We start from the raw sequence: 54,514 nt of genomic DNA, 5'->3' as shown, positions 1-54,514 counted from the left end.
ACAGCCGCGACAGCCGCGACCGGCTGGTGTTCATGGTCGAGGCCCGGCCGGCGACGCCCCGCGCGCTGGCGCCGGGCCAGCCGGTCGACGTCGCTCCGCTGGACGCCGCGCCGTGACCCTGGCGGTCGACGTCCAGGGGCTGAACAGGTCCTTCGGCGACAAGCATGTCGTCCAGGACCTCGCCATCCAGGTCGAGACCGGCAAGATCACCGGGTTTCTCGGCCCCAACGGCTCAGGCAAGACCACCACTCTGCGGATGCTTTGCGGCCTGCTGACGCCCGACAGCGGCGAGGGCGAGGTGCTGGGCCTGGACTTCCGCAAGGAGGCCGATCGGATCAAGCGCCAGACCGGCTACATGACCCAGAAGTTCTCCCTCTACGAGGACCTGTCGATCGAGGAGAACCTGACCTTCGTCGCCCGGGTATACGGGCTCGATGACCGCAAGGGCCGCGTCGACCGGGCGCTTGAACGGCTGGGCCTGGAGAACCGTCGCCGGCAACTGGCCGGGAGCCTGTCGGGAGGCTGGAAGCAGCGGCTCGCGCTGGCGGCCAGCGTCCTGCACGAGCCGCGGCTGCTGCTGCTCGACGAGCCGACGGCCGGGGTCGACCCCAAGGCCCGCCGCGAGTTCTGGGACGAGATCCACGGCCTGTCCGCCGAAGGGCTGACTGTGATGGTCTCCACCCACTACATGGACGAGGCCGAGCGCTGTCACGACATCGCCTACATCGCCTACGGGCGGCTGATGGCGCGGGGGACGGGGGCGCAGGTCATTCGCCGGTCCGGGCTGGTCACCTTTCGCGGTGAGGGGCCGGGCGCCGACCGGCTGGCGCGGGCCCTGGCCGCTCATCCCGGCGTGGCCATGGCCGCCCCGTTCGGCGCGGCGATCCACGTCAGCGGAACCGACCGCGCGGCGCTCGAAGCGGCCATCGCGCCCTGGCGCAAGCCGCCGTTCGTCTGGACCGAAGTCGAGCCGACGCTGGAGGACGTCTTCATCCACCTGATGGGTCAGGCGAAGGACAACTTCGAATGAACGCGACCCGCATCCTCGCCGTGCTGGTCAAGGAGTTCATCCAGCTGACCCGCGACCGGCTGACCTACGCCCTGATTCTGGCGATGCCGGTCGTCCAGCTCCTGCTGTTCGGCTATGCCATCAACAACGACCCTCACCACCTGCCGACGGCCGTGCTGGTGCAGGACCACGGGGTGTTCGCGCGCTCGACGCTCGGCGCGATCGAACGCAGCGGCTATTTCGACATCACCGAGACCGCCCGCACGCCCGCCGAGCTCGACCGCGCCATGGCGCTGGGCAGGGTGCAGTTCGCGATCACCATTCCGGCCGACTTCTCGCGGCGGGTGGTGCGGGGCGACCGGGCGCAGATCCTGGTCGAGGCGGACGCCGCCGACCCTTCCGCCACCGGTTCAGCCATCGCGGCCCTGTCCGCCCTGCCGCAGGAAGCGCTGAAGCACGAGCTCACCGGCGCCCTGGCCACCGGTCCGGCCGCAGCACCGCCGTTCGAGGTGGTCGTTCACCGCCGGTACAATCCCGAGGCCATCAGCGCCTACAACATCGTGCCGGGTCTGCTGGGCGTGATCCTGTCGATGACCCTGGTGATGATGACGGCGCTCGGCGTCACGCGGGAGTACGAGCGCGGCACGATGGAAAGCCTGCTGGCGACGCCGGTGAAGCCGCTTGAGGTGATGATCGGCAAGCTGGCCCCCTACGTCCTTGTCGGCCTGACCCAGACCGTCGTGATCCTGGTCCTGGCGCGCGTGCTGTTCGATGTGCCGTTTTCCGGCGGCTGGGGCGCGCTGCTGAGCGGCATCCTGCTGTTCATCGTCGGCAGCCTGGCGCTGGGCTTCCTGATCTCGACGGTCGCGCGCAACCAGCTGCAGGCGATGCAGATGTCGGTGTTCTACATTTTCCCGTCGCTGCTGCTGTCGGGATTCATGTTTCCGTTCCGCGGAATGCCCCTGTGGGCCCAGATAATCGGCGACGTGATCCCGGTGACGCATTTTCTTCGGATCGTCCGGGGCGCGTTGCTCAAGGGCCTTGGATTCGCCGACCTCTGGCAGAGTCTCGGGGCCCTGATGCTGTTTGTGGTCATCGTCGTGTCACTGGCGATGGCGCGCTACCGCACAACCCTCGACTGAGAAACTCGCCGTTCACGATCCTTGTCTAGAAAATAGACGGTGGTGTGGCTTCGCTGACACTTGGCGATGGCTTCATGGTTGATATAACGAATGTTCGAGCGGCCTTTGGTCGCATCGCGGGCAGGAGAGGGCTCTCATTATGAAATTCAAGCTTCTGGCGGGTGCGGCGCTCGCCGTTACGACGCTCGCAGCGTCGGGTGCGGCCGCTCAGGACAGCGGCTTCTACGGCGCGCTGGACGTGGGCTACCACTGGTCCGACAACACCAACTTCGACACGGGCCTCGGCCCGGTCAGCCTCGACGGCGACGACGACTGGATCGGTCTCGCCCGTCTCGGCTACCGTCTGTCGCCGCACTGGCGCGTGGAACTCGAAGGCGGCTGGCGTCCCGGTGAACTGCCGACCCCGATGGTTGACGCCTCGGGCGACTGGGAAGTTCTCTCGGTCATGGGCAACGTCATCGTCGACTTCATGCCCGACGGCGACCTGCATCCGTTCCTCGGCGTCGGCGCCGGTATGGCCCGCGGCCAACTGGGCGCGGTCATCGCGCCGTTCCTGGTCGTCGACGATCAGGACTCGGTCTGGGCCTGGCAGGGCATCGCCGGTCTGACGGCGAAGGCCAGCGACCGGATGAATGTCGACCTGACCTATCGCTACTTCCAGACGGGTGACTTCGACTTCAACAACATCGGCACCGCCGGCCCGCTGACCGGCAGCTACAACGACCAGTCGGTGACGATCGGCGTGCGCTACAGCTTCCAGGAAGAAGCTGCTCCGCCGCCGCCGCCGCCGCCGCCTCCGCCGCCGCCGCCGCCTCCCCCGCCGCCTCCGCCGCCGCCGCCTCCGCCGCCGCAGTACGAAGCCCGGGAATTCATCGTCTACTTCCCGTTCGATCAGTACGTGCTGACGCCGGAAGCCCAGACGGTGGTGTCTGAAGCGGCCCAGTACGCTCAAGCCGGTGGCGCGACCCGCGTCGTCGTCGTGGGTCACACCGACTCCTCGGGTTCGCCCGCCTACAACGTCCGCCTGTCGGAACGCCGCGCCAAGGCCGTCGCCGATGCGCTGGTGGGCCTGGGTGTCTCGGCCGGTACGCTGGCCGTGGACTGGAAGGGTGAAGCCGAACTCGCCGTCGCCACGGGCGATGGTGTGAAGGAACCGCTGAACCGCCGTTCGACGATCTCGATCAACTTCTGATCGGCATCTTCGGCGTAAAGCTGAACCAAAGCGGGGCCCCGGTGGAAACACCGGGGCCTTTGCCTATGAGAAATCCCTTTGAATCAAGGGTTTGGGCGTATTCCACCCAACCTTGACGCACCGCAGCGAGGCCTATAGGTTCCGCCGCGATCAAGCCGGGCCCCGGGGATTTCCCCGGAGCTGTTTTCGGACCTGACCGACCCCATGCCCAAGGCCGTCGACCCGCGCGAAGAGGCGCTCCGCAGCCTCGACGAACGGGCAAAAGCGCTGCAGGCCAGTACGGCTCGCCCCGACTCGCCTATGGGTGAGGCGTCGGCCACGAGCCAGGCCTACCGCATTCTTGCGGAGCTGCTGGGGGGCGTGCTGGTCGGAATCGCGGCGGGCGCAATCCTCGACCGGTTGGTCGGGACGGCGCCCTGGGGGTTGATCGGCGGGGTCCTCGCGGGCTTCGCCCTGTCGTTGTTCATGGCGCGTCGCACAGCCAACCGGCTGATGGCGCAGGCGAAGGCGGAAGAGGCGGCGCGCAGCGCGGCCTCCAAGGCCAGGGAAGACTAGGGAGCGATAGGCCCGATGGCCGATCCGATTCATCAGTTCCAGATCGTGAAAGTCGTCGACTTTCCCGATGTCACGCTCCCGGGTGTTGGCCTCGTCGATCTTGCGATCACCAACTCGCATATCGCGATGACGATCGCGTTCGGCCTCGTCGTGCTCTTCCTGACCCTGGTCACCTCGAACGCCAAGGTCGTTCCGGGTCGTCTCCAGACCGTCGGCGAGACGCTGTTCGGCATGATCGACAACCTCACCGACTCGATCATCGGCCACGACGGTCGCAAGTATTTCCCGTTCGTCTTTACGATCTTCCTGCTGATCCTGGGCATGAACCTGCTGGGCATGGCCCTGTCGTTCACCGCGACCTCGCAGCTGGCGGTCACCGCGACCCTGGCGATCGTGACGTTCGGCCTGGTGCTGGTCATCGGCTTCGCCAAGAACGGCCTGAAGTTCTTCCTGCTGTTCTGGCCGACCGGCGCGCCGCTGGTGATGCGGCCGGTTGTCGGTCTGATCGAGCTGTTCTCCTTCATGCTGCGCCCGATCACCCTGGCCCTTCGTCTGTTCGGCAACATGCTGGGCGGCCACGTGGCCCTGAAGGTGTTCGCCGGGTTTGTCGTGACCCTGGGCGCCATGGCCGCCGGGGGCGGGCTGGGCCTGCTGGGCATTCCGGGCGCCGCGCTCTCGATGAGCATGGTGGTCGGTCTGACCGCCCTCGAATTCCTCGTGGCCTTCCTTCAGGCCTTCGTCTTCGCAGTTCTGACCTGCATCTATCTGAATGATGTGGTCAATCTGGGTGAAGGCCACTAAGGCCTAGCTCCAGAAACCTCCTCCAACCTTTACCAAACAGGACTTGAGAACCATGGAAGTTGAAGCGGCTAAGGCCATCGGCGCGGGCCTCGCGACCCTCGGCATGATCGGCGCCGGCATCGGCGTGGGCACCATTTTCGGCAGCTTCCTGTCGGGCGCCCTGCGCAACCCGTCCGCCGCCGCCAGCCAGATCGGCAACCTGTTCGTGGGCGCCGCCCTCGCCGAAGCCCTGGGCATTCTCGCCTTCGTGCTCGGCGTGCTGATCTACTTCGGCTGATCCGGCAACCTGCTGCGACGGCGTCCCTGCGGGCGTCGTCGCGCGACCTAACTCGACGGACACGTGATGGCTGCTGAATCCACGCAAAGCCACGGCGCCGACACGGCCCATACAACGACGACCGAAGCCGAGCACGGTTCGGGCGGCCTGCCGCAGTTCCAGTTTCAACACTGGGGCGGCCAGATCGCCTACCTGCTGGTGCTGTTCGTCATTCTGTATGTGCTGATCTCGCGCGTGTTCACGCCGCGCATGCGGCGTGTGCTCGACGAGCGCGCCAGCACGATCGCCACGGCCCTGGAGACTGCGCGTCAGGTCCAGGCCGAGGCGCTCGATCAGGCCCGCACCGGCGAAGCCGAAGTGGCCGAGGCTCGCGCCCGGTCGCAACGCGTCGCCGCAGAGGCTCGCGCCCGGGCCGCGGCCGACTCCGCTGCTGTTGCGGCCGTCGAAGACGCCAAGGTGGCCGAAAAGGTCGCTGCGGCCGAAGCGCAGATCCAGAAGGCGCGCGACGCGGCCATGGCCAACGTCGCCGGTATCGCCGAGGACATCGCGTCGGCCATCGTCGCCAAACTGACCGGCAAGGCCCCCGCGGCCGCCGACGTCAAGGCGGCCCTCGCCGGCCGTCCGGGAGCTCGCTGATGCCCGCCTTTTTCTCCGCCGAGTTCTGGAACTTCGCCAACGCCGAGTTCTGGGTGGGCGTCGGCCTGGTGCTGTTCTTCGTCGTCGTCGTCATGGCCAAGGTCCCGGCCCTGGTCGCCGGCGTGCTGGACGGCAAGGCCGCCAAGATCCAGGGCGACCTGGACGAGGCCGCCCGCATCCGGGCCGAGGCCGAAGCCCTGCTGGCCTCGCTGAAGGCCCAGCGCGCCGACGCCGAACGTCAGGCTACCGAAATGCTCAAGGCCGCCGAGGCCGACGCCGCCCGTCTGGCGGTCGACGCCAAGGCCAAGCTGGAAGACCAGATCGCGCGCCGCGCGGCTCTGGCCGAACGCAAGATCGCCTCGGCCGAGGCCCAGGCCGCCGCCGACGTGAAGGCCGTGGCCGCCGACCTCGCCGCCCAGGCCGCCGAGCAGATCCTCGCCGCCCGTCTGGCTTCGGCCAAGACCGACCCGTCGGTCGACGCCGCGATCAGCACCCTGGCCGCCCGCCTGCAGTAGTGCCCAGGGGACATGTACCAAAGGTACGTGTCCCCCAATCAGGTCACCAAGAATCCGGTTCAGGGGACACGTACCTGCGGTACATGTCCCCGACGCCTAGCGTCGGCGGAAGTGCTTGCGCACCTTCTTCGCGAAACGACGCTCCTTGCGCAGGACGATGCGCTCCATCCGAAGGACGCCCTGCCAGAACACCGGCATGACTTCCGGCTCCCGCCGCAGCAGGCGGCGGATCGGGAAGATCATCTTCGGGTGAGCCCGCTGGAAGCGGATGAACTGCCGCTTGGCCCAGAAGCTGTTGCGCAGGGTGATCATCAGACCGACGACGATCACCGGCAGCCCGCCCGGTCCCGGCAGTGGCGCGATCAGCACGCCCGCCGCGATGATCACCAGGCCCAGTGCGAGCAGCAGCCAGCGCGCCACACGCGACAACAGCTCGCGGGCGGCGTCATCGGCAGGCGTGAAGGCGCGGGGCATGGTGAGGACGAGGGACATGAATCACTGAACGGCGGGCTGGGCGCGCCGCTTTCCCGTGAGTCTGCGTCGCTGCAACATTCGATATGTGCAGCCGACAACGGCCCGTAAAGGACCGCGTTCCTGTTATGACGAAGTCTTCACACGCCCTGCACGGCTATTCAGCCGCCAGTGGCGGAATTGTCTCAGGTCGCCACCTCAGGCGTGGCTTTCTGGCCGCAAGGGTCTCGTCCAGGCGCCGCATCGGAGCGTGGAACGGAGCGCCCTTGAACCGGTCGACCTCGCCCGCTTTCGCCGCGCCGGCGAGGGCGCGCAGCGCGGCGATGAACCGGTCCAGCTCCTGCCGGCTCTCGGTCTCGGTCGGCTCGATCAGCATCGCCCCGTGCACCACCAGCGGAAAGTACATGGTCATCGGGTGGAAGCCCTCGTCGATCATCGCCTTGGCGAAGTCGAGGGTGGTGATCCCGGTGCCCTCGAGCCAGCTGTCATCGAACAGCGCCTCATGCATGCAGGGGCCGTCCGGGAAGGCCGGGCTCATCACGTCCGACAGGCAGGCCTTGATGTAGTTGGCGTTGAGCACCGCATCCTCGGCGACCTGGCGCAGGCCGTCGGCGCCGTGGCTGCGCATGTAGGCGTAGGCGCGGACAAACATGCCCATCTGACCGTGGAAGGCGCTCATGCGGCCGAAGGCCTGGGCGGTCGCGCCGGCCTGGTCCTCGACGAGGCGATAGTGGGTCCCGTCGTGCACGACCCAGGGGGCCGGGGCGAACGGCGCCAGCGCCGCGCTCAGCACCACCGGACCCGCGCCCGGACCGCCGCCGCCGTGGGGCGTGGAGAAGGTCTTGTGCAGGTTGATGTGCATGGCGTCGACGCCGAGGTCGCCCGGGCGCACCCGGCCGACGATGGCGTTGAAGTTGGCCCCGTCGCAGTAGAAGTAGGCGCCGACCGCATGGGTCAGGCGGGCGATCTCGATCACGTCCCGCTCGAACAGGCCGCAGGTGTTGGGGTTGGTGACCATGATGGCCGCCACCTGGTCGTTCAGCTTGGCTTCCAGATCCGCCAGGTCCACCCGGCCGTCGGCCGTCTGGGCGATCTCGACCACGCTGTAGCCGACGAAGGCGGCCGTGGCGGGGTTGGTGCCGTGGGCGCTGGTCGGGCAGAGGACCGTCTTGCGGTGGCCCTGGCCGTTCGCTTCATGCGCCGCCTTGATCGCCAGCAGGCCGCACAGCTCGCCGTGCGCGCCGGCCTTGGGCGTCATGGCCACAGCGGGCATGCCGGTCAGCGTCTTCAGCCAGTGGGCCAGCCGGTCGATCAGCTCCAGCGCGCCCTGCACCGTCGACTGCGGCTGCAGCGGGTGAAGGTCCGCGAAGCCGGCCATCCGCGCGGCCTTCTCGTTGAGGCGCGGGTTGTGCTTCATCGTGCAGCTGCCCAGCGGATAGAGGGCCAGGTCGATGGCGTGGTTTTTCTGGCTGAGGCGCACGTAGTGGCGCATGGCCTCTGGCTCGGAGAGACCGGGCAGACCGATCGGCGCGGTCCGCAGCAGCCCGTCCAGGTCGCCCGCCGGCCGCGTGGCCTGCGGCAGGTCGACGCCGGTCTTGTCCCAGCCGTCCCGTTCGAAAATCAGCGCCTCGTCCTGCAGCAGGCCGCGGGCGCCGGTCAGGGTGGGGTGGACGTAGTCGTTGGTCTGGACCGGCGCGGTGGGGCGGCCCACGGAGTTCATCGAGCTCATGCCATCACCTCGGTCAGGGCAGCTTTGAAGGCGGCGATGTCGCCTTCGGTCACGGTTTCGGTCGCGGCGACGAGCAGGACGTCGTCCAGGTCGGCGTCCGGGTCGAGCCGGCTGTAGGGCACGCCGCCGAGCACGCCCTTCGCCGCGAGCGCCTCGACGACCTCGGCGGCGGGTTTGCCCAGCTTCACGGCGAACTCGTTGAAGAACCGCGGGGTGAGGATCTCGACCCCCTTCACGCCTTCCAGCGCCGTCTTCAGCGCGCGGGCGGTCTGGTGGTTCAGGGACGCCAGCCGACGCAGGCCGACCTCGCCCAGAAGGCTCATGTGGATCGAGAAGGCCAGGGCGCAGAGGCCGCTGTTGGTGCAGATGTTGCTCGTCGCCTTGTCGCGGCGGATATGCTGCTCGCGGGTCGACAGCGTCAGGACGAAGCCGCGGCGGCCGTCAGCGTCGACAGTCTCGCCGCACAGCCGGCCCGGCGCCTGGCGGACCAGCTTTTCCTTGCAGGCGAACAGCCCGACGTACGGTCCACCGAAGTTCAGGGCGTTGCCGATCGACTGGCCCTCGGCGACCACGATGTCGGCGCCCATTTCGCCGGGCGACTTGAGCAGGCCGAAGGACACCGCCTCGGTCGTCACCACGATCAGCAGGGCGCCGGCGGCCTGGGCCGCGGCGGCGATCTTCGTCACGTCGGTGGCGGTGCCGAACACGTTGGGGGTCTGGACCACGACGCAGGCCGTGCCGGCGTCGATAGCCGCGATCACCGCGTCCTCGGCGTCGACGGCGGCGGTCAGGGCGTCCACCTCCATGCCCTCGGCATGGGCCAGGGTCTGGGTGGTGCGGACGTAGTGGGGATGCACCCCGCCCGACAGCACCGCCCGGTTCCGCTTCGTGACTCGCTTGGCCATCATCACCGCCTCAGCGCAGGCCGTGGAGCCGTCGTAGAGCGAGGCGTTGGCCACCTCCATGCCGGTCAGGGCCGCGACCTGGGTCTGGAATTCGAACAGCACCTGCAGCGTGCCCTGGGCGATCTCGGGCTGGTAGGGCGTGTAGCTGGTCAGGAACTCCGACCGCTGGATCAGGTGATCGACACTGGCCGGCACATGGTGGCGATAGGCGCCCGCGCCGCAGAAGAAGGGGACCGATCCGGCGGCGACGTTGCGTCCGGCCAGGGCGGCCAGTTCCCGCTCGACCTCCAGCTCGCCGGCGACATGCGGCAGGTCGACGAAGGCCTCGCGTCGGGCGGCGGCGGGCACGTCGACGAACAGGGCGTCGATGGAGTCGACGCCGATCTCGCCCAGCATCTGGACGCGGTCATCGGGGGTCAGGGGGAGGTAGCGCATGATCTGTTTTTCCTGTCATCCCGGCCGAAGCGTAGCGGAGAGCCGGGACCCAGATTCGGCCTGGACTTGACCTGGGTCCCGGATCGCCTTCGGCGTCCGGGATGACAATTGAGGGTTAGAGGGTCGACAGGAACGCTTCGTAGGCCGCGCGATCCATCAGGGCCTCGACCTGCGAGGGATCGCTGACCTTGATCTTCGCGAACCAGCCGCCGGCCTCCGGGACGGCGTTGACCGTCTCCGGCGCATCGCCGAGGGCGGCGTTGGCCTCGACAACTTCACCCGACACCGGGGCGTAGACGTCGGAGGCGGCCTTGACGCTCTCGACCACGGCCATGCCGTCGCCCTGGCTCAGGGTCTTGCCGATGTCAGGCACCTCGACGAACACCACGTCGCCCAGCTGTTCGGCGGCGTAGGCGGTGATGCCGACGGTGGCGATGTCGCCCGCCAGCTCGACCCATTCATGATCCTTGGTGAAACGCATGGCTGGACCCTCTTCAGACTTTGCGGACGTAGCGGTTGGGGACGAAGGGCATGGCGACGACCTCCGCGGCCCCCGCGCGACCCCGGACGATGACGTTCAGCTTGGTGCCGACGGCCGACAGGGCCGGCGGGACGAAGCCCATGGCGATGGGGCACCCGAGCGAGGGGGCGAAGCCGCCGCTGGTGACCACGCCCACGACCTTGCCGGCGGTGTCGGCGATCTCGGCGCCCTCGCGGGCCGGCGGACCGCCCAGCACCTTCAGACCGACCCGCACGCGGGCGGGGCCCTCGGCCAGTTCCTTGACGATGCGCGCCGCGCCGGGGAAGTCCTGGGCGTCACGGCGCTTCTTCGACACCGCGAAGGTCAGGCCGGCTTCGACCGGGCTGACCGTCTCGTCGACGTCATGGCCGTAGAGCGGCAGGCCGGCCTCAAGCCGCAGGGAGTCGCGGGCGCCCAGACCGATGGGCCTGACCCGCTCGTCCTCCAGCAGGGTGTTCCAGATGCGCTCAGCCGCATGGCCGGGGACGGAGATCTCGTAGCCGTCCTCGCCCGTGTAGCCCGAGCGGGAGATCAGCACGTCGACGCCGAAGCCGGTGGTCGCCCAGCTGTCCATGAACACCTTGTCGGCGCACTCGGGGATGTGGGCCTTGAGCACCGCGACGGCCTTGGGGCCCTGCAACGCCAGCAGCGCGCGGTCTTCGAGGCGGTCGATGGTGACCTGCGGCGCCAGCTCGTCGTTCATGAAGGCGAAGTCGCCGTCCTTGCAGGCGCCGTTGACGATGACGAACAGGCCGTCGTCGTCGGGCCGCGAGGCCATCAGGTCGTCGATGATCCCGCCCTTGCGGTTCAGCAGCACGGAATACTTCTGCCGCCCGGCGGCCAGGCCGATGAAGTCGCCCGGGACGATGTCCTCGAAGGCTGACAGGGGCGAGACGCCGCGCAGCCGGGCCTGGCCCATGTGCGAGACGTCGAACAGGCCGGCGCTCTCGCGCGTCCAGAGGTGCTCCTTGAGCACGCCGTCCTTGTATTGAACGGGCATTTCGTAGCCCGCGAACGGAACCATGCGCGCGCCGGCGGCGACGTGCGCGTCATAGAGCGGGGTCTTCTTGAGGGTCTCGTCAGACACGCTGAGCTCCGGCGGGGTCGATGCGGCTCGCCGGGTCGGATGACCAGGCGATTCGCCCCCGCTGTCTTGGAGCCTGAGAGATTTCAGACGGTGTGGACCGTCCTTGCTCCTTCGGCGCACCGCAGATGCGGCGCTTTCCAGCGTTTCGATGTCGCGCGGTCCGTTTGCCTGAGCGTTTCCGGGGCGGTTGCGCCTTCGGCCTCGGGGGCAAGCCCCGACGTCTCCCGCGAGACAGGGGTTTAAGTGCGGGACCGGGCGCGGGGAGTCAACCGTGGCCGGATGGGCGGCTTCAACTTGTGCGGTTTGGCGGCATGAGGCCTAGTGCATCCGGATCGACGAAGGGTGGCGTGAGCATGAGACCGGTTTTCAGCATGGCCGTGGCGGCGGCGCTTCTCGGCGGATCGCCAGTGCTCGCGCAAGACTCCAGCGCCAGCCCTGCGCCCCCGCCGGCGGCTTCGATCAGTCCTGGCCCGCCGACGACCGCTCCCCGCGTGACGCCCCCGAAGGTCCTCACCTCGCCCCAGCCGGTCTATCCCGAAGCGCTGAAGGCCATCGGCGCCCAGGGCGAAGTGGCTCTCAAGGGCCTTGTCCGCGCCGATGGGACCCTCGTAGACGCCACAGTGACGACGGGATCCCGCGTTCCGGAGCTCGACCAGCTGGCGCTTGAGGCATTCCGGACCTGGACGTTCAAGCCTGGCCTGGATGCGGACGGCAAGCCGATGGATGCGCCGGCCGTGACCAAGATCGCGTTCCGCAAGGACTCCGTCAGCAGCATGGCCGAGAAGACCTGCGCTGAATTCGTCATCGACCAGGACTGGTACAAGGCGACCTGGCCCGAGCCGGAGGCGAAGTCCCCGCTCTACTATTCGACGCTGGGCCTGTTCACTCTGATGATGATCAACAAGGGCGGGTCGACCGGCCTCCTGACCATGGTCCGCGACTTTGGCCCGGCGTGGCAGAAGACCTACGACACCTGCCGCAAAAAGCCCGACGCGCTCTACATCAAGATCCTCGCCAAAGCGCTTTAGGGCGTCAGAGCCGCAGGTCGCCGAACCAGTCGTCCTCGCCGATCGGCGGACCGGGCGGGGTGCGGGGGGCGGACTTCAGGCTCTCGCCGAGCGCCGCCAGCCGGGCGGGATCCGGATCCAGCAGGATGGCCGACAGGTCGCGCGCCTGCGCCAGGTCGGCGGCGTCGCCCTTCGTCTTGCGCAGCGTGCGGCCATACTCGATCATGCCGGCGCGGATCAGGGCGGCGGCCGTCGGGGACAGGGTCCTGTCCCGCTGAACTGACGCCAGTGTCGCCACCAGACGGAAACGGACCCGGCGAGCGATCTCGGCCTGACGACCCGTTGCAGTCGGCGAGACGGCCGCGAAGGCCTTGGACAGCAGTTCCTCGACGCCGGGCTGGTTCGGGTCCCGACGACGGGCCTCGACGAGGCGGTTGAGACGCGCCGGGGCGAACAGATCGGCGAACACCTGGCCGGCGACGACATCGGCGGCGCTGGTCAGGTCGAACACCGGTCCCTCCTGGAACACCTCGATGCTGGTCTGTTTGGCTATGGTGGTCGCCTGGCTGACCGTCAGCAGGTCGAGCAGGCCGTCGCCCAGATCGAGCTCGGAAGGGCTGACCACGGCCAGCAGGGCGTCCATCGCCTGGCGCTGGCGATCGGCGGCGACCGGGGTCGAGGCCTCCCGCCCGTCGCCCCGCGCGCCGTAGGTGAAGTCGACGCCGCCGACCAGCTTGGCCGTGGCGTCGATCTGGTAGCGGTGGAACAGGTAGATCGGCACGATCCGCCGGCGCAGGTCAGCCATCGGCGCCCCGACAGGCAGGCTGGCGAGGCCGAAGCGTGACAGGGCCAGGCGCCGAACGGCCATCAGGTGGGTCAATTCGGCGACCGGGTCCGCGCCGTTGTCCCAGACCGCGCCGAGCGGGTGGGCGGAATCGATCGGTCGGGCGTCGTCGTCCGAGACGAACCGCAGACCGCCGGCGAGGGCGGCGTCGACCATGGAGGACAGCTGCGCCCGGCCCGCCGCACCCGGCGCGACGTCGGCGTAGAGCCAGGTGATGGCGAACTTGTCCCAGGCGCCCATCCCCACGGCGTAGGCCTCAGACAGGTCGACCTCCCCGTCGCGGATCGCGACCAGCGGCGCGGGATAGTCCATCACCGAGGCGCGGCCATAGGTGCTGGCGCCGAAGTTGTGCTGCAGGCCGATGGCGTGGCCGACCTCGTGGGCCGAGAGCTGGCGCAGCCGGGCGAGCGCCACCTGAAGCGGATCGCTCGGGCCGCCGCCGCCGGTCCTGTCGGCGCCGACCAGGCCCTCGAAGATGATCCGGTCCTGACGCACGCGCTGCGAGCCCAGCAGGACGTCGCCCTTGACGATCTCGCCCGTGCGCGGGTCGACGACCGAGTGTCCGTAGGACCAGCCGCGCGTCTCGCGGTGGACCCAGTTGATCACGCTGTAGCGGGCGTCCAGCGGGCTGACGCCCTCGGGCAGGATTTCCACGCGGTAGGCGTCGATATAGCCCGCGGCCTCGAACGCCTGGGCCCACCACTGTGCGCCTTCGCGCAGGGCGGAGCGGACGGGTTCGGGCGCGCTGCGGTCGACGTAGAAGACGATCGGCGTCTTGACCCGCGAGCGGGCGGCCGTCGGGTCGGTCTTCTCGAGCCGGAAGCGGTGCGCCAGTTCCAGCACCATCGGCTGGCTGAGCGGGGTGGTGAAATCACTGACCGGATGGTCGATGGCGCCGACGCGCGGATCGCTGAAGCGGGGCTCGAAGCCCGGCTCGGGCAGGGCGACCAGCGAATGGTGCAGGGTGAGGGTCACGTTGCGCGGATCGGGCAGGATGCCGCGCACTTCGGGACCGGGCGCATCGCTGGTGAAGGTCTGGGTCGCCTCCAGCTCGATGTTCTTCGGGAAGGCCGCCACGGCGCCGGCGTCCGGGAAACTCAGGTCGGTGGCGAGTTTGAAGTCGCCTTGCTCGGTCACCTTCAGGCGGCGGGCGACCCCCTGGGCGTCGCGGGTGAGGAAGCCGGAGATGTCGATCAGCACCGCGCCGTCGGCGTCCTGCGCCGCGACCTCGGTCGACCAGACGGTCGAGATGGCGAACGATTCGCGGACCGCCTTGCGCTCGTCGGCCGTGCCGCCTTCGCCGATGAAGCTGTAGTTTTCGAACTGGACGACGATCCGGCCGCCCGCGCGGCGGAACACCAGCACCTGGGTGTCGCCCGGCGCGGAGCGGTCGAGGCCGACGGGGTTGGAGCCGAGGCCCGCCCGCAGATAGGTCTGGTAGAGGTAGCGGCCCTGCACGCCGTCAGCGTCCGGCGCGGGCAGCCGCAGCAGGATCTTGCCGTCCTTGCGGTTGACGAAGACCGGCAGCAGGCCGTCGTGGCGGACAAGGCCCTCGACCGCCTTGGCGATGACCACATCCGGCCCCCGCGCCGCGGCCATCGGCCCGACCATGACGCCGCAAAGGATCGCGACGATCCCGAAAATCCGCAGTCCGGACACGTGAAGCCCCCCAGGAGAAGGGGAGACTATGGCGCGGGAATCCTCAGTGACAAAGTCGCGGAGGACAGGAGACGTTACATCCGCTCCGGCGTCTCGATGCCGAGCAGGTCCAGCGCCAGTTCGAGCTGCTTCAGGGTGGTCACCGCCAGCGCCAGACGCGAGCCGGCCTTGGCGTCGTCGCCGGCCTGCAGGATCGGGCAGGCGGCGTAGAAGCGCGAGAAGCTCTGGGCCAGCTTGAAGGCGTGCTCGGCGATGAAGTTCGGGGCCTTCTTGTCGTAGGCCTCGATCAGGGCCGCGTCGAAGGCGTCCAGCAGCATGGCCAGTTCGCGCTCGGCGGGCTCGACGATGGCGATGCGACCGGGCTGGAGGCGTTCGTTTTCCGCCCGCCGCAGCAGCGATTTGATCCGCACCGCCTGGTACAGCAGGTAGGGGCCGGTCTTGCCCTCGAAGCTGGAGAAGCGGTCGAGGTCGAAGATGTAGCTGGTGCCGCGATAGTTGGAGAGGTCGGCGAACTTCAGGGCGGCCACGGCTACCTTGTGCGCGGTCTCCTCGAACTCGGCAGGCTCGAGCTCGCCGCCGAGACCGGCCTCGTGCAGCCGCTCGCGGGCCTTGGCGCGGGTCATCTCGATGAGATCATGCAGTTTCAGGACGCCGCCTTCGCGGGTCTTGAACGGCTTGCCGTCCGGACCGTTCATGGTGCCGAAGCCGATGTGCTCCAGCGAGCCGGGCTCGGCGTAGCCGGCCAGATAGCTGGCGCGGAACACCTGCTCGAAGTGGTCCGCCTGGCGCTGGTCCACGCAGTAAAGGATCAGGTGCGGGTCGAAGGTCCGGCGTCGGTCCAGCACGGTGGCCAGATCGGTCGTGCCGTACATGGCGGAGCCCTCGGAGGAGACAACCAGCAGGGGGTCAGGGCTCGGCGCCTCGTAGACGGTCCCGTCGGGCGCCTTCTTCTTCTTGGTCTCGCCGGGACGCGCCAGATGGATCACCCGCGCGCCCTGGTCGTCCGCGAGCAGGCCCTTGGCGTCCAGCTCCCGGACCATCGGATCGATCAGCGCGTCGACGTCGCTTTCGCCCTTCCAGAGGTCAAAATCGATGCCCAGGGCGTGGAACTCGCGCTCCAGCGCCACGCGGCTGACCTTGACGAAATGCTTCCACAGCAGGCGATAGCCGAGGCGGCCGCCCTGCAGTTCGGCGGTCGCGCGGCGCGCGCGATCGCGGTACTCGACGTCGGTCTTGGCCTTGCCCGCGGCTTCCGGATACAGCCGGTCGAGCAGGGGCAGGTCGATGTGGTCGGCGAGGGCGCCCATCACCTGGGCTTCGTCCGCCGGGCTCAGCGGCGCCGACCCCGTCAGGCGCTCCATGAGCGTGCCGACGAATGGGTCTTCATCGCAGCTGGCGACGATGAGCAGGCCCATCTGGAAGCCCCAGTCGCCGAAATGCGCGTCGCCCAGAACCTCGTCGCCGCGGAAACGGTACAGGCGCTTGACGGACTCGCCGATGATCGAGGCGCGCAGGTGGCCCACATGCATGGGCTTGGCGACGTTGGGGCCGCCGTAGTCGACGATGATGCGGCGGGCTTCGGCGACTTCGCCGGCGCCGGTGCGTTCGTCGCCGGCGATCTCGCGGGCGCGATCGGACAGGGCGCGGGGGCTGACCCGCAGGTTGATGAAGCCGAGGCCGGCGATCTCTACCGACTGCAGCAGGGGATGACCCGACAGGGCCTCGACCACCGCGGCGGCGATCTCACGCGGCGGCTTGCCGGCGACCTTCGCGGCCGGCAGGGCGCCGTTGCACTGGAAGTCCGCAAGGTCGGGGCGATCGGACGCCGTCACCCGGCCGAGTTCAACAGGAAGTCCCTGGGCGGCGAAGGCGGCCGCGACCGCTTCACCGAGGGACCGCTTCAGGTCGCTCATGGGGTCGTGGTGGCTCCGGCGGTGGCTGCCGGGGCGGCGCCGGCGTTCACGCGGAAGCGCTTTCCGTCGCGATTGAACGCGGCCATCTGCGGGGTCACGTCGAAGCCGATCAGAACCTCGAAGTTGGCGCCGCTGGTGTCGGCGTCGGCGCGCGGGATGGTGATGTTGGCCACGGTGTCGCGGACGAACACGCGATCCTCACCTGCCCCGAAGGTCACCGGCAGATCGAAGTATTCCTTGGCGATGACCGCCTGGTTGCGCTGTGTGACGGCGACCCAGTAGCGATAATCCTTCGACTGGCCGACCGCGGCCGGGCCACGGCCCATCGAGAACAGCAGCTCGACGCGCACCTTGATCGGGTCGGCGTCCTTGTACTCGCACCCGGCGGACACGCCCTGGATCTCGCCGGTCCAGCCGACGGTCGTGGCGCTTTCCTTGCCGTCCTTGAACTCGATGAAGCGGCCGGCGTCGTAGAGCACCTTCACATAGGGGCAGGGGCCGGCGTTGCGCAGTTGCGGCAGCGGAGCGGCCGGCTGATTCCATTCCTGGTCGCGCTTCTTCTTGCGCGCCGAGTCTTCCTCCTGGCGCCGGTCGGCGTCAGGACCCGTGGGCCGCTGCTGCGCGAAGGCGGGGGCGGCGACGCTCAGCGAACCGGCGGCGAACAGGGCAAGAAGTCCGATATTCAGGGAGCGGCGCATGTCTCGTCCGGAAAACAACAAGGAACCGGCGCGGGCGGGCCGGCCGAAAGGCAGATGCAGTCTGATAAAGGCATATGCGTGACCTCGCAACGCGGGTTCACTTGCAACGCGACCAGTCTGGCGAGCGAAGCCCGCTCTGGCGGGAGTGTCGTCGAAAGCCTACCTTGTCGCCATGGATGACGCCGCCCCGATCAAGCCGCCCCTTAAGGTCCTGCTGGCCAGCCCGCGCGGCTTCTGCGCCGGGGTGGATCGCGCGATTCAGATCGTCGAACGGGCGATCGAGAAATACGGTGCGCCGGTCTACGTCCGGCACGAGATCGTCCACAACAGGCACGTCGTCGAGCGGCTCAGGGCGCTGGGCGCGGTGTTCGTCGAGGAGCTGGACCAGGCGCCGGATGACCGGCCCGTGGTGTTCTCCGCTCATGGCGTGCCCAAGACCGTGCCGGCCGAGGCGAAGGCGCGGCAGATGCTGTTCCTCGATGCGACCTGCCCGCTGGTGTCCAAGGTGCATGTGGAGGCGCAGCGCCACTACGACGCCGGACGGGAGATCGTGCTGATCGGCCATGCGGGACACCCGGAGGTGGTCGGCACCATGGGGCAACTGCCGGACGGGGTCGTACAGCTGATCGAGCACGCCGCCGATGCGGAAGTGTTCGAGCCGCTCGATCCCCTGAATGTCGCCTTCGTCACGCAGACCACCCTGTCGGTCGATGACACCGCCGAGATCGTCGGCATCCTGCAGCGCCGCTTCCCCGGGATCTCCGCGCCGCACAAGGACGACATCTGCTACGCCACGACCAACCGCCAGGAAGCCGTGAAGCAACTGGCGGCGAGCAGCGACCTGCTGCTGGTGGTCGGCTCGCGCAATTCATCCAATTCGGTCCGGCTGGTCGAGGTCGGGCTGCGCGGCGGGGCGGACAACGCCCGGCTGCTGGAAGACGCGTCAGGGCTGGACTGGGCCTGGCTGGAGGGTGTCGGCACGGTCGGCGTCACGGCCGGCGCTTCCGCGCCCGAGGTGCTGGTTCAGGGTCTGATCGACACGCTGGCCAGCCGGTACGACCTGACCGTCGAGCACGTTGCGCCGATGCAGGAGACCGTGACGTTCAAACTGCCGCGCGTGCTGACGAGTTAGCGCCCGGGGGTCGCCTCCCGGCTTGACGGCGCTTCCGCCGTCGCCCATCCCCACGGCATGGCCGTCTACACCGACATCTCCGACGAAGAGCTCGCCGCGCTGCTGGCGGATTTCGATATCGGTCAGGCCATCGCCTTCAAGGGCATCGCCGAGGGGGTGGAGAACTCCAACTTCCTGCTCGAGACCGACAAGGGCCGCTATATCCTGACGCTCTATGAGCGGCGGGTGCGGGCGGAGGATCTGCCCTACTTCCTGAACCTGCTGACCTGGCTGGCCGACCACGGCTTCCCCAGCGCCCGGCCGGTGGCGGATCGCAACGGCCAGACCCTCAAGACCGTACGCGGCCGGCCGGCGGCGATCGTCGACTTCCTGATCGGCATCTCGGCCCGCAGGCCGACCGCGGCTCACTGCCGTGAGGCCGGCGCCGGGCTGGCGCGGCTGCATCTGGCCGGACAGGGCTATCCCGGCCGGCGGGAGAACGACCTGGGCCAGGCCGCCTGGGGGCCGCTGTTCGCCGGCCTGTGGGACGCGGCCGAGCAGCTCAAGCCTGGCCTGGCGGAGACGATCCGCGCCGACCTCGACTACCTGGGTCGCGACTGGCCCCGTGACCTGCCGACGGGCGTGATCCACGCCGACTTCTTTCCCGACAACGTCTTCTTCCGCGATGGCCAGTTCGCCGCGGCGTTCGACTTCTACTTCGCCTGCGACGACGCCTATGCCTACGACCTGGCGGTGGCGCTGAACGCCTGGTGCTTCGAGGCTGACGGCTCGTTCAACCTGACCGCGGGACGCTCGATGCTGGCCGGCTACCAGGCCCACCGGCCGTTGACGGTGGAAGAGCGGGCGGCGCTGCCGATCCTCGCCCACGGCGCGGCCATGCGGTTCTTCCTCACCCGGCTGAACGACTGGGGCTCGACCCCGGCCGGCGCGCTGGTCCGGCCGAAGGATCCGATGGAATACGAGCGCAAGCTGGCGGTGCATCGCGCGGGACTGGCCCTGCTCGGCGACCACGCATGACGCCCAGCGTGCTGATCTACACCGACGGCGCCTGTCGCGGGAATCCGGGGCCGGGCGGCTGGGGCGCGATCCTGATCTCGAACGGACGCGAGAAGGAACTGTGCGGCGGCGAGCGCGCCACGACCAACAACCGCATGGAGCTGATGGCGGCCATCCAGGCGCTGGAGGCGCTGAACAAGCCCTGCAAGGTCGAACTGCACACCGACAGCCAGTACATGCGCAACGGCATCATGACCTGGATCCATGGCTGGAAGGCGCGGGGCTGGAAGACCGCCGACAAGAGCCCGGTCAAGAACGAGGATCTGTGGAAGCGCCTGGATGCGGCACGCGCCCGGCACGAGGTCGACTGGCGCTGGGTCAAGGGTCATGCCGGTCATGAACTGAACGAGCGGGCCGACGCTCTGGCCAACAAGGGCATGAAGGAAACGCTCGGCGAGCTTTGACGCTTGACTCGTTTATGATTGAACTATTCTATCTGGTTCAATCTTGAACAAAAGGCGCTCGCCATGCATCGTCGTGACTTCATCCGGGTCCTCGGGGGCGGAGCGATCTTCGCCGCCACGGGCTGCGCGCCGGCCGGCGCCGATCCACGCGCCGCCTGGGTCAATCCCGGCGCGGGTGAGACCGATCCGCGTCGGAAGGCGCTGTCCTGGGCGATCCTGGCGCCCAATCCACACAACATGCAGCCGTGGATCGTCGACCTGTCGGTTCCCGACACGATCACCCTCTTCATCGACAAGACCCGCCTGCTGCCGGTCACCGACCCGTTCAACCGCCAGATCACCCTCGGCTGCGGCGCGATGCTGGAACTGCTGACCATGGCGCTGACCGCTGCCGGCCAGGCGGCCGAAGTGGTCCTGTTCCCCGATGGCGAGCCCGGGCCGCGACTGGACGACCGTCCGGTGTTCCGGGTGCGGATCAGCCGGGCGTCGACGACCCCGGACCCGCTGTTCGCCCAGGTGCTGAAGCGCCGTACCGACCGCAGCGCCTATACGGACCGTGATGTCGATCCGTCGGCAGCCTCCAACCTGCTCGGCGGGATCCGGCCCGTGCCCGGGGCGGTCTGCAACGTCACGGTCACGGCCGACCGCATCGCGCGCCTCAAGGCGCTGGTCTATCAGGGCGCCGAGGTGGAGGCCCATACGCCGGCCGCGCACCACGAAAGCGTCGAGCGCACCTTCATCGGGACTCGCGACGTCGCCGAGCATCCCTGGGGCATTTCCCTCGACGCGCCCGTCATGACGGCGATGAACGCCGTCGGCCTGCTGACCAAGGCGAAGATGGTTCAGCCTGGAACGACTGCGTTCAAGGAGTCGCTGAAGTTCCTCAAGGACGGGGCCGACACCAGCCGGGCCTTCTTCTGGATCACCACCCAGACCAACACCCGCGCCGACCAGATCGCAGCGGGGCGCACCTACGTGCTGGCCAACCTCTCCGCCGCCAAGTTCGGCCTGGCCATGCATCCCTGGAGTCAGGGCCTGCAGGAGTACGCGACCCAGAAGCCCGTCTATGACGCCCTGCACAAGGAACTGGCCCCGACCGGCGGCCGCATCCAGATGCTCGCGCGGATCGGTTATCCGAAAGCGGCGATCCCGCCGGCCCCGCGCCGCGGCCTGGCCGCCCAGCTGAAGGGGGTCTGATGGCGACCGAACCCAAGGACCGGCCGGACGTGCGGGTGATGACCGAGATCGGCATCATCGCCCAGCTCTCGACCGCCCAGTTGGAGCGCAATCTGCCCGAGGGCATGAGCGCGGCGCAGTTCGGCGTCCTGACCCACTTCATGCGCCGCGGCGGGACCGAAAGCCCGGCCCAGTTGGCGAAGGCCTTTCAGGTCACGAAGGGGGCGATGACCAACACCCTGCAACGGCTGGAGGCCCAGGGGTTCGTGACGATCGTAGGGGATGAAACCGATGGTCGCCGCAAGCTGGTCACCCTGACGCAGGCCGGCGCCGAGGCCTTCAATACAGGCCTCGGCCTGATGCGGCCTCACCTGGAAGCGATGCGCGGCGCGTTCACCGAGGCCGAGTTCAAGGCGGCCCTGCCGTTCCTGCAGGCGCTGCGGATGTGGCTGGACGAGAACAGGTGATGCTCCCCATCGGGGGAGCTGTCGGCGAAGCCGACTGAGGGGGTCACCCCAAATCTGAGCGGACCCCCTCCGTCTCGCCTGACGGCGAGCCACCTCCCCCGATGGGGAGGATTCAGACCGCCTTCACCTTCAGGATCCCGCCGGCCGCCGAGATGACCTCGACCTTCTGCTCAAGCGTCGGGGCGGAGCCGTCCTCGGTGACGGCCGCCCATTCCTTGCCGTCGATGAACACCCGGCCCTGACCGTTCTCGAACGCCGCCACCACCATGCCGAGGTGGCCGACCAGCCGGGCGATGTTGTCGTTGATGTCGGGACCGTCGCCGGACAGGTTCTTGGGCAGATAGCGCCTCGCCAGCAGGGTCGAGACGATCGTCAGCACCGCGAACACCGCCAGCTCGACGGCGAAATTGCCGCCGAGCAGGAAGGTCAGCGCCGCGACCACCACGGCGCAGGCGGCCGGCCAGAGCAGCCAGCCCGTCGTCGTCGCCACTTCCGCCGCCAGCAGCACGGCGGCCAGCGCCATCCAGATCCAGAACGGATGGGCGAGATACAGCTCAGCCAACCAGGTCATGGCGGTAGGTCTCCTAGGCCTTGGTGCGCGGCGTCGCGGTCGCGCCGCCGCCGCCGGAGGGGCGGCCGCTGCCGTCGGCCAGGGATTTCACCAGCTCGCCGATGCCCGCGACCGTGCCGGTGATGCCGGAGAAGTCGGCCGGGACGATGATCATCTTCGAGTTGGGGCTGGTCGCCAGGCCGGCGAAGGCCTCGACGTACTTCTGCGCCACGAAGTAGTTGATCGCGTTGATGTCGCCGCGCGCGATGGCTTCCGACACGAAGGCGGTGGCCTTGGCTTCGGCCTCGGCTTCACGCTCGCGCGCCTCGGCGTCGCGGAAGGCGGCTTCGCGGCGGCCCTCGGCCTGCAGGATGGCGGACTGCTTGGCGCCCTCGGCGCGTGCGATCGCGGCCTGCTTCTCGCCGTCGGCCTCGGTGATGACCGCGCGGCGTTCTCGCTCGGCCTTCATCTGTCGGGCCATGGCGTTGGTGATGTCGGGCGGAGGGGTCAGGTCCTTGATCTCGATCCGCGTCGCCTTCACGCCCCAGGGGCTGGTCGCCTGGTCGATGGTGTGGAGCAGGCGGGTGTTGATCTGGTCGCGCTGGCTGAGCACCTCGTCCAGCTCCATCGAGCCGACCACGGTCCGCAGGTTGGTCATGCAGAGCTGGCTGATGGCGTAGGTCAGGTTGTCGACGCGATAGGCCGCGGCGGCGGCGTCCATCACCTGGATGAACACGATGCCGTCGACCTTCACCGAGACGTTGTCCTTGGTGATGACCTCCTGGGTGGGCACGTCCAGGACCTGCTCCATCATGTTCACCCGGCGGCCGATGGCCTCGAAGAAGGGCGTCAGGAAGTGCATCCCGGGGCTGAGCGTGCGGGTGTAGCGGCCGAACCGCTCCACCGTGAACTCACGGCCCTGCGGCACGATCTTGATCACGCTGACCGCCAGGATGACGGCCAGGACGATCAGGACGACGACGAAGATTCCGAAGGACATCTGTCCCCTCCAAAACTACCTGGAGGCGAATCTAGCGCGGCGCGGGGGTTCCCGCCACGGAATCCGGACCGGCGCTATCCGATTCTCCGGCGGCGGCGTCCGAGCCCATGTCGCGCACCACGCGGGTCACGGTGCTCAGCCGCGTCGCCAGAGCCTGTCCCTTGCGGGCCACGGCCTGCTCCGCCCGTTTGCTGGCCGGGCTGCAGGTGGGGAATTCAGTCTGGCGGGTGGCGAAGCCGGCGTTGAACTGCTGCTTCAGACGGCCGTCGAACGCCTCGTCCGAGGCCTCCGTGTCGGTCATCCGCACCATGCGGTCACGCCAGTACTGATCGTCGTCGCCCGAACAGACCTGGCGCAGGGCGTGGCTCTCGCCGATCGCATAGGCGAGGTCGAGCAGCGTCTGGCGCTCGGGCGGGGGCCGTTCCTGGGCTCCGGCCGGAAGCGCGAACGCGCTGAAGATGGCGATGGCGAAGACGCGCCTTTGCATGGCGCGATGTAACGGCATGGCGGCCCGGTTGTCACCGGGGCGCAAGCAGGGGGCGAGGGCCATGGGGTTCAGGCCTCCGCCGCGCGGGCCAGCACGCCGGTCCAGGCGGCTTCCATCTCGGCGGTCCAGGCCTCGCCGCCGGCGTCGCGGAAGGTCTCGTGGACGACGCCGAAGAAGGTGGCGAAGACATCGAACGGCACGCCGATCTGGTCGTGGTTGACGCGCTCGGCGCGGATCATGTTGGCCGGCCAGGCGGCGCCCTCGGCCATGTTGGTCAGGGTTTCCAGCACCATCTGCAGCATGTGACCCCGGGCCGCGCCCGCGTGGTCGTTGACGAACAGGTCGCGCATCTCCGGCTGCTGACGAAACAGCCGCTCATAAACCAGTGGCGTGGGGTCGCCGCAGCGGTCGGCGATCAGCTCCAGACTGGCGGCCAGCGCGACGCTCAGCTGATCCACCGCAGCGTCACGGGCTTTACGGGGTTCTCGAAGGGCCGGCCCTCGGCGCGGCTGGCGGCCCACTCGCGCTTCAGCTGCTGGTACCACTTGGCCTGGGTGTCGGCGTCGTCGATCCACAACAGCGACGGGTCGTACTTCAGGCCCATGTTCTGCAGGTTCACCATGTCGCCGTCCTGGTGGATGAACGCCCGCGCGAACGGCTTGATCAGCCAGCGGAGCATCATCGCCGGATGGTCCGACCAGATGAGCTGGGTCAGCCTTGTCTTCGTTTCGTTGACCGGCGTCAGACAGGTCAGGGCCAGCAGCTGGAAGCGGCCGACCTGGATGTGTTCCCAGCGGTAGCCGGGCAGGCGGAAGGTTATCTCCGTCTGCGGCTGCCCGCCCAGGATGGCGTAGATCCGGTTGGCCTTGCTCGTAGCGTGGCGGGTCATGACGAAGCCCTCCGGCGAGGGCTCGAACAGCTTGGCCTTGGGCTTCATCCGACGCGCGGAGCGCGCCCACCAGGCGGCGTGGACATAGGGCGCGTGCGTCGGATCCATCAGCCCGACGATGGCGTGGTCCATATGGGTGTCGAAATCCATGTGGTCGACGATCGCCGGTCGGCCCAGCGCGCCCGGGAAGACCGGCGGCGGGGCGTCGGGCTCGGCGTCTATCCCCAGCCCGGCGCGGGCGTCGCTCGCGAACCAGACGAACACCATCCCCTGGCTCTCGGCCGCCGGATAGCGCTTCACCCTGATGCGGGAGATATCCATCTCCTGCTCGTCGGGCAGGAACGGGATAGCCTTGCAGACCCCGTCCGTACCGAACCGCCAGCCGTGATAGGGGCACTCGACGCTCTCGCCGCCGCCCGCTTCGGGCACCAGCTTGCCGGCCGACAGGGGCGCGGCGCGGTGCGGACAGATGTCCCGGATCGCATAGACCGCACCGTCGCGGCGTCGGCCGAGCAGCACCGGCTCGCCCAGCAGTTCGAACCGCTGCAGTTTGCCCGGCTTCAGGTCCCCGGCTTCGCAGGCGTAGTACCAGCAGTCGCGCAACCAGCCCTCGCCGAACTTCATCGGAGCGGCGCGGGTCTTGCCGGCGGGTTTGGATGCGTCGTCGGGCATGGGTCTCTACATACCGGCAGTCACGGCGCGCGCGAAGGGCGTCCTTCGACACGCCCCGGACAGGGTCCGGGGCTGCTCAGAATGACGAGCCGTGATGACACCGCAATGATCTTCGTCATGGTGAGCAGCCTGCGAAGCCGGCGTGTCGAACCACGCAACCCCTACCCCGCCGATGTCGCGATCAGGCGGGTGAAGAAGTCCGTCATCCGGGTGAGGTTCTCCAGCGTCATATGCTCGTTGGTGCCGTGGATCATGCCGAACTCGTTGATCGAGGCGTGGATCGGCGAGAAGCGGTAGATGTCGCTCGAGACGCCGGTCATGTAGCGGCTGTCGGTGCCCGCCGTGACGAGGCCGGGCGCGACCGGGATGGTGCCCTTGTCGGAGGCCAGCACGGCCAGCAGGGTCCAGCCCTCCGACGTTGTCGACGACACCGGCGAGGGATCGGCGGCGATGCCGCCGGCCCAGGACAGCTGGACGTCCAGCCCCTTCGTCGCGGCCTTCGCCCGGTTCATCACGTCCGTCGCCGTCTGGCCGGGCGCGATGCGGTAGTTGATCCACGCCGTGGCGTCCTGCGGCAGGACGTTCTCCTTCGGGCTGCCCTTCAGCATCGTCGGGGCGATGGTCGTGTGCAGCGTCGCGGCGCTGGCCGGGCTCTTGGACAGGCTGTTCACCAGCACCGGGCCGAACAGCCAGCTGTTGGCGGCGGCGACCTTGACGATGCCGCCGGCGTAGGGGGCGATGGCGCGGATCATGTCGGCGCCGGGGCCCTCGAACTTCATCGGGAAGGGATGCGAGGTGATCGCCAGAACGGCCTTCGACAGGGTTTCGACGCCGGTCTCCTTCGGCGGCGCGGACGAATGGCCGCCCGTGGAGGGCGCGACGATCTTCAGCGTCGCATAGCCCTTCTCGCCGACGCCGATGACGGCCACGGGGCGACCGACCATCGGGAAGTCCTTGACCACCGCCATGCCCTCGTCGAGCACGAACAGCGCCTTTACGCCGCGCGCCTTGAGCAGCTCATTGGCCGCCCGGGCGCCCGAGCCGCCGGCCTCCTCGTCCTGGCCGCTGACGAAGATCACCGTCCGCTTCGGCTTGAAGCCCTTCGCCGCCATCGCTTCGGCGGCCTCGAACATCATCACCAGCGTGCCCTTGTCGTCGATCGCGCCGCGGCCCCAGACGGCGCCCTCGGCGATCTCGCCCGAGAAGGGGGCGTGCTTCCAGTCGCCCTCCGTCCCGGCCGTCACCGGCACGACGTCCTGGTGGGCCATCAGGATGATCGGCGCCAGGGCCGGGTTCGACCCCTGCCAGGTGTAGACCAGCGCCTTGTTGGGCAGGATCTCGCGGGTCATCGCCTTGTGTGCGGCGGGATAGGTGGTCGCCAGCCAGGCGTGCAGCCGGTCCCACTCGGCCCAGTCGTTGTCGGCCTTGTTCTGGTTGCTGACCGTGCGGATCTGGATCGCCTGGGACAGGTGGATCGCGGCCTGCGCCTGGTCGACCGGCGTGGCGTCCGCGACCTTTACGGCCGCCAGGTCGACCTGCGTCGCAGGCTTGAACGTCACGGTGCGATAGGTGACCACGGCGGCCAGCAAGGCCACGCCGCCGACAGTCGCCAGCGCGACCTTCTTCCAGGTTTTCATGCGATCCTCCCCGATCTTGTCGGGGGACCTTAGAAGACCAGGGCGGCGGCCGCCAACATTCCCCGGTTGCGCCGCCGAATTGACCTCTTTGCGCGGCCTGTCAGAAGCTTAACTTGCGCTTGAGGCGTTCCGGCGCTGCAACGGTGCGAGCGCCACTTCGAGGACCGCGCGATGATGCTCGACAGACGACGGCTGCTGGCGCTGGGCGCCGGTGCGACCCTGATGGGCGGGACGGCGCGGGCCGCCGGAAATCCGGCGCAGACGGACATGGACGCGCTGCTCGCCGCCACCGGCGTTCCCGCGCTGACCGGCGCGGTGGTGACCGCGACCGGGCTGGACGCCCTGGTCGCCGGCGGCGTCCGGCGGCAGGGTGTCGCCGGCGCCGTGACGACAAGCGACCTCTGGCACCTGGGCTCGAACACCAAGGCGATGACCGGCGCGCTCTACGGGCGGCTGGTCGATCAGGGGCAGGCGCGCTGGGGCCTGACCGTGCCGGAACTGTTCCCGGACCTGACCGTCGATGCGGCCTGGAAGACCGCCACCATCGACCAGCTGTTCGGCCATCGCGCCGGAATCGACGACCGGGCGGTGTTCGCCAGCGGCTGGCTGATGCGGGCGCACAGCGATGCGCGGCCGATGCGCGAGCAACGCATGGACCTGGCGAAGGCCGTCTTCGTGGTCCCGCCGTCGGCGCCGCCCGGGCCCATGCTCTATTCCAACGTCGGCTACATCCTGGCGGGCGCCGCGATCGAGCGGATTGTCGACGCCTCCTGGGAGGACGCCATCGCGGCGCGGCTGTTCAAGCCGCTCGGCATCACCGGCGCCGGCTTCGGCCCGCCGAAGGGCGCCCAGCCGTGGGGCCATCGGGCATCCCGTTCGGCGTCGGCCGAGGCGCCGGTCGTGCTGACGCCGGTCGATCCGGCAAGCCTGGGCTCCGACAATCCCGCGGCGCTCGGTCCGGCGGGCTGTGTCCACATGTCGATGACCGACTACGCCCGGTTCATCCGGCTGTTCCTGACGAAGGGCGGCGAGGTGCTGAAGCCGGAGACGGTCGAGCGGCTGGTCACCCCGGTTCCGGGCGAGGGGCGTGGCTACGCCATCGGCTGGGGCATCTCCCCGGAGCGGCCCTGGGCGCGCGGCGCGGTGCTGGCGCATGAGGGGTCCAACACGCTGTGGCATGTCGTGGCCATCGTCGCGCCGTCGCGCGGCGTCGGAATCATCACCGCCGCCAATGCGCCGCCAGGGGCCAACAAGGGCGCGCCGACGACGCTGGCGCGGCAGCTTCAGGAACGATTCGCGGCCGCGTGAGGCTGATCCGGGCTCCGGCCCGTGTGCTCTGGGGGGAGCCATGACAACCAAATCGGGGGCCTCGGTCTGGCAGACGCGGATCGCCATCGGCCTGTGCCTGCTGGCGGCGATGATCGAGGGCTTCGATATCGCCTCTATGGGCGTCGCGGCGCCGAAGATGATGCCGGCGCTCGGCCTGTCGAAGCCGGAGGCCGGCTGGGCCTTCAGCGCCAGCCTGCTCGGGCTGATGTTCGGCGCGGCCTTCGCCGGGACCCTGTCGGACCGTGTGGGCCGCAAACCGGTGCTGCTGGCGTCGGTGACGGTGTTCGGGCTGTTCTCGCTGGGTACGGCGATGGCGCACGGCTACGCGCCGCTGCTGACGGTGCGGTTCCTGACGGGGCTGGGGCTGGGCGGCGCCATGCCGATGCTGATCGCCATGGCCTCGGAGCTGGCCAGCCCGAAGCGCAAGACGTTCGTCGTCTCGAGCATCACCGCCGGACTGCCGATGGGCGGCGCCCTGGTCGGCCTGCTGGCGCGGACGGATCTGGCGGCGGCCGACTGGCGGCTGATCTTCCTCGTCGGCGGCGCTCTGCCGCTGATGCTGGTGATCGCCCTGTGGGTCTGGTTGCCGGAGACGGGGACACGGCCCGAGGCCCCCGCGCGGGGCGCGGGCGTCGCGGCGCTGTTCGGCAAGGGCCGGCTGGGGACCACGATGACCCTGTGGGTGTCCTATGCGGCCATCGCTCTGGTGCTTCACCTGTTCCTGAACTGGCTGCCCAGCCTGCTGGTGGCGCGCGGGGTGGAGGGCAAGGCGGCGGCGGGGATTTCGACCCTGTTCAACCTCGGCGGCGCGGCCGGTGGAGTGCTGGTCGGCGTCACCATCGACCGGCTGGGCGCCCGCTGGCCGCTGGCGGCGGCGGTGGCCGGGCTGGTGGCGGTGCTGTTCGCGCTCGCGGCCCCGGGCGCTGGAATGCCGGCGACGGCGGGCCTGGCGTTCGGCGCCGGCTTCCTGATCATGGCGACCCAGTTCGGCCTCTACGGCATCGGCCCGCAGTACTACGCCCTGTCGGTGCGTGGGACGGGCGTCGGCGCGGCCATCGCCGCAGGCCGGTTCGGCTCGGTGCTGGGGCCGGTGCTGGCCGGGCAGCTGCTCGGCGGCGGCGCGAGCGCGGGGCAGGTGGTGCTGTCGACCGTGCCGATCGTGCTGCTGGCGGGGGTCGCGGCGATGGCGCTGAAGGTGGTGGGGACTGCCGGAACAGAGGCTGCCCCTCAGGAGCCGCGTTGAGGCCGCCCCTCCAAACGCAAAGCGGCGGCTCCCTTGCGAGAGCCGCCGCCTGAATGCGATCGGACGTGGGAGCCTAGCAGCCCATTTCCGCCGAGATCTCCTGGACCTCTTCGAACGTCCGCAGGCCCGGACGCTGGGCGCAGACGAGGACGCCCATGTTGCCGGGCAGGTGCTGGTTATCGAGCATCTTCTCGTGCGCGGCGGGGATGTCTTCCCAGCGGAACACTTCGGACAGGCAGGGGTCGACCTGGCGGTTGATCACCAGCTGGTTGGCCGCCGCCGCCTGCATCAGGTTGGCGAAGTGGCTGCCCTGGACGCGCTTCTGGCGCATCCACAGGAAGCGGGCGTCCATGGTCAGGTTGTAGCCGCTGGTGCCGGCGCAGATGGCGACCATGCCGCCGCGCTTCACCAGGAACACCGAGACCGGGAAGGTGGACTCGCCGGGGTGTTCAAACACCATGTCGACGTCCTTGTTGCCGGTGATCTGCCAGATCGCCTTCCCGAACTTGCGGGTCTCCTTCATGTAGTCGGAGAAATCCGGGCCGTTGACGGTCGGCAGCTGGCCCCAGCAGTTGAACTCCTTGCGGTTCAGCACGGCCTTGGCGCCCTGGCTGAGCACGAAGTCGATCTTGTCGTCCGAGCTGACCACGCCGATGGCGTTGGCGCCGGCCACGGCGGCCAACTGCACGGCGAAGACGCCCAGACCGCCCGAGGCGCCCCAGACCAGCACGTTCTGGCCGGGCTTCAGCTCATGCGGCTTGTGGCCGAACAGCATGCGGTAGGCGGTGGCGAGGGTCAGGGTGTAGCAGGCGCTCTCTTCCCAGGTCAGGTGCCGGGGGCGCGGCAGCAGCTGGCGGGACTGCACCCGGGCGAACTGTGCGAAGCTGCCGTCCGGAGTCTCGTAGCCCCAGATCCGCTGGCTGGCCGAGAACATCGGGTCGCCGCCGTTGCACTCCTCGTCGTCGCCGTCGTCCTGGTTACAGTGGATGACGACCTCGTCGCCGACCTTCCAGCGCTTCACCTTGCTGCCGACCGCCCAGACGATGCCCGAGGCGTCGGATCCGGCGATATGGTAGGGGTGCTTGTGGCCGTCGAGCGGGCTGATCGGCTCGCCGAGTGCGGCCCACACGCCGTTGTAGTTCACGCCCGCGGCCATCACGAGCACGAGAACCTCGTCCTCGCCGATCTCCCAGGTGGGCACGACCTCGACCTGCATGGCCGTGGCCGGGCGCCCGTGGCGCTCCTTGCGCACAGTCCAGGCGTACATGTTTTTCGGCACGTGATACGGCGGCGGAATCTCGCCGATTTCGTAGAGGTCCTTCACGGGCGTCTTCTCGAGCGTGGCGGTGGTCATCTGGCGGTCCGTTTGGCGTTCTTTGGGGCGCGTTCTGTTGCGGTGCAGTAGCGCCGGGGCGTGGTCCGGCGTTTCGCGAAGCATCGGGCCGCCCGACGAAAACCGGCCCGTGATCCGTCTGTTTCCCCGGTTTCGACGCAAAGCTGTGCCCTGAGACACCGCCGTTCGCCGCCCGTAGGGGAAGGATCGTGTGACAACTGTTTGAAACTGGCAAGCGGATTCTTGTGCGGCGCAACATGGTCTCGGGGCTATCGGCGGTGCTAGGTCTGCGTGAGGGGAGGGCCACGCCGCCATGACCATCCATTTCAGCCGACCGTCGCCCCATGTGGCGCTCATCGAACTCGACCTGCCGCCGACCAATGCGCTCGGCGATGCAATGCGCCGGCTGATGGTCGCGGGCCTGGAGGCGATCGAGGCCGATCCGGACGTGCGCTGCATCGTGCTGACCGGCCGCGGCAGGCTGTTCTGCGCCGGCAACGACCTGCGCGAGCTGGCGAACCGGACGCCGGAGGATCTGTCGCCGATCAGCGACTTCAACGCCCTGATGGCGCGGATCGAGGCGCTGCGCATGCCGGTGATCGCGGCGGTGAACGGCGGGGCGCTGGGCGGCGGACTGGATCTGGCCCTGTCGTGCGACATCCGCATCGCGGCCGAGGGCGCGACCTTCACGGCCTCCGGCGTCAATGTCGGGCTGATGGCGTCGGTGGGCCGATTGCCGAGGCTCATCGGTGTCGGACCGGCCAAGGCCATGCTGCTCACGGGCCAGCCGGTGGACGCGGCGACGGCGTTTCGAGTCGGGCTGGTGACGGCGGTCTGGCCGGCGGCGGACCTGCTGGATGAAGCATTGAAGCTCGCCGGGCAGATCGCCGCCCGTGCGCCGCTGGCGGTCGAGGCCGCCAAACGATTCGCCGGGATGGCGGCGGCGGAGCAGGCGCTGGCGATGGATGGCGCTCTAGCGGACCTGGCGGCCAGCGAGGACCATCGGGAAGCGGTGGCCTCGTTCCTGGAGAAACGGGCGGCGGTGTTCAAGCGACGCTAGGCCAATCCAGCGCGTGGAGAGCGCACGATCCTTGCGCCGCTGACGTTCGCGTCAGCCATTCGCGCAAAAATGTTGCACCGCAGCAGGCGGATCGCCATGATCCGTCGCCATGACCGACAAGCCTTTCCAGCACGCCCCCGACGCTCCGTGGATCTTCCGCACCTATGCGGGCCACTCGACGGCGGAGAAGTCCAACGCCCTGTACCGGCGTAACCTGCTGGCCGGGCAGACCGGCCTGTCGGTGGCCTTCGATCTGCCGACGCAGACCGGCTACGACGCCGACCACATCCTGGCGCGGGGCGAGGTGGGCAAGGTCGGGGTGCCGATCGGCCATCTGGGCGACATGCGCACGCTGTTCGACGGCATCCCGCTCGACAAGATGAACACCTCGATGACGATAAACGCCCCGGCCGCCTGGCTGCTGGCGATGTACGTCGCCCTGGCCGACGAGCAGGGCGCGCCGCGGTCCGCGCTGCAGGGCACGACGCAGAATGATCTGATCAAGGAGTATCTCAGCCGGGGGACCTACATCTTCCCGCCCGAGCCGAGCCTGCGGCTGATCGGCGACATGATCGCCTGGTGCTACCGCGAGGTGCCCAAGTGGAACCCGATGAACGTCTGCAGCTATCACCTGCAGGAGGCCGGCGCGACGCCGGAACAGGAGCTGGCCTATGCGCTGGCGACCGCCATTTCCGTGCTCGATACGGTCAAGGCGGGCGGCCAGGTCCCGGACGAGGACTTCGAGATCGTCTGCTCGCGGATCAGCTTCTTCGTGAACGCCGGCGTCCGGTTCGTCACCGAGCTGTGCAAGATGCGCACGTTCACGGTGCTCTGGGATGAAATCCTCAAGGACCGCTACGGCGTCCAGGACGCCAAGGCCCGCCGCTTCCGCTACGGGGTGCAGGTCAACAGCCTCGGCCTGACCGAGCAGCAGCCGGAGAACAATCCCTACCGCATCCTGCTCGAAGCGCTCGCGGTGACGCTGAGCAAGGACGCCCGCTGCCGCGCGCTGCAGCTGCCGGCGTGGAACGAGGCCCTCGGCCTGCCCCGGCCCTGGGACCAGCAGTGGAGCCTGCGCATGCAGCAGGTGCTGGCCTATGAGACCGACCTGCTCGAGTACGAAGACCTGTTCGCCGGCAGTCATGTGGTTGAGGCCAAGGTCGCCGAGCTCAAGGCCGGCGCGCTGGCCGAGCTGGCGAAGATCGACGCCCTCGGCGGGGCCGCTTCGGCCATCGGCTACATGAAGGAAGAACTGGTCGGCTCCAACGCCGCCCGCGTGCGCGCGGTCGAGACCGGCGGCATGACGGTGGTCGGGGTCAACCGCTGGACCGACAGCGAGCCCTCGCCCCTCTCGGCCGGCGAATCGTCGATCGAGACCGTGGACCCGAAGCTGGAAGCCGGGGTCGTCGAGCGGCTCAAGGCCTGGCGCGCGGCGCGCGATCACGCCGCCGTCGAAGCGGCGCTGGCGGATCTGAAGGCCGCGGCGACGGATGGCCGGAATATCATGGAACCCTCGATTGTTGCCGCCAAGGTCGGTGTGACGACCGGCGAATGGGCCTTCGCCCTGCGCGAGGTGTTCGGCGAGTACCGGGGTCCAACGGGCGTCGCCGTCGTCGTGGCGACCGGCGAGGACGCCGAGGACATCGAGGCGGTGAAGCGGGATGTCGAGCGGGTCAGCCAGGTGCTTGGGCGCACGCTGACCTACCTGATCGGCAAGCCCGGCCTCGACGGCCATTCCAATGGCGCCGAACAGATCGCCACCCGCGCCCGCGCCGTCGGGATGGAGGTCCACTACGACGGCATCCGCTCGACGCCCGAGGAGATCGTCCGCCGGGCGAAGGCGACGAAGGCGCATGTCGTCGGGCTGTCGATCCTGTCGGGCTCACACCTCGACCTGGTCCAGGAGGTCGTGCGGCTGATGCGGGTCGAGGGCCTGTCGGACATCCCCGTCGTGGTGGGCGGCATCATCCCGCCGGATGACGCCCTGATCCTCAAGCAGATGGGTGTGCGGCGGGTCTACACGCCCAAGGACTTCAAGCTCACCCAGATCATGGCCGATGTCGTGAAGGTCGTCGAACAGGCCGCGCTGGCCGAGGCCTGAGAACGGCCGAACCTCAAATCGGGGAGTTTCGGGGGTGGCCAAGGCCATTCACGCGCTTTAGGGAGGCGCCCCGAAAGGAATTTACCATGTCTGACAGCGCGACCTTCAGGATAGACCCCACCGACGCCCCCGCCGCGTTCGGCCTGCTGAGCCTGTTTTCCGGTGTCGACGGCCTGGCCCGCGCGGCCGGCGTGGTGTTCGCGGGCTCGTTCCTGCTCGGTATGGCCGTCGTCCTGATCGCCGCCGCGTCCTGACATCACGCCGGGGCTGGTCTAGCCTCCCTGCATGTCGATCCTTGACCGCCTGCGCCGGCCGAACCACAGGCTGAGCCTTCTCGGCTGGATCGTGCTGCTGTCGCTTCTGGCGCTTGTCGTGGCCGGCGTCGTCTGGGCCAGCCGGACGCCGCGCGCGATCCCTGTACTGCTGGCGATGGCCCTGGTCGGCGCGGTCCTGCGCGTGGTGATGACGCGCCGCCCGCCGCCCTAGGCCGGCTTCATCCCGCCCAGCCGCCAGGCCGCCAGCCAGCCGGCGATCGATATCGGCAGGAAGGCGGCGAACAGCCAGACGCCGTTGGCGACCCCGACCGCCGGATCGATCCCGTCCCGGAAACCGAGCGCATTGGCGACAGCGCTGGAGGCGGCCGCGCCGAACGCGCCGCCGATCAGCTGGGCGGTCGGGACCGCCGATGATCCCAGCGGCTGCTCCCCTTCCGGCAGGCTGGCGACGATCCGCTTGGCGACAAAGGCCCAGCTGGCCCCGAAGCCCGAGCCCATCATCAGCATGGACAGGACGATCTCGAGGATCGACCCGCGCGGCGTCGCCCAGGCGGCCCAGGCCGTTCCGACCAGCACCAGCGTCGCGCCCAGCCGGATCATCAGGCCGTCGCGGTTCTGCACGCCCGCGACCAGCATCGCGACAACGGTCCAGCCGGCGGCGACGGCGGTGATCACATAGCCGGCGACCAGCGGCGAGGCGCCGTGCAGCACCTGCACGAAGGCGGGCCCGTAGACGGTGAAGGCGATGGTCGCGACTTCCAGGGCGAAGATCGCCACATAGCCGGCGCCCGCCGCGCGCGTCAGGTCGCCCGCCGACAGGGGCAGCAGCACCCCGCCCGCCCTGGCGTCGATCCGCAGCAGCAGCGCCAGACAGCCCAGACCGCCGACGCCCATGAGCGCCGCCGCCGGCGCCGAGCCGACCACCCCGGCGCCGGCGATGAGCACCACGCCCAGGGTCAGCACGGCCAGCTGCGCCACCGGCGTCCGGGAGGTCACCGGCGCCAGCGGCGCGGCCTTCCTGACCAGCACGAAGGTGGCGGCCACGAACACCAGCCCCTGAACGCCGAAGAACCAGAACGCCCCGCGCCAGGCGTCGATCTCGGCGAACACCCCGCCGATCAGGGGGCCGAGCAGGGTGGCGACGCCCCAGACCCCGGCGATCGCGCCATAGACCCGCACCCAGAGCCGCTCGGGGAACATCGCGTTGATGGCCACATAGCAGAGCGCAACGATCGCCCCCGCGCCGAGGCCCTGGATCAGGCGCCCGACAACGAAAACCAGAAAGTCCGGCGCCAGCGCGCTGGCCGCGCAGCCGACCGCGTAGGCCGCGCCGGCGAGGGCCGTCGCGGGGCGCAGGCCGATCATCAGCGACACCCGCCCCGAGGCCGCGCCCGCGATGATTGAAGCCAGCAGGAAGGCCGCCACCGACCAGCCGAAATACTGGAAGCCGCCGATCTCGCCGGCGATGGTCGGGGTCAGGGTGACGGTCACCAGCGCATCCGCCGCGTTCAGCCAGATGCCGAGGCACAGGAATGCGAACCGCGACGCCAGCGCCGGGGTCATCAGCTCGCGCCAGCCTGAGGGCTCAGAGGGGGGCGCAGGATCAGCCATCGCCGCGTAGATGGACCTTTCCCGACCATCCGCCAAGGCCGCTGGCGTCGATCGCGCGGACGGGCGAAACTGGAAAAAATGCAGCAAAAGGACTCCCCGCCATGGCCCTCGTCCCCTTCGCCGATATCGACAAGCTGCCGCCCAAGGCGAAGGACTACTGGGACAAGCTGGCGGCCAAGCTGAACATCTTCCGCATGTTGGCCAACGCCGACACGATGATGGAGCCGGCTCTGCGGTTCGGCGGCGCGATCCTGAGCAAACAGGACCTCGGCGCGGATCTGCGCGAACTGGTCATCCTGCTGGTCGCCGAACTCGAGGGCGGCGAGTACGAGTGGAACCAGCATGTGCCGATCGGTCTGCGCTGCGGCTGCACCCAGGCCCAGATCGACGCCCTGGCCGCCCGGCGGCTCGACGACGCCAGCTTCAACGCGAAGGAAAAGGCGCTTCTGGCCTTCGCCGCCGAGGTCATCGAGAAGGTCAAATCGAGCGAGGAAACGCTCGCTGAAGCGCAGAAGCACTTCAGCCCCAAGGAGATCGTCGAGATCATCCTGACCTGCGGCTTCTACATGACCATGGCCCGGCTTACCGAGACCACGCGCACCGACATCGACCCGCCGGCGGGAAGCGTCGTGGTGGACTCGCTGAAGCGGTGAGCGCCAAGGGACATGCCCTCCAGTGCGTGTCCCTCTCTCGATGACACCGGCCCTTTGGCCTTGATGGAATGATGCGATCCGGACGGTCGTCCTGGTCAAGGACGACCCTTTCGGGGTCGCCGCTCCGCGGCCGCGACGCGGTCCTTGAGCAGGCCGTCCGCCGGAGCAACACTTGCCTTCAAGACATCAGGCAGGTTTGCCTACGTCTTTGTACTCAACCTGGCCCGTTCGACAGGCGCCGATCCGTGCTATGGGGCGCCTCGCCATTTTCCTGACCCAGGCACCGGCGAACCTCTTTCACCATAGAGCCCATGGCCGCCTACCGCGTACCGCACCCCCGCAAGCCTCAGATCGAGAGGCACGCCCGACGCCAGACCCTGGCGGCGCGGGTGGTCGGCTTTGTGCTGCTCTGGGGTCTGGTCGGGTTGATGTCGCTGGTGGCGGACCGGGCCATTCCGCGCGAACACCTGCCGTGGAAGACGCTGAAGATGATCGATCCGGTCGGCGCTTCGACGAAGATCAAGGCCGCCCGCGCGGGCGATGATCCGGCGGCCTGTCGCGCGATCCTCGGACAGGGCGGCATCGAGTTCGCCGAGGTTCCGCAGACCGGCGGCGCGTGCGGCGTGCGTGACGCCGTCCGCCTGAAGTCCGGCCTCGCCCCGCTGTCGCCCGCCGACGCGCCGATGACCTGCAAGGAGGCGCTCGCCTTCGGCCTGTGGGAGCGGCAGGTGGTCCAGCCGGCGGCCTTTGATGAGCTTGGCCAGGCGGTGGTCGCCATCGACCACTACGGCAGCTACGCCTGCCGTCGGCAGTACGGAAAGGCCGAAGGCCCCATCAGCGAGCACGCCTCTGCCAACGCCATCGATGTCGCCGGATTCCGGCTGGCCGACGGCACGGTGATCTCGGTCGCGCGCGACTGGGCTGACACCGGCCCGAAGGGCCGTTTCCTGCGCCGGGTCCGCGACGGCGGCTGCCGGATCTTCCTGACGACGCTCAGCCCCGACTACAATGTCGAGCATCGCGACCACTTCCATCTGGACATGGGCGGCTGGCCGAAGTGCGGCTGAGGCGTTGCCTTCCCTAGGGGATGCCGCGAGACGCTCCCCCCGATTCAATTGTCGTGGGGAGAGAGATGGCCGACTTCAGCGCCTTCGCGGGACGACCGGTGCCTGACTGGTACGCCCGGCCGCAGCTCGGGATCTTCATCCACTGGGGCATGGCGGCGATCCCTGCCTTCGCCCCCGCCGGCCGCTCGATCAGCGACCTGTTCGTCAGCGACTACGACCGGGCCTTCGTCATGGGGCCTTACGCGGAGTGGTACGACAACGCCCTGCGCGACCCCGAGAGCCCGACTCACGCCTATCATCGTGAACGCTGGGGCGACGCCCCCTACGCGGCCTTCCGCGAGCCGTTCGAAGCCGCCGCCGAGGCGTTCGACGCGGACGCCTGGGCCGACCTGTTCAAGGCCGCCGGGGCTGAATACGTGGTGTTCGTGACCAAGCACCACGACGGCTTCTGTCTCTGGCCGACCGGGATCGACAATCCCAACCGGCCCGGCTGGCATTCGAAGCGCGATTTCGTCGGCGAACTGGGCGAGGCGGTCCGGGCCCGCGGCATGCGCTACGGCCTGTACTACTCCGGCGGCCTGGACTGGACGTTCCGGCCCAGCCTGATCCGCAACATGGGCGAGATGTTCGCCTGTGTTCCGACCGACGCGACCTACAGCGCCTACGCTCTGGCGCAGGCCCGGGAGCTGATCGACCGGTATCGCCCTTCGGTGCTGTGGAACGACATCGCCTGGCCGAACGTCGAGGACCTGCCCGGACTGTTCGCCCACTACTATGCAACCGTGCCCGACGGGGTGATCAACGATCGCTGGATGGCCTCGGCGCCGCTGTTCGAGAGCCTGCGGGATCCGGCCAACTGCGCGTCCTTCAACGCGATGGTGAAGGCGCGGATCGCCGAGGTCGGCGTGCATGGCGGCAGCACCTCGACGCCGCCGCACTGCGACTTCCGGACCGTCGAATACACCACCGGCGACCATATGGTCGGCAAGGGCAAGTGGGAGTCCACCCGGGGGCTGGGCCTGGCGTTCGGCTACAACGCCGCCGAGGCGACCGACGACTACATGACCGGCCCGCAACTGCTCGAGCTCTACCGTGAGGTCACGGGCGGTGGCGGCAATCTGCTGATCAACGTCGGTCCGCGGGCGGATGCGAGCATTCCCGACGTCCAGCGAGATCCCCTGCTGGCGCTGGGGGACGCCCTCCGCGCTTGACGCTGGGTCGCCTTGCCGCCACGTTGCAGGCCAACTTCAAACAAGCGTTTAAGGGAGAGACGTCATGGCCGCTGAGGGCACGCTTTTCGATCTGACCGGCAAGGTCGCGGTCATCACCGGCAGCTCGCGCGGCATCGGCAAGGCGATCGCCGAGCGCATGGCCCAGCACGGCGCCAAGGTGACCATCTCGTCCCGCAAGGCCGGTCCCTGCGACGAGGTTGCCGCCGAGATCAACGCGACCTACGGCGAGGGCACGGCCATCGCCGTTCCGGCCAACATCTCCTCCAAGGAAGACCTGCAGCGGCTGGTCGACGAGACCCGCAAGGCCTTCGGCAAGGTCGACATCGTCGTCTGCAACGCTGCGTCCAACCCCTACTACGGCCCGATGGCCGGCATCGCCGACGACCAGTTCCGCAAGATCCTCGACAACAACATCGTCTCCAACCACTGGCTCATCAACATGGTCGTGCCGGAGATGATCGAGCGGAAGGAGGGCTCGGTGATCATCGTCTCCTCCATCGGCGGTCTGCGCGGTTCGCCGATCATCGGCGCCTACAACATATCCAAGGCGGCTGACTTCCAGCTGGCCCGTAACCTGGCCTATGAGTACGGCCCGCATGGCATCCGCGTGAACTGCATCGCGCCCGGCCTGATCAAGACCGACTTCGCCAAGGCCCTGTGGGACAACCCCGAGACCCTCAAGCGCTCGACCTCGACCGTGCCGCTGCGCCGCATCGGCGAGCCCGACGAGATCGCCGGCGCAGCGGTGTTCCTGGCCTCGGCGGCCGGGACCTTCATGACCGGCCAGGCCATCGTGGTCGACGGCGGCGCGACGATCTAGGGAAGTTGTTCCGCCTTCAGGGCGTATCAGCATCCGGAGACGGGTTGGCTTGTAACTTCATCGATATTTGTCTAATTAGATGAACATCGATGGAGTCCGCCCCCCCCCGTGCCCGAAGCCGACATCGCCACCCTGCTCGCCTTCTTCAAGGCGATGGCCAACGAGAGCAGGCTGCGGATCATCGGCCTCGTCGCCGAGCGTGAGCGCAGCGTTCAGGAACTGGCCGAACTGCTGGACCTGAAGGAGCCGACCGTTTCCCACCATCTGGCCGCCCTGAAGGCGCTCGATCTGCTGCATGTTCGGGTCGAGGGGGTGACGCACTGGCACCGCCTGCGGCCCGAGGGCCTGCACGACTTCAACCGCGCCCTGTTCGACCAGAAGGACCTGACCGCGCTGGCGAAGCCGGAACAGACCTGGGAGGAGAAGGTGATCGCCAACTTCCTCCTGCCCGACGGGACGCTGAAGACCCTGCCGGCCAGCCGCCGCAAGCGCTGGGTGCTGCTGAAATGGCAGATGTCCGGCTTCGAGGAGGGCCGCCGCTATCCCGAGAAGGAGGTCAACGCCATCCTCCAGCGCCGCCATCCCGACGCGGCGACCATGCGCCGCGAGATGATCGGCTGGAAGATGCTGGCCCGGGAAGACAACATCTACTGGCGCCTCCCGGAGGATCAATGGGAGGCGGCATGACTATGCGGGCAGGGCGGCCGCCTCGGCGAGGGTCATGACGTCTGCCTCGAGGAAGTTTGACGCTCGCAGCTTTCGGACGAAGCGGAGGTCCGACGTAACATATGGCAAGCCTTCCGTGGCGCTGAGAGCCAGGAAGAAGCAGTCATATGCAGGGTGATCGAAGGCGATAGCCAATGTCCCTGCCGTCGCCGCAAGTTCCGACATGTCCTGCAGAACGACGCCGGTGCGGGCGAGGCTTTGACAAGCAAGAACGGCTTCCTCCGCGGTCAGCTCACCACGGCGCGCCTTTTTCCAGAAAGCGTTCACGCACTCAGCGACCAGTAGATCCGGTGCTACGAGCTGGTGTCGGTCGCGGAGTCTGAGAGCATCCTCGGACTCGTCCTCGTCCACGAACCACTTGATCGCCACACTGGAGTCGACGACCAGCCGGCTCATCGATCTTCGCGGCCCTCACGGACGAGCACCTCGGACGGTGTGTGCCTGCGGCCTGCCGTGGCAGCCCGAAGGCGGGCTGACGCTTCCTCGAAGCTCAGTCCCCGGGCGTCGGTCAGCGCCTGCCTCAATATTTCCCGATGCTCCGCCTCAACCGAGCGACCATTCTCGGCAGCGCGAACCCTCAACCGGTCGACCAGGTCGTCGTCCAGATTCCGGACATGAAGGTTGGCCATGGCCACGTCTCACGCTTGAATTGCACATGTGATAGCAAATTCAATCCAGAAGCGCAATTCGCGCCGCCGCCAGCCGCTCCACCCCCCCGTCCAGCGTCTCGTCGCGCTTGGCGAAGCACAGGCGGATGATGTGGGTCGGGGCGGCCTGTTCGTAGAAGGCCGATACGGGGATCGCGGCGACCCCGTGGTCCTTCACCGCCCGCAGGCAGAAGGCGTGATCGGCCTCCGCCACCCCGGACGCTGCCAAGTCGACGTTGAGGAAATAGGTCCCTGCCGCCGGGAGCACCTTGAAGCCCTCCCGGGCCAGACCCGCCGTCAGCCGGTCCCGTGACGCCTGCAGCACGCCGGGCATCGCGGCAAACCAGTCAGCGCAGTTGTCCAGCCCCCAGGCCACGGCGGCCTGCAACGGCGGCGGGGTGGTGAAGGTCAGGAACTGGTGCGCCCCGGCCAGCCCCCTGGTCAGGGCCGGCGCCGCGCAGAGGAAGCCGACCTTCCAGCCGGTCAGGGCGAACATCTTGCCCGCCGAGCCGATCTTCACGGTCCGCTCGCGCATCCCGGGGAAGCTCATCAGGGAGCGGAACGCCCGTCCGTCGAAGGTGATCTGCTCCCAGACCTCGTCGCTGACCGCGATCGCGTCGTGGGCCACGCAGTACTGCGCCAGCAGGGCCAGTTCGTCGTCCGGGAAGATCACCGCCGCCGGATTCACCGGATTGTTCAGCACGACCATTCGCGTCTTCGGCGTGAAGACCGCGTCGAGCATCTCGCGCGTGATGCGCCAGTGCGGCGGCTCCAGCCGGGCCAGCACCGGGACGCCGCCGGCGCGACGGATCATGGGCGTGTAGGCGTCGTACAGCGGCTGGAACAGCACCACCTCGTCGCCCGGCGAGACCAGGCTGAGGAAAGCCGCCGCGAGGGCCTCGGTCGCGCCGGAGGTCACGGTGACCTCTGTCTGCCAGTCCAGGTCCAGGCCCTGGAACCGCGCATAGTGGTCGGCCGCCGCCCTGCGCAGTTCGGGCAGGCCGCGCATCGGCGGGTACTGGTTGTAGCCGTTCGCCACCTCTTCGGCCGCACGTCGCCGCACGGCTTCAGGCCCCGGCTCGTCGGGGAAGCCCTGGCCGAGATTGATCGCGCCGGTCTCCCGGGCGAGCCCGCTCATCACCTCGAAGATGGTCGTCGGCAGATCGGCGTAGACGGGATGAACCATTTTCTCTCCGCTCATCCCGGCGAAGGCCGGGACCCAGGTGTTTTACCTCGCAACGCCGCTCTGTCAGAAAAAAGCCTGGGTCCCGGCCTTCGCCGGGATGAGCGGATTCCCTATGCTGAGCGAATGCGCATCGTCGATTTTGATACCCGCCACGCCCTGGCCTGGAAGTCGCTCAACGAGGCCTGGATCTCGCGGCACTTCACCATCGAGCCGGCGGACGCCGAGGTGCTGGGCGATCCCGTGGGCAAGGTCATCGCGCCCGGCGGTCACATCTTCATCGCCGAGGACGACGACGGAGCGGCGATCGGCTGCGTCGGGCTCAAGGCCATGGCGGACGGCGGCTTCGAGGTCATCAAGATGACCGTCAGCGAGGCCGCGCGCGGCACGGGTCTCGGCCGCGATCTGATGCAGGCCTGTATCGAACGGGCCGCCGCCGTCGGCGCGCCCCGGCTCTACCTCGAGACCAACAGCGCGCTGGCGCCGGCGCTGGGCCTCTACCGCGCGATGGGCTTCGTCGACCTGCCCAGGCAGGACACGCCCTATGCGCGATGCGACGTCTGGATGGCCCTGACGCTCTAGCCGGCCATGCTTTGAAGCATCTCGCCCATCTTCCCGTGGACCATGTTGATCGCCTTCAGCGGGCGGACCATGACCTTGAAGTGGTCGATCTTGCCGGCGTCGTTCCAGTGGATGATGTCGACGCCGTTGACCTTGATGCCGTCGATCACGGTGACGAACTCGAGCACCGCGCCGTTGTCCGAGTACCACTCGTTCTCGTAGTGGAAGCTGTCGTTGTTGAGCACCGCCGCCGCGCCCAGCAGGTACTTCATGGTGATCGACCGGCCGGCCTGCGGCGTGTGGACCACGGGTGATTCAAAGACCACGTCTTCGGTCAGCAGGTCCTTCAGCGTCGCCGCGTCCAGCGTGTCCATGTAGGCGTGCCATTGCTTGATCGGGGCGGGCGTCATGGGGAACCTCCGTTTCGGGTGCGGTCGTTCTACCACACAGCGTCGCGAAGGCGCGAAACCGGGCTTGCCTCGCCGCCGATTCTTCGCTTTTAAGCGCCGGTGAAAAATCGCTGAAAGACGTTATGAGCCTGCTGAAGCAACCGACCTTCGCCGAGCGCCAACAGGCCGCGGCGGACGCCAAGAAGGCCATGCTGGCCAAGTTCAAGCCCAAGCCCGCCGTCGTTGATCCCAACTTCGTTCACCGCGAAGAGCGGCTGGCCGCCGAGCGCGAGGCGGCCCGCGCCGCGCGCGAACTGGCCAAGGAAGAGGCGCGCAAGGCGGCTGAAGCGAAGGCCGAGGCCAGGCGCCTGGCCGAAGCCGCCGCCGCCGAGGAGCGCCGGCTGGCCCTGCTCAACGACGCCGACGCGCAGCTGGCGCTCAAGCGTGACGAGCGCAAGGCCCGCAAGGCCGAAGCCAAGGCCGAGGCCCGCGCCAAGCGCGAAGCCAAGCGGATGGGCCGCTGACCGCCGCCGCCGACGCCATCCGGGCGCGGCGCAAACTGACCAACAGGCTGATCGCCGGCCACGACGCGGCGCGGCTCAGGCCGTTCCTGCATCCGTCGATCACCCTGATCGCCGGAGACGGCTCTGTGCTGTCGGGAGCGCCCGCGGTGCTGGAGGCGTTCGCGGCGCAGTTCGCCGATCCGGACTTCGTGACCTATGAGCGGACCACAGCCTCGGTCGAGCTGGACCAGGACGAGGCCCGGGCCGCCGAGGCCGGGCGCTGGGTCGCCACCTGGCGCGGGGCGCCGGCCCTGACCGGGACCTACCTCGCCGTCTGGCGCAAGGTCACCGGCCAGTGGGTCATCGAGTCGGAGCTGTATGTGACGCTCCAGCCCTGACCTAGGGCTTCCAGTCGTTGCCCTTGTTCTTGGGCTTGAACGGCTTCTTGGGGCCCTTGAACGACTTTTCTATGCCGGCCTTGAAGGGCTTGGCCTTGCCGCCCTTGAAGTCGCCGCCGGGCTTGAAGGCGCCGCGGGACGCCGGGGCGCCGTCGGCCGACTTGAAGCCGTCGGTGCGCGGGCCGCCCTCGAAGGGGCGCTTCTTCTTGAACCGCGGCTTGTCGGTCACCGCGCCGGCCGGAGTGTAGGGGACCGACTCGCGCGGACCCTTGCTGTCGCTGGCGCGCGGCTTCTTGTAGGCGGGGCGGTCGGAGGTCGCCTCGGGCCGGTAGGGCGCGGGGGCGGCGTCGCGCGGACGGTCATACTCGCGCTTGGGCCTGGCGGACGGCGCCGGGCGGTCCTCGCGGGCGACACGCGGCTTCACATAGGGCGAGGACTCACGGACGGGGGCGTCGGCGCGGGGCGCACGATCGGCGTAGGCCGGCTTGTCAGGGCGCGGCGCGCGTTCGGCATAGGCGGGCTTGTCCGGCCGCGGCGCACGCTCGGCGAACGCCGGCTTTTCGGGACGGTCCTTCCACTCCGGACGCGCGGGACGCTCGGCCCGCTCCGGACGATCGCCGCGCGGGGCGGAGTCGCGTTTCTTCGGACCGAAATCCTTCGAGGTCGGCATGGTCGAGGGCGTGACCTTGATGTCCTCGGCCGCCGTCGCCTTGATCGCCTCGGCGAAGCGCGGGCTCATCTCCTCGGAGATCTGGAACTTGGTTTCGTTGTCGAAGATGCGGATCTGGCCGATGTCCTTCTTGGTCACGTGACCGAGACGGCAGATCAGCGGCAGGATCCACTTGGGGTCGGCGTTCTTGCTGCGGCCGATCGACAGGCGGAACCAGGACGCGTCGGCGAACTCGCCGTGGTCGCGGGCGCCACGCTCGCCGCCGTCGTCGAACTCGCGGGGGGCGCGCTCGGGACGGCCGGCGTTGCGGTCGCCGGCGTCGTACAGATCTTCCGGCTCCGGCAGACGGGCGCGGTACATCCGCACCAGGGCGGTGGCGATCTCCTCGGCCGACTTCCCTTCCATCAGGGTGCGGGCGAGGGTCAGGTCCTCCTCCGACGGCGCCTCGGTCAGGGTCGGGTCGTTCAGCATCCGGACGGTGTCGCCGGCGCGGATCTCCTCGGCGCTGGGCGGACCGCTCCAGACGGCCTCGACGCCGGCGTTGCCGATCAGCATCTCCGCCTTGCGGCGACGGGTGTAGGGCACCAGCAGGACGGAGACGCCCTTCTTGCCGGCCCGGCCCGTACGGCCCGAGCGGTGCAGCAGGGCGGCCTTGTTCACCGGCAGGTCGGCGTGGATCACCAGGCCGAGGTCCGGCAGGTCGAGGCCGCGCGCGGCCACGTCGGTGGCGACGCAGACGCGGGCGCGGCGGTCGCGCAGGGACTGCAGGGCGTCGTTACGCTCCCGCTGACCCATCTCGCCCGACAGGCCGACGACCTCGAAGCCGCGCTCGCGCAGGCTGGAGTGCAGGTGACGCACCGCGTCGCGCGTGGCGCAGAACACCAGCGCCCCGCCGGCGTCGAAGTGGCGCAGAACGTTGACCACCGCATGCTCGATCTCGTTCGGCGCGATGCGGATGGCGCGATACTCGATGTCGCCGTGCGGCGCGTTGCGGGTGGTGGTGTCGATGCGCACCGCGTCGCGCTGGAAGGTCTTGGCCAAGGTCGCGATGTCCTTGGCGATGGTCGCCGAGAACAACAGGGTCCGGCGCTCGGCCGGCGTGGCCTCGAGGATGAACTCCAGGTCCTCGCGGAAGCCCAGGTCGAGCATCTCGTCGGCCTCGTCGAGCACGGCGACTTTCAGGGCCGACAGGTCGAGGTGGCCGCGCTCAAGGTGGTCGCGCAGGCGGCCGGGCGTGCCGACCACGATGTGGCAGCCGCGGTTCAGCGTGCGCTGCTCGCTGCGCGCGTCCATGCCGCCGACGCAGGACACCACCACCGCGCCGGTGCGGGCGTAGAGCCAGGTCAGCTCGCGGCTGACCTGCAGGGCCAGTTCGCGGGTCGGGGCGATGATCAGGGCCACCGGCGCGCCGTACTCGCCGAAGCGGTCGGCCTCGCCCAGCAGCGTCGGCGCCATGGCCATGCCGAAGGCGACGGTCTTGCCCGAGCCGGTCTGGGCCGACACCAGCAGGTCGCGCCCTTCGGCGTCGGCCTCCAGCACGGCCAGCTGGACGGGGGTCGGTTCCAGGTAGCCCTGGTCGACAAGGGCGCGGTCAATCGCCGCGTTCACGGAGGGGAAGGGCATTCGGGTCGTTCCTGACGGGGCGAAAACGCAGTGGGCGCCCGGTCGGCTCGCGTTGGCGAGGGCGTGTATCAGCGTTTCGGAAGATGTGAGGCGCGGCTCATACAGCCAAACCTGTGGAAAAGCCACCCCGGCGGGGGAATGCGGGCGTCCCACCTGTATCGCGGAGGCCACCACGTTTTTCGCCGTGGCGCCCGATGCGGGGGTTATCGCCGCCCGCAGCTCGGCCGCAGCCGCCGCCCGGCGGGGCGGGGGCCGGAGGCGATCCCTTGCGGAGCAGGGCTTGCGGGGCGCGGCGAGCGGTCTCATCCGTGTAGTTAACCCCGCCCGGGACACCGGGGATCAAATCGCGCGGCGGCGGCCGCAGATGTCTCGCGAGGGGCCGGAATGTCCCGGTTTGTCCCCGGAGTATGGGTATCGGGAGTCTAACGCTGAGAGCCCTTCCCCCTCGATGGGAAAAGGGTTGGGATGGGGGTGACGCTCTGTGCCGGAAGAGGCGCGGTCCAGGATGGCGGCCGCCACGAGGTCCGGAGGCAAATCGGCGCCGCCGGAGCACCCCCATCCCCGGCCCTTCCCCCATCGAGGGGGAAGGGAGAGGCCCTTCGATCTCATGCAGGCCAGCCTGCCGGACGAGCCGGGTTGGTCAAGGACGGGCCTCCGGCCCGCCGCCGCGCGGCCGCGCGAAGCGCGGTCCTTGAGCAACCCGGATCGCCCGGCGATCGTCTCGGCAAGAGATGAAGGGGGTGGCTTTTCACTTGGCGGCCGAGGGGCGATGGTCTGCACGTCGCTGCTCTTGCAACGAACTATGCGACAGGCGAACGGGCAGACCTTCTGGCAACAGGGAGCAAACAAAAGCTATGGCGAACCCTTATCTTGTCGATGGCGGTGAACCGACCCTGCACCCGTCCGTATTCTGCTTTCTTGATGCTCTCGGTTATTCTGAATTCTCGCGTGCAGTGCCGGATGCCGCTCTGGTCGCTCAGTTTCGGGATTATCACGCGGCCCTAACGCGGGGATCGCGAATCCTCAATGCACCCGATCGACAAGAATGGGTGAGACCTATGCGTGGCGTGAACGATGCGGCAGTGTCCGCCTTCACCGACAACATCTGTATAGGATTTCCGATCTATCTGCGCGAAGACGGCGAGATCGAGCTCGGCGAGATGTTGCGGAGGATCGGCGCCTACCAATTGGAAATGGCGATCAGTGGTTACTTCGTTCGTGGAGCTATCGCTATTGGCGACGTCTACATGGACGACCTAGCGGTCTTCGGCATCCCATTAATAGAAGCCCATGAGTGTGAAAGCCAACGAGCCGTGGATCCTCGAATTATAGTGGCTCCCAGCTGCCGACGGCTCGCGATCGAGCATCTTGGGTACTACGGTAACAACGAATACGCTCCTCTTAACTCCGACCTCAAATGCGGCTCTGATGGAGAGTGGTTCGTAGATTATCTTGAGGGCCTCATCCTTGAGCCCGAGTACGGCGTAGTCGGCGCGGCGGAGCTCACAAGGCATAAGGTCGCCATCGAGTCTAAACTAGAACAGTTCGCCGAAAGTCCTCGCATTCGCAGCAAATACGAGTGGGTAGCTGGCTACCACAACTGGTTCAGTAACAAGTATGCGGCTCTCTATGGCCAAACGCCGATCATTGCTGGCGTTGAGCCGCTAGTGGGGATTACTAGCATCGTCGAAGGCCTCCCTCGGGCCGGATGACTGCGGTGTATCTGACGAGAAGGTTCGTCAGACATTCCGAATATTGCCATTGGCGGCACCTCGTCGGTGCTGACGGGCCTCTTCCCTCCCGGCTCGCCCGGCGATCGTCTCGGCAAGAGATGAAAGGGGTGGCGGGGGCAGTCCCACAGCACAACGCGGCTCTAGCCTGCGAAGGCGAGCGTCCAGGCGCTAATTGCGCATGACGCGAGTTGGTGCTGTTTGTATTTGCCCTTCCGCCACCTATTTCTTCTTCTTGGGAGGCGCTGGCACATGCGGTGTGGTCGGCGGAGTATATGCCGTTAATACGGCCTCTATTCGGGACAGGAGTTGGGCGAATCCTGCCCAATCAATGCTGCCTGCATTTGGGGTGATAACCTTTTTTGCAAATGGGGCTTTCCCGATATGTTTGGTGCCGTCGAAGCCTTTTTTCTCGGTATGAAAGGTCTTCCCGTCGAGTTTCAAGGCCTTCGTCTTCGCGTCGAATAGATCCTCGATGCATGATAATCCGTTTGTTCCGAGTTCCGACGTCTTTACGACGTAGAGGTTGTCGGTGAGGTGGTAGAACGGGTCCTTTGTTGTGGTGGAGATGGTTACGCCGTACTTGCCAAGCACTGCCTTTGCAAAATCACCTGTCAGTCCGGAATCGTTGTCGATCACCAAGATCACGGGGAAGGCTTTCGGCTGGTGACCATACCGACTTAGTCGCCCCCGATATGATGACACAAAGGCGGTCAGGTGACCGATGCCACCTGTCATCTTGAGAATTTTGTGAGCGGTATTCTCATAACTGAAGAAGCTAACGGCATATCCGAACCCCTCTGGTTTTTTGCTGCCCAGTGCAGGGTGGAAGGCGGCCAGCCGTTGAATGGCGTTCCGGAGGTAGATCGAGTCCGTTGGGCCTTCCGTGACGATGATCGGACGGTCAGGAGCGACGAAATAGTCATAGAACCAAAAATCCTCGTGCAACTTGTGTCCGAACACTAAGTCTTTGCGGCTCAAGTTGGGGCGTTGTTTGCTCTCCTTTTTGACGTGGTAGATGTGGCTCATGATGCCGCGCAGAGGGGCTAGCGTCGTGGTGATCTCTGGCCCCTTCAGTTTGGCGGCCTCGGTCGTCATGGGGCGGTAGTAGGCCCCCTTCATGAAGGCGGCTTGGCACATTGAGCGCGCGCCACGCCAGTAGTCCTGGGAGATATTGACCTTCTCGTTCACCGTCAGGCCCGTTACCACTTGCCGGCTAGCGCGAAGTTGCATCCGGGTCTTTGTCGGATTGATCTCGAACCCTGCGCGCTCGATCTCACGAATTAGCGGCTGCGCCAGTTCCCAAGGTTCCGAAGGCGCGGCGCCGCCGGTCGCTAAGGCCTCGGGAAAATCACGTTTGTTTGTCGAGAATGTCAGGTCATCGGCATAGCGAGAGTAGGTGACTTGGTGACGCTTGGCGAAGCCAGCTAGGCGCGCGTCGAGAATATGGGCCACCATATCCGCAATGATGGGCGAGCAGGGACTTCCTTGAGGAAGCTTGCCATCAGCACAAGCAATTTGCGCGAAGACAGTCGCCACCGCCTCTTGGAGTTGGAAGTCTCTATCCTTCAGGAAAAATCCGCGAACCCGCCCGAAGTTGAACGTCGGAAAAAAGTCCGCGAGGTCGAGATTTAGAACATAGCGCCTATTTTTGTGTCGCGAGGCGTTCGTGATGATTGAATACGATTTTCGAAAGCCGTGCGACAGTGTGCGACGTGGAGTGCGCTCAAGAATTTCAGCTTGGCATTCGTATAGAATGTCTGAGAGTTGACGTTGGTACTCTCTAATTTTTCCCATGGGAGCTAGGATCGTACGAACTCCGCCGTCTTTCTTTGGAATATCAAACTGGTGATATTTCGCGGCCGTCGGCAGCTTGTAGAGCGTGTAAGCAAGCGTGCTTGGCGGGGTCTTGAGTATGGCGGCGGCGTCATGGAATGTTACAGCCAACTGCAGATTCATAAGTGTAGACAATGGCGTCCTCGAGAGTGCGGCCTACAGGCACTCCTATGCATAATCAGCGTCCATTCGCATGGTGCCCATAGCGTCATGAGGCTGGTGCCCTGACGTTGTTTCATATGCCGCGATAGCGCGACAACAAGTCTGCCTGTAGGCCGATCGCATTGCTAACAGACGCCCCATGCGTGTGTCCATTGGAGGTTTCGCGTCAGTGGCGTCGGCCTTGTGAGGCTCGCCTCGGCGCGCCGCCGCAAGACGGACTTTCTCGAAGTCGGCTAGGAGCCAAACGCCCGCCCCTAACGCAAAAAAGGCGGGCCGCCTTTCAGCGTCCCGCCGTCAATCGCCGGCCCCTTGGCCACTGCACCATCAGGGACAGACACCGCAGGCGCCTGCCCCGCTGAGCGCTACTCGTCCTTCACGCGCCGCTTCCGGAAGCTCGGGTTCAGGACCTTCTTCCGCAGACGGATGTTCTTCGGGGTGACTTCGACCAGCTCGTCTTCCTGGATGTAGGCGATGGCCTGTTCCAGGGTCGGACGACGGGGAGGCGTCAGTCGAATGGCTTCGTCCTTGCCGCTGGCGCGGACGTTGGTCAGCTGCTTGGCCTTCATCGGGTTGACGTCGAGGTCGTCCGTGCGGGCGTTCTCGCCGATGATCATGCCTTCATAGGTCTTCTCGCCGCCGCCGACGAACATCGTGCCGCGATCCTCGAGGTTCCACAGGGCGTAGGCCGCCGTTTCGCCGTCGGAGTTGGAGATCAGCACGCCCTTGCGCTGCTGGTCGATCGGACCCTTGTAGGGCTCGTAGTGGCTGAACACGCGGTTCAGCACGCCCGAGCCGCGGGTGTCGGTCAGGAACTCGCCCTGGTAGCCGATCAGCGAGCGCGAGGGGGCCAGCAGCTGGATGCGGGTCTTGCCGCCGCCAGAGGGGCCCATGTCCTTCAGCTCGGCCTTCCGGGCGCTGAGCTTCTCGATGACGATGCCGCTGAACTCGTCATCGACGTCGATCTGGATGTCTTCCATCGGCTCGAGGCGCTCGCCGGTCTCCGGGTCGGTCTGGAAGACCACGCGCGGACGGCTGATGGAGACCTCGAAGCCTTCGCGGCGCATGCTTTCGATCAGCACGCCCAGCTGCAGTTCGCCGCGGCCGGCGACTTCATAGGCGTCGCGCTCGGCGGTCTCGCTGACCTTGATGGCGACGTTGCTCTCGGCTTCCTTCAGCAGGCGGTCGCGGATCACGCGGCTCTGCACCTTGTCGCCTTCACGGCCGGCGAGGGGGCTGTCGTTGACCGAGACGGTCATGGAGATGGTCGGCGGATCGATCGGCTGGGCGGGCAGGGCCTCGGTCAGCTCCATCGCGCAGAGGGTGTCGGCCACGGTGGCCTTGCTCAGGCCGGCGATGGCGATGATGTCGCCCGCTTCGGCCGGCTCGTCGATCGGCTGGCGCTTCAGGCCGCGGAAGGCCAGCACCTTGGTGATGCGGCCGCGCTCGATTTCCTTGCCGTCGCGCGACAGGGCCTTGATCGACATGCCGGGGACGGCCTTGCCGGCCTCGATGCGGCCGGTCAGCAGGCGGCCCAGGAAGGGGTCGCTTTCGATCAGCACCGCGAGCATCTGGAACGGCTCTTCCTTGCGGACCTCGGCCTTGGGGCTCGGGACGTGCTTGACGATCAGGTCGAACAGCGGGCCCAGGTTGTCGTTGGGCTTGTCCATGTCCATCGTCGCCCAGCCCTGCTTGCCGCTGGCGTAGATGTGCGGGAAGTCGAGCTGCTCGTCCGTGGCGCCCATGATGGCGAACAGGTCGAAGGCGTCGTTCAGGACGCGGTCGGGATCGGCGTGCGGCCGGTCGACCTTGTTGAGGCAGACGATCGGTTTGAGGCCCATCTTCAGCGCCTTGCCGAGCACGAACTTGGTCTGGGGCATGACGCCCTCTTCGGCGTCCACCAGCAGGACGCAGCCGTCCACCATGCCGAGGATCCGCTCCACCTCGCCGCCGAAGTCGGCGTGGCCCGGGGTGTCGATGATGTTGATGCGGGTGTCGCCCGCCTCGCCGTGCCAGAGCACGCTGGTGCACTTGGCCAGGATGGTGATCCCGCGTTCGCGCTCCTGGTCGTTGGAGTCCATGGCGCGCTCGGTCTGCGCCTCGTTGGCTCGGAAGACGCCGGACTGGGCGAGCAGCTGGTCGACCAGGGTGGTCTTGCCATGGTCGACGTGGGCGATGATGGCGATATTTCGCAGGGACATGAGACGACTTTTTTGCGGAACGGACGGGCGGGAGCGAGAGGCGCGCGCTTGTACGCGAGCCTGCCGGGTTTAGCCACCCCGGGGGAGTGACGCGGAACGGGGCGCCGTCAAACGGCTGTTTCTATTCACCAAACAATGAATTGAGGCGCCGGGCGCTTGGATATTGTGCATCGCACAATGACGCCTGAATGACAAGAATGCCCCAAGGGAACAAGGATTTCTGAAAGCCTGCCGCAAAGAAACTCGGGTTCGGCGCACGTTTTGTCCTTGTCTTTTGTGCGCCGCACACTAATTTGGAGGTGTGAGGCGGCTCCGGCCCCTCTGCCCTTCCTGGGCGTTTCCTCCCTAATGAACTGCGGCGACTTCGGTCGCCGCTTTTTTTTGGCCTGCGCCCTGGAAGGCTCAGGCCGGGCGCAGCTTCGGCCAGCTGTCCGCCAGCACGGCTGTCAGCCGTCCCACATCGGCCGTCAGCTTCGCCAGGCCCGCAGTCGGCTCCAGGGTCTTCTCGTCCAGATACAGCGCGCGACTGATCTCGATCTGCAGGGCGTGGGTGCGGCTGGCTGGCCGGCCGTAGTGTTCGGTGGTGTAGCCGCCGGCGTAGGGGGCGTTGCGGGCGACGCGATAGCCCATGGCCTCGAGCTCCCGCTCTACCAGGTCGGTCAGCTTGCGGGTGCAGGCGGCCCCGAACCGGTCGCCCAGCACGATGTCGCAACCCTTGCCGTGGCGCGGCGTGACGGCTGTGCGGGCGGCCGCCTCGGGCATCGAATGCCAGTCGATCAGCACCGCCATGCCGTGCGCGCCCCGGGCCCGCGCGAGCAGGCGGTCGAGCGCGTCGTGATAGGGCAGGTGGGTGGACTCCACCCGCGCCTTCGCCTCGGCGAAGGTCAGCTTGCGGGCGTAGATCTCGCGACCCTCGGCGGCCAGGCGGGCGATCGCGCCGAGCCCGGCGGCGACCCGCGCCGTGCGCCCTTGGGCGAAGTCGGGCAGGGCGTCGCTGAACATCGCCGGGTCCAGTTCCCAGGGCTCGCGGTTCAGATCCATCCAGGCCCGGCCGAAGCGGGCGGTGATCACCGCGGCGCCGGCGGTCGCGGCCGGGGCGATCAACTCATCGACGAAGGCGTCTTCAGACCGGCGCAACGCCTCGGCGTCGACCGCGGCGGCCTCCAGCATGACAGCCGGATAGTGTCGGCCGGAGTGGGGCGAGGCGAACACCAGCGGCGTCGGCGGCGGATCGGCGGCCACGACCTGAAAGGCGGGCCTGTTCCCGGTCTCGTCGTCCGCCGCTGAAAAGACCGCCCGCGCATCCATCGTCTGCATGATCGGGGGACGCCCGCGCCGGGTCAAAGGCTTTCACCCGGGCGGACGGAGGATCACTTCCCGCCTCGCGCGAGGTTCATCGCCCCTTTACGCCTCACAGGTTACTGTCGCTTACTGTTTCCGCCGTCCAGAGGGGCCGTTTTCCGACCATGCCGCGCATTCTCCTGGCCGAAGACGACGATTCCCTGCGCAACTTCCTGACGCGGGCGCTCGAGCGCGCCGGTTACGACGTGACGGCCTGCGCCGATGGCGAGGAGGCCGCGGCCGTTCTCGACCAGGACTGGGACCTGCTGCTGACCGACATCGTCATGCCCGGCATGGACGGCATCGAGGTCGCCCGTCACGCCGCCGCCCGGCACCCCGGCCTGCGCATCATGTTCATCACCGGTTTCGCCGCCGTGGCCCTGACCGCCGGCGAGCGCGCCCCGGCCGGCGCCAAGGTGCTCAGCAAGCCCGTCCACCTGCGCGACATCGTCACCGAGGTCGAACGGATGATGGCGGCGGCCTAAGGCTTTTCACGAACGCGCGCTGACGGTTGCGCGCCGCGAAAAGCATCGCTATATCCCCGGCCTCCCCGGTAAGGACGCGTAGCTCAGCGGGAGAGCACCTCGTTGACATCGAGGGGGTCACTGGTTCAATCCCAGTCGTGTCCACCATTTTTCCGCAACCCCTTACGGGACAAGGAAAACGCCGGGTCAGAGGCCGATCTTGTGACACAACGGTGTGTCACACGCCCGCCTCCAGAGCGTCCCCAAACCGTTATCCCATAGGGCTTCCCGACGATCCCGGCTGTAGCACAGCCGTGCGTCACAACGGTCCCGAACCGTCTCAACGGCTCCTCCAACCGTCGAGGCGGTCCCGGCCACCTTCTTCCCGACCATCAGGACCACGATCCCGGCGGCAACCCTGTGGCCTGATCGTCCGGGGAAGGGTGTTCTATCTTCGGCTCAGGGTGCCGGGGGCGTTAGTCGAGAAGGTCGGG

The 54,514-nt window shown here is 68.0% G+C and carries 55 protein-coding genes, 1 tRNA gene and 2 riboswitches (1 of these 58 cut by a window edge); of the genes, 32 read left to right on the top strand and 24 right to left on the bottom strand.

The features are described from left to right. The 9 genes from AC3WJT_RS00280 to AC3WJT_RS00240 form a co-directional block, all read left to right on the top strand. Positions 1-116, top strand: partial view of an HlyD family secretion protein gene (locus tag AC3WJT_RS00280; protein WP_492341060.1) — the 3' portion only. It extends 865 nt beyond the left edge of the window; 116 of the gene's 981 nt are visible here — the last part of the coding sequence; its start codon lies off the left edge, out of view; it ends in the stop codon at positions 114-116. Continuing rightward, positions 113-1,030 (top strand): ABC transporter ATP-binding protein, encoded by a 918-nt coding sequence (locus tag AC3WJT_RS00275; RefSeq protein ID WP_492341059.1) that lies wholly within the window; start codon positions 113-115, stop codon positions 1,028-1,030. Before AC3WJT_RS00280 ends, AC3WJT_RS00275 begins: the two co-directional genes overlap by 4 nt. Then, a complete protein-coding gene (locus tag AC3WJT_RS00270) occupies positions 1,027-2,151 on the top strand; it encodes an ABC transporter permease (RefSeq protein ID WP_492341058.1) in 1,125 nt (374 codons plus the stop codon). The genes AC3WJT_RS00275 and AC3WJT_RS00270 overlap by 4 nt, the downstream gene beginning before the upstream one ends. 139 nt (positions 2,152-2,290) lie before the next feature. Beyond that, on the top strand, positions 2,291-3,343 hold the full coding sequence (locus tag AC3WJT_RS00265; protein ID WP_492341057.1) for an OmpA family protein: 1,053 nt from the start codon (positions 2,291-2,293) through the stop codon (positions 3,341-3,343). A gap of 204 nt (positions 3,344-3,547) precedes the next feature. Then, positions 3,548-3,898, top strand: a complete 351-nt coding sequence (locus AC3WJT_RS00260; RefSeq protein WP_492341056.1) for an AtpZ/AtpI family protein — start codon at positions 3,548-3,550, stop codon at positions 3,896-3,898. A gap of 15 nt (positions 3,899-3,913) precedes the next feature. Then, on the top strand, positions 3,914-4,699 hold the full coding sequence (locus tag AC3WJT_RS00255) for a F0F1 ATP synthase subunit A (RefSeq protein ID WP_492341055.1): 786 nt from the start codon (positions 3,914-3,916) through the stop codon (positions 4,697-4,699). Between the two features lie 52 nt (positions 4,700-4,751). Continuing rightward, positions 4,752-4,976, top strand: coding sequence for a F0F1 ATP synthase subunit C (locus AC3WJT_RS00250; protein WP_492341054.1), 225 nt, complete (start codon positions 4,752-4,754; stop codon positions 4,974-4,976). Between the two features lie 66 nt (positions 4,977-5,042). After that, positions 5,043-5,612 carry a F0F1 ATP synthase subunit B family protein gene (locus tag AC3WJT_RS00245; protein WP_492341053.1) on the top strand — a complete coding sequence of 190 codons (570 nt, stop codon included), beginning with the start codon at positions 5,043-5,045 and terminating at the stop codon, positions 5,610-5,612. Beyond that, positions 5,612-6,127 carry a F0F1 ATP synthase subunit B gene (locus AC3WJT_RS00240; RefSeq protein ID WP_492341052.1) on the top strand — a complete coding sequence of 172 codons (516 nt, stop codon included), beginning with the start codon at positions 5,612-5,614 and terminating at the stop codon, positions 6,125-6,127. Before AC3WJT_RS00245 ends, AC3WJT_RS00240 begins: the two co-directional genes overlap by 1 nt. Positions 6,128-6,223: 96 nt before the next feature. On the opposite strand, the gene AC3WJT_RS00235 is transcribed toward AC3WJT_RS00240, so the two are convergent. From AC3WJT_RS00235 to gcvT, 5 genes are all read right to left on the bottom strand, one after another. Next, entirely contained in the window at positions 6,224-6,619 is a 396-nt protein-coding gene (locus AC3WJT_RS00235) for a PGPGW domain-containing protein (protein ID WP_492341051.1), read from the bottom strand. Positions 6,620-6,755: 136 nt separating this feature from the next. Then, positions 6,756-8,327 carry an aminomethyl-transferring glycine dehydrogenase subunit GcvPB gene (gene gcvPB, locus AC3WJT_RS00230; RefSeq protein WP_492341050.1) on the bottom strand — a complete coding sequence of 524 codons (1,572 nt, stop codon included), beginning with the start codon at positions 8,325-8,327 and terminating at the stop codon, positions 6,756-6,758. Then, entirely contained in the window at positions 8,324-9,667 is a 1,344-nt protein-coding gene (gcvPA, locus tag AC3WJT_RS00225; RefSeq protein WP_492341049.1) for an aminomethyl-transferring glycine dehydrogenase subunit GcvPA, read from the bottom strand. Before gcvPA ends, gcvPB begins: the two co-directional genes overlap by 4 nt. Positions 9,668-9,782: 115 nt before the next feature. Next, positions 9,783-10,148, bottom strand: a complete 366-nt coding sequence (gcvH, locus tag AC3WJT_RS00220; protein WP_492341048.1) for a glycine cleavage system protein GcvH — start codon at positions 10,146-10,148, stop codon at positions 9,783-9,785. 13 nt (positions 10,149-10,161) lie between these two features. Then, positions 10,162-11,274 (bottom strand): glycine cleavage system aminomethyltransferase GcvT, encoded by a 1,113-nt coding sequence (gene gcvT, locus AC3WJT_RS00215; protein ID WP_492341047.1) that lies wholly within the window; start codon positions 11,272-11,274, stop codon positions 10,162-10,164. 59 nt (positions 11,275-11,333) lie between these two features. Then, positions 11,334-11,417: riboswitch (glycine riboswitch) on the bottom strand. A 3-nt stretch (positions 11,418-11,420) separates the two neighbouring features. Then, positions 11,421-11,511: riboswitch (glycine riboswitch) on the bottom strand. Positions 11,512-11,627: 116 nt separating this feature from the next. Between gcvT and AC3WJT_RS00210 the strand changes: the two genes are divergently transcribed. Continuing rightward, entirely contained in the window at positions 11,628-12,302 is a 675-nt protein-coding gene (locus AC3WJT_RS00210; RefSeq protein WP_492341046.1) for an energy transducer TonB, read from the top strand. Between the two features lie 4 nt (positions 12,303-12,306). On the opposite strand, the gene AC3WJT_RS00205 is transcribed toward AC3WJT_RS00210, so the two are convergent. The 3 genes from AC3WJT_RS00205 to AC3WJT_RS00195 all read right to left on the bottom strand — a co-directional run bounded on the left by AC3WJT_RS00205 (position 12,307) and on the right by AC3WJT_RS00195 (position 17,395). Next, positions 12,307-14,784, bottom strand: a complete 2,478-nt coding sequence (locus AC3WJT_RS00205; protein WP_492341045.1) for a zinc-dependent metalloprotease — start codon at positions 14,782-14,784, stop codon at positions 12,307-12,309. Positions 14,785-14,858: 74 nt separating this feature from the next. Then, positions 14,859-16,697 (bottom strand): arginine--tRNA ligase, encoded by a 1,839-nt coding sequence (locus AC3WJT_RS00200; RefSeq protein ID WP_492341044.1) that lies wholly within the window; start codon positions 16,695-16,697, stop codon positions 14,859-14,861. Continuing rightward, on the bottom strand, positions 16,694-17,395 hold the full coding sequence (locus tag AC3WJT_RS00195) for a Tat pathway signal sequence domain protein (RefSeq protein WP_492341043.1): 702 nt from the start codon (positions 17,393-17,395) through the stop codon (positions 16,694-16,696). Before AC3WJT_RS00195 ends, AC3WJT_RS00200 begins: the two co-directional genes overlap by 4 nt. Before the next feature lie 172 nt (positions 17,396-17,567). Between AC3WJT_RS00195 and ispH the strand changes: the two genes are divergently transcribed. From ispH to AC3WJT_RS00170, 5 genes are all read left to right on the top strand, one after another. Next, positions 17,568-18,527, top strand: a complete 960-nt coding sequence (gene ispH / locus AC3WJT_RS00190) for a 4-hydroxy-3-methylbut-2-enyl diphosphate reductase (RefSeq protein ID WP_492341042.1) — start codon at positions 17,568-17,570, stop codon at positions 18,525-18,527. Positions 18,528-18,584: 57 nt separating this feature from the next. Further along, positions 18,585-19,544 carry a homoserine kinase gene (gene thrB, locus AC3WJT_RS00185; protein WP_492341041.1) on the top strand — a complete coding sequence of 320 codons (960 nt, stop codon included), beginning with the start codon at positions 18,585-18,587 and terminating at the stop codon, positions 19,542-19,544. After that, the gene (rnhA, locus tag AC3WJT_RS00180) at positions 19,541-19,987 is read left to right on the top strand and encodes a ribonuclease HI (protein WP_492341040.1); all 447 of its coding nucleotides are present in this window, start codon (positions 19,541-19,543) and stop codon (positions 19,985-19,987) included. Before thrB ends, rnhA begins: the two co-directional genes overlap by 4 nt. Positions 19,988-20,050: 63 nt before the next feature. Continuing rightward, positions 20,051-21,184 carry an Acg family FMN-binding oxidoreductase gene (locus AC3WJT_RS00175; RefSeq protein WP_492341039.1) on the top strand — a complete coding sequence of 378 codons (1,134 nt, stop codon included), beginning with the start codon at positions 20,051-20,053 and terminating at the stop codon, positions 21,182-21,184. Then, positions 21,184-21,630, top strand: coding sequence for a MarR family winged helix-turn-helix transcriptional regulator (locus AC3WJT_RS00170; protein WP_492341038.1), 447 nt, complete (start codon positions 21,184-21,186; stop codon positions 21,628-21,630). The genes AC3WJT_RS00175 and AC3WJT_RS00170 overlap by 1 nt, the downstream gene beginning before the upstream one ends. Before the next feature lie 112 nt (positions 21,631-21,742). Here the strand turns inward: AC3WJT_RS00170 and AC3WJT_RS00165 are convergent, their stop codons facing one another. From AC3WJT_RS00165 to AC3WJT_RS00140, 6 genes are all read right to left on the bottom strand, one after another. Further along, a complete protein-coding gene (locus tag AC3WJT_RS00165; RefSeq protein WP_492341037.1) occupies positions 21,743-22,201 on the bottom strand; it encodes an NfeD family protein in 459 nt (152 codons plus the stop codon). A 13-nt stretch (positions 22,202-22,214) separates the two neighbouring features. Then, positions 22,215-23,180 carry an SPFH domain-containing protein gene (locus AC3WJT_RS00160; RefSeq protein ID WP_492341036.1) on the bottom strand — a complete coding sequence of 322 codons (966 nt, stop codon included), beginning with the start codon at positions 23,178-23,180 and terminating at the stop codon, positions 22,215-22,217. A gap of 31 nt (positions 23,181-23,211) precedes the next feature. Then, entirely contained in the window at positions 23,212-23,667 is a 456-nt protein-coding gene (locus tag AC3WJT_RS00155) for a TIGR02301 family protein (RefSeq protein ID WP_492341035.1), read from the bottom strand. Positions 23,668-23,735: 68 nt separating this feature from the next. Further along, on the bottom strand, positions 23,736-24,125 hold the full coding sequence (locus AC3WJT_RS00150) for a globin (protein ID WP_492341034.1): 390 nt from the start codon (positions 24,123-24,125) through the stop codon (positions 23,736-23,738). Next, positions 24,113-25,228, bottom strand: a complete 1,116-nt coding sequence (locus AC3WJT_RS00145) for a Rieske 2Fe-2S domain-containing protein (RefSeq protein ID WP_492341033.1) — start codon at positions 25,226-25,228, stop codon at positions 24,113-24,115. Before AC3WJT_RS00145 ends, AC3WJT_RS00150 begins: the two co-directional genes overlap by 13 nt. Before the next feature lie 161 nt (positions 25,229-25,389). Next, a complete protein-coding gene (locus tag AC3WJT_RS00140) occupies positions 25,390-26,865 on the bottom strand; it encodes a M20 family peptidase (RefSeq protein ID WP_492341032.1) in 1,476 nt (491 codons plus the stop codon). Between the two features lie 171 nt (positions 26,866-27,036). On the opposite strand from AC3WJT_RS00140, the gene AC3WJT_RS00135 reads away from it, so the two are divergent. Further along, positions 27,037-28,173, top strand: coding sequence for a serine hydrolase domain-containing protein (locus AC3WJT_RS00135; RefSeq protein WP_492341031.1), 1,137 nt, complete (start codon positions 27,037-27,039; stop codon positions 28,171-28,173). A 40-nt stretch (positions 28,174-28,213) separates the two neighbouring features. Further along, the gene (locus AC3WJT_RS00130) at positions 28,214-29,437 is read left to right on the top strand and encodes an MFS transporter (RefSeq protein ID WP_492341030.1); all 1,224 of its coding nucleotides are present in this window, start codon (positions 28,214-28,216) and stop codon (positions 29,435-29,437) included. 73 nt (positions 29,438-29,510) lie between these two features. Here the strand turns inward: AC3WJT_RS00130 and ccrA are convergent, their stop codons facing one another. Then, on the bottom strand, positions 29,511-30,791 hold the full coding sequence (gene ccrA / locus AC3WJT_RS00125; protein WP_492341029.1) for a crotonyl-CoA carboxylase/reductase: 1,281 nt from the start codon (positions 30,789-30,791) through the stop codon (positions 29,511-29,513). A gap of 292 nt (positions 30,792-31,083) precedes the next feature. On the opposite strand from ccrA, the gene AC3WJT_RS00120 reads away from it, so the two are divergent. The 4 genes from AC3WJT_RS00120 (at position 31,084) to AC3WJT_RS00105 (ending at position 34,417) form a co-directional block, all read left to right on the top strand. Beyond that, on the top strand, positions 31,084-31,830 hold the full coding sequence (locus AC3WJT_RS00120) for an enoyl-CoA hydratase/isomerase family protein (RefSeq protein ID WP_492341028.1): 747 nt from the start codon (positions 31,084-31,086) through the stop codon (positions 31,828-31,830). 109 nt (positions 31,831-31,939) lie between these two features. Beyond that, positions 31,940-33,931 (top strand): methylmalonyl-CoA mutase family protein, encoded by a 1,992-nt coding sequence (locus tag AC3WJT_RS00115; protein WP_492341027.1) that lies wholly within the window; start codon positions 31,940-31,942, stop codon positions 33,929-33,931. Positions 33,932-34,017: 86 nt separating this feature from the next. Next, positions 34,018-34,185 carry a hypothetical protein gene (locus AC3WJT_RS00110; protein ID WP_492341026.1) on the top strand — a complete coding sequence of 56 codons (168 nt, stop codon included), beginning with the start codon at positions 34,018-34,020 and terminating at the stop codon, positions 34,183-34,185. 31 nt (positions 34,186-34,216) lie between these two features. Beyond that, positions 34,217-34,417: a hypothetical protein gene (locus AC3WJT_RS00105; protein WP_492341025.1), complete on the top strand. Its 201-nt coding sequence runs from the start codon at positions 34,217-34,219 to the stop codon at positions 34,415-34,417. Here AC3WJT_RS00105 and AC3WJT_RS00100 read toward each other — a convergent pair. Further along, positions 34,414-35,769 carry an MFS transporter gene (locus AC3WJT_RS00100; protein WP_492341024.1) on the bottom strand — a complete coding sequence of 452 codons (1,356 nt, stop codon included), beginning with the start codon at positions 35,767-35,769 and terminating at the stop codon, positions 34,414-34,416. The two genes, AC3WJT_RS00105 and AC3WJT_RS00100, sit on opposite strands and share 4 nt — an antisense overlap. A 149-nt stretch (positions 35,770-35,918) precedes the next feature. Between AC3WJT_RS00100 and AC3WJT_RS00095 the strand changes: the two genes are divergently transcribed. The 5 genes from AC3WJT_RS00095 (at position 35,919) to AC3WJT_RS00075 (ending at position 40,276) form a co-directional block, all read left to right on the top strand. After that, entirely contained in the window at positions 35,919-36,470 is a 552-nt protein-coding gene (locus tag AC3WJT_RS00095) for a carboxymuconolactone decarboxylase family protein (RefSeq protein WP_492341023.1), read from the top strand. Positions 36,471-36,781: 311 nt separating this feature from the next. Beyond that, complete coding sequence (locus tag AC3WJT_RS00090) at positions 36,782-37,537, top strand: extensin-like domain-containing protein (RefSeq protein ID WP_492341022.1); 756 nt, start codon at positions 36,782-36,784, stop codon at positions 37,535-37,537. Between the two features lie 65 nt (positions 37,538-37,602). After that, positions 37,603-38,748 (top strand): alpha-L-fucosidase, encoded by a 1,146-nt coding sequence (locus tag AC3WJT_RS00085; protein ID WP_492341021.1) that lies wholly within the window; start codon positions 37,603-37,605, stop codon positions 38,746-38,748. A gap of 64 nt (positions 38,749-38,812) precedes the next feature. Then, positions 38,813-39,589, top strand: coding sequence for an SDR family oxidoreductase (locus AC3WJT_RS00080; RefSeq protein ID WP_492341020.1), 777 nt, complete (start codon positions 38,813-38,815; stop codon positions 39,587-39,589). Positions 39,590-39,697: 108 nt separating this feature from the next. Further along, on the top strand, positions 39,698-40,276 hold the full coding sequence (locus tag AC3WJT_RS00075) for a metalloregulator ArsR/SmtB family transcription factor (RefSeq protein ID WP_492341019.1): 579 nt from the start codon (positions 39,698-39,700) through the stop codon (positions 40,274-40,276). On the opposite strand, the gene AC3WJT_RS00070 is transcribed toward AC3WJT_RS00075, so the two are convergent. From AC3WJT_RS00070 to AC3WJT_RS00060, 3 genes are read right to left on the bottom strand one after another with little or no spacing between them, the layout of a single operon-like run. Further along, positions 40,277-40,711, bottom strand: coding sequence for a type II toxin-antitoxin system VapC family toxin (locus AC3WJT_RS00070; RefSeq protein WP_492341018.1), 435 nt, complete (start codon positions 40,709-40,711; stop codon positions 40,277-40,279). Further along, positions 40,708-40,944, bottom strand: a complete 237-nt coding sequence (locus AC3WJT_RS00065; protein ID WP_492341017.1) for a FitA-like ribbon-helix-helix domain-containing protein — start codon at positions 40,942-40,944, stop codon at positions 40,708-40,710. Before AC3WJT_RS00065 ends, AC3WJT_RS00070 begins: the two co-directional genes overlap by 4 nt. 40 nt (positions 40,945-40,984) lie before the next feature. After that, positions 40,985-42,148 carry an aminotransferase gene (locus AC3WJT_RS00060; RefSeq protein WP_492341016.1) on the bottom strand — a complete coding sequence of 388 codons (1,164 nt, stop codon included), beginning with the start codon at positions 42,146-42,148 and terminating at the stop codon, positions 40,985-40,987. 123 nt (positions 42,149-42,271) lie between these two features. On the opposite strand from AC3WJT_RS00060, the gene AC3WJT_RS00055 reads away from it, so the two are divergent. Next, complete coding sequence (locus AC3WJT_RS00055; RefSeq protein ID WP_492341015.1) at positions 42,272-42,727, top strand: GNAT family N-acetyltransferase; 456 nt, start codon at positions 42,272-42,274, stop codon at positions 42,725-42,727. Here the strand turns inward: AC3WJT_RS00055 and AC3WJT_RS00050 are convergent. Beyond that, positions 42,724-43,116 (bottom strand): nuclear transport factor 2-like protein, encoded by a 393-nt coding sequence (locus AC3WJT_RS00050; protein WP_492341014.1) that lies wholly within the window; start codon positions 43,114-43,116, stop codon positions 42,724-42,726. The genes AC3WJT_RS00055 and AC3WJT_RS00050 overlap by 4 nt on opposite strands. Positions 43,117-43,238: 122 nt before the next feature. Between AC3WJT_RS00050 and AC3WJT_RS00045 the strand changes: the two genes are divergently transcribed. Continuing rightward, positions 43,239-43,619: a DUF6481 family protein gene (locus tag AC3WJT_RS00045; protein WP_492341013.1), complete on the top strand. Its 381-nt coding sequence runs from the start codon at positions 43,239-43,241 to the stop codon at positions 43,617-43,619. After that, positions 43,616-43,996 (top strand): nuclear transport factor 2 family protein, encoded by a 381-nt coding sequence (locus AC3WJT_RS00040; protein WP_492342344.1) that lies wholly within the window; start codon positions 43,616-43,618, stop codon positions 43,994-43,996. The genes AC3WJT_RS00045 and AC3WJT_RS00040 overlap by 4 nt, the downstream gene beginning before the upstream one ends. 1 nt (position 43,997) lies before the next feature. Here the strand turns inward: AC3WJT_RS00040 and AC3WJT_RS00035 are convergent, their stop codons facing one another. Further along, entirely contained in the window at positions 43,998-46,289 is a 2,292-nt protein-coding gene (locus AC3WJT_RS00035; RefSeq protein ID WP_492341012.1) for a DEAD/DEAH box helicase, read from the bottom strand. 854 nt (positions 46,290-47,143) lie between these two features. Here AC3WJT_RS00035 and AC3WJT_RS00030 point away from each other — a divergent pair. Continuing rightward, a complete protein-coding gene (locus AC3WJT_RS00030; RefSeq protein WP_492341011.1) occupies positions 47,144-48,001 on the top strand; it encodes a hypothetical protein in 858 nt (285 codons plus the stop codon). Between the two features lie 240 nt (positions 48,002-48,241). Here AC3WJT_RS00030 and AC3WJT_RS00025 read toward each other — a convergent pair whose 3' ends face one another. The 3 genes from AC3WJT_RS00025 to AC3WJT_RS00015 all read right to left on the bottom strand — a co-directional run bounded on the left by AC3WJT_RS00025 (position 48,242) and on the right by AC3WJT_RS00015 (position 53,532). After that, positions 48,242-49,978 (bottom strand): retron Ec67 family RNA-directed DNA polymerase/endonuclease, encoded by a 1,737-nt coding sequence (locus AC3WJT_RS00025; protein WP_492341010.1) that lies wholly within the window; start codon positions 49,976-49,978, stop codon positions 48,242-48,244. A 401-nt stretch (positions 49,979-50,379) separates the two neighbouring features. Further along, positions 50,380-52,215 carry a translational GTPase TypA gene (gene typA, locus AC3WJT_RS00020; RefSeq protein ID WP_492341009.1) on the bottom strand — a complete coding sequence of 612 codons (1,836 nt, stop codon included), beginning with the start codon at positions 52,213-52,215 and terminating at the stop codon, positions 50,380-50,382. A gap of 402 nt (positions 52,216-52,617) precedes the next feature. Then, positions 52,618-53,532, bottom strand: coding sequence for an N-formylglutamate amidohydrolase (locus AC3WJT_RS00015; RefSeq protein ID WP_492341008.1), 915 nt, complete (start codon positions 53,530-53,532; stop codon positions 52,618-52,620). 149 nt (positions 53,533-53,681) lie between these two features. On the opposite strand from AC3WJT_RS00015, the gene cpdR reads away from it, so the two are divergent. Both cpdR and AC3WJT_RS00005 read left to right on the top strand, forming a co-directional pair. Next, positions 53,682-54,041, top strand: a complete 360-nt coding sequence (gene cpdR, locus AC3WJT_RS00010; RefSeq protein ID WP_492341007.1) for a cell cycle two-component system response regulator CpdR — start codon at positions 53,682-53,684, stop codon at positions 54,039-54,041. Between the two features lie 72 nt (positions 54,042-54,113). Further along, positions 54,114-54,188, top strand: a tRNA-Val gene (locus AC3WJT_RS00005). The last annotated feature ends 326 nt before the right edge of the window (positions 54,189-54,514 follow it).

It is taken from the genome of Caulobacter sp. FW305-C-30-S16, from assembly GCF_058783025.1.
Note: the sequence above shows the minus strand (reverse complement) of the source record. Positions and strands in the feature narration are given on the sequence as shown.

What these genes read in the sequence shown, in the direction of transcription:
- AC3WJT_RS00270 (WP_492341058.1), top strand. Translation starts at nt 1,027, where the DNA reads ATGAACGCGACCCGCATCCTCGCCGTGCTGGTCAAGGAGTTCATCCAG.
- AC3WJT_RS00265 (WP_492341057.1), top strand. Translation starts at nt 2,291, where the DNA reads ATGAAATTCAAGCTTCTGGCGGGTGCGGCGCTCGCCGTTACGACGCTC.
- AC3WJT_RS00260 (WP_492341056.1), top strand. Translation starts at nt 3,548, where the DNA reads ATGCCCAAGGCCGTCGACCCGCGCGAAGAGGCGCTCCGCAGCCTCGAC.
- AC3WJT_RS00255 (WP_492341055.1), top strand. Translation starts at nt 3,914, where the DNA reads ATGGCCGATCCGATTCATCAGTTCCAGATCGTGAAAGTCGTCGACTTT.
- AC3WJT_RS00250 (WP_492341054.1), top strand. Translation starts at nt 4,752, where the DNA reads ATGGAAGTTGAAGCGGCTAAGGCCATCGGCGCGGGCCTCGCGACCCTC.
- AC3WJT_RS00245 (WP_492341053.1), top strand. Translation starts at nt 5,043, where the DNA reads ATGGCTGCTGAATCCACGCAAAGCCACGGCGCCGACACGGCCCATACA.
- AC3WJT_RS00240 (WP_492341052.1), top strand. Translation starts at nt 5,612, where the DNA reads ATGCCCGCCTTTTTCTCCGCCGAGTTCTGGAACTTCGCCAACGCCGAG.
- AC3WJT_RS00235 (WP_492341051.1), bottom strand. Translation starts at nt 6,619, where the DNA reads ATGTCCCTCGTCCTCACCATGCCCCGCGCCTTCACGCCTGCCGATGAC.
- gcvPB (WP_492341050.1), bottom strand. Translation starts at nt 8,327, where the DNA reads ATGAGCTCGATGAACTCCGTGGGCCGCCCCACCGCGCCGGTCCAGACC.
- gcvPA (WP_492341049.1), bottom strand. Translation starts at nt 9,667, where the DNA reads ATGCGCTACCTCCCCCTGACCCCCGATGACCGCGTCCAGATGCTGGGC.
- gcvH (WP_492341048.1), bottom strand. Translation starts at nt 10,148, where the DNA reads ATGCGTTTCACCAAGGATCATGAATGGGTCGAGCTGGCGGGCGACATC.
- AC3WJT_RS00210 (WP_492341046.1), top strand. Translation starts at nt 11,628, where the DNA reads ATGAGACCGGTTTTCAGCATGGCCGTGGCGGCGGCGCTTCTCGGCGGA.
- AC3WJT_RS00200 (WP_492341044.1), bottom strand. Translation starts at nt 16,697, where the DNA reads ATGAGCGACCTGAAGCGGTCCCTCGGTGAAGCGGTCGCGGCCGCCTTC.
- AC3WJT_RS00195 (WP_492341043.1), bottom strand. Translation starts at nt 17,395, where the DNA reads ATGCGCCGCTCCCTGAATATCGGACTTCTTGCCCTGTTCGCCGCCGGT.
- ispH (WP_492341042.1), top strand. Translation starts at nt 17,568, where the DNA reads ATGGATGACGCCGCCCCGATCAAGCCGCCCCTTAAGGTCCTGCTGGCC.
- thrB (WP_492341041.1), top strand. Translation starts at nt 18,585, where the DNA reads ATGGCCGTCTACACCGACATCTCCGACGAAGAGCTCGCCGCGCTGCTG.
- rnhA (WP_492341040.1), top strand. Translation starts at nt 19,541, where the DNA reads ATGACGCCCAGCGTGCTGATCTACACCGACGGCGCCTGTCGCGGGAAT.
- AC3WJT_RS00175 (WP_492341039.1), top strand. Translation starts at nt 20,051, where the DNA reads ATGCATCGTCGTGACTTCATCCGGGTCCTCGGGGGCGGAGCGATCTTC.
- AC3WJT_RS00170 (WP_492341038.1), top strand. Translation starts at nt 21,184, where the DNA reads ATGGCGACCGAACCCAAGGACCGGCCGGACGTGCGGGTGATGACCGAG.
- AC3WJT_RS00165 (WP_492341037.1), bottom strand. Translation starts at nt 22,201, where the DNA reads ATGACCTGGTTGGCTGAGCTGTATCTCGCCCATCCGTTCTGGATCTGG.
- AC3WJT_RS00160 (WP_492341036.1), bottom strand. Translation starts at nt 23,180, where the DNA reads ATGTCCTTCGGAATCTTCGTCGTCGTCCTGATCGTCCTGGCCGTCATC.
- AC3WJT_RS00155 (WP_492341035.1), bottom strand. Translation starts at nt 23,667, where the DNA reads ATGCAAAGGCGCGTCTTCGCCATCGCCATCTTCAGCGCGTTCGCGCTT.
- AC3WJT_RS00145 (WP_492341033.1), bottom strand. Translation starts at nt 25,228, where the DNA reads ATGCCCGACGACGCATCCAAACCCGCCGGCAAGACCCGCGCCGCTCCG.
- AC3WJT_RS00140 (WP_492341032.1), bottom strand. Translation starts at nt 26,865, where the DNA reads ATGAAAACCTGGAAGAAGGTCGCGCTGGCGACTGTCGGCGGCGTGGCC.
- AC3WJT_RS00135 (WP_492341031.1), top strand. Translation starts at nt 27,037, where the DNA reads ATGATGCTCGACAGACGACGGCTGCTGGCGCTGGGCGCCGGTGCGACC.
- AC3WJT_RS00130 (WP_492341030.1), top strand. Translation starts at nt 28,214, where the DNA reads ATGACAACCAAATCGGGGGCCTCGGTCTGGCAGACGCGGATCGCCATC.
- ccrA (WP_492341029.1), bottom strand. Translation starts at nt 30,791, where the DNA reads ATGACCACCGCCACGCTCGAGAAGACGCCCGTGAAGGACCTCTACGAA.
- AC3WJT_RS00120 (WP_492341028.1), top strand. Translation starts at nt 31,084, where the DNA reads ATGACCATCCATTTCAGCCGACCGTCGCCCCATGTGGCGCTCATCGAA.
- AC3WJT_RS00115 (WP_492341027.1), top strand. Translation starts at nt 31,940, where the DNA reads ATGACCGACAAGCCTTTCCAGCACGCCCCCGACGCTCCGTGGATCTTC.
- AC3WJT_RS00110 (WP_492341026.1), top strand. Translation starts at nt 34,018, where the DNA reads ATGTCTGACAGCGCGACCTTCAGGATAGACCCCACCGACGCCCCCGCC.
- AC3WJT_RS00105 (WP_492341025.1), top strand. Translation starts at nt 34,217, where the DNA reads ATGTCGATCCTTGACCGCCTGCGCCGGCCGAACCACAGGCTGAGCCTT.
- AC3WJT_RS00100 (WP_492341024.1), bottom strand. Translation starts at nt 35,769, where the DNA reads ATGACCCCGGCGCTGGCGTCGCGGTTCGCATTCCTGTGCCTCGGCATC.
- AC3WJT_RS00095 (WP_492341023.1), top strand. Translation starts at nt 35,919, where the DNA reads ATGGCCCTCGTCCCCTTCGCCGATATCGACAAGCTGCCGCCCAAGGCG.
- AC3WJT_RS00090 (WP_492341022.1), top strand. Translation starts at nt 36,782, where the DNA reads ATGGCCGCCTACCGCGTACCGCACCCCCGCAAGCCTCAGATCGAGAGG.
- AC3WJT_RS00085 (WP_492341021.1), top strand. Translation starts at nt 37,603, where the DNA reads ATGGCCGACTTCAGCGCCTTCGCGGGACGACCGGTGCCTGACTGGTAC.
- AC3WJT_RS00080 (WP_492341020.1), top strand. Translation starts at nt 38,813, where the DNA reads ATGGCCGCTGAGGGCACGCTTTTCGATCTGACCGGCAAGGTCGCGGTC.
- AC3WJT_RS00070 (WP_492341018.1), bottom strand. Translation starts at nt 40,711, where the DNA reads ATGAGCCGGCTGGTCGTCGACTCCAGTGTGGCGATCAAGTGGTTCGTG.
- AC3WJT_RS00065 (WP_492341017.1), bottom strand. Translation starts at nt 40,944, where the DNA reads ATGGCCAACCTTCATGTCCGGAATCTGGACGACGACCTGGTCGACCGG.
- AC3WJT_RS00060 (WP_492341016.1), bottom strand. Translation starts at nt 42,148, where the DNA reads ATGGTTCATCCCGTCTACGCCGATCTGCCGACGACCATCTTCGAGGTG.
- AC3WJT_RS00055 (WP_492341015.1), top strand. Translation starts at nt 42,272, where the DNA reads ATGCGCATCGTCGATTTTGATACCCGCCACGCCCTGGCCTGGAAGTCG.
- AC3WJT_RS00050 (WP_492341014.1), bottom strand. Translation starts at nt 43,116, where the DNA reads ATGACGCCCGCCCCGATCAAGCAATGGCACGCCTACATGGACACGCTG.
- AC3WJT_RS00045 (WP_492341013.1), top strand. Translation starts at nt 43,239, where the DNA reads ATGAGCCTGCTGAAGCAACCGACCTTCGCCGAGCGCCAACAGGCCGCG.
- AC3WJT_RS00035 (WP_492341012.1), bottom strand. Translation starts at nt 46,289, where the DNA reads ATGCCCTTCCCCTCCGTGAACGCGGCGATTGACCGCGCCCTTGTCGAC.
- AC3WJT_RS00030 (WP_492341011.1), top strand. Translation starts at nt 47,144, where the DNA reads ATGGCGAACCCTTATCTTGTCGATGGCGGTGAACCGACCCTGCACCCG.
- AC3WJT_RS00025 (WP_492341010.1), bottom strand. Translation starts at nt 49,978, where the DNA reads ATGAATCTGCAGTTGGCTGTAACATTCCATGACGCCGCCGCCATACTC.
- typA (WP_492341009.1), bottom strand. Translation starts at nt 52,215, where the DNA reads ATGTCCCTGCGAAATATCGCCATCATCGCCCACGTCGACCATGGCAAG.
- AC3WJT_RS00015 (WP_492341008.1), bottom strand. Translation starts at nt 53,532, where the DNA reads ATGCAGACGATGGATGCGCGGGCGGTCTTTTCAGCGGCGGACGACGAG.
- cpdR (WP_492341007.1), top strand. Translation starts at nt 53,682, where the DNA reads ATGCCGCGCATTCTCCTGGCCGAAGACGACGATTCCCTGCGCAACTTC.